The following is a 57,671-nucleotide window of genomic DNA, read 5'->3' as shown; positions in this document are numbered from 1 at the left end:
TGAACCATTTCTTCGGCACCCACACCGATGGTGTAAACCGTAATGCCCGCTTGCTGTGCAAGTTCGGCGGCTTTCAGTGGGGAGACTTCACCGGCAGTGTTGGCGCCGTCGGTGAGTAGGATTAGCACGCGCTGTTCGGCTGGGCGCTGGGTTAGGCGCTTAACAGAGAGGCCTATAGCATCCCCTATAGCGGTACCCTGGCCGGCGAATCCGATTTGCGCCTCGCGCAATAGGGTCCCTACAGTTTCCCGATCGTAGGTTAGTGGTGCTTGAAGGTAGGCGCGGGTGCCGAATAGCACTAGGCCCAGTCGGTCGCCTTGGCGTCGCTCGACAAAGTCTCCCACTACCTGTTTGACCGCATTAATACGCATTGCTGGGCGCCCGCCAAGGAGCATATCGGGAGTCTCCATACTGCCGGATATGTCTACGGCAACCAATAGATCCCTTGCGCTGCTGGCTTGGGAAATCGGCTCCCCATACCAGCGAGGCCGCGCGGCAGCGCTGATCAGCAGTAACCAAATCAGTGTGAGTAATAATAAATTGAGATAGTTGCTTTGCTCCCCACCACTGCGTTGGGAGAGTTCAGAGTAAAAGGGTACTTTTAAGGCACTGCTCAATGGCTTTGAGCGGGGCATTAGCCACCGCGCGAGTAGTGGCAGTGGGGTGAGCAGGAAAACCCAGGGCCAGGCAAACTCAAACACCGGCATGTTCCTCACTAACTTGTTTTTCAGGTTCCTGCATCGACAGTTGATGCTGCAGGACCCACTGAATAGCGTATTGTTGAAAAGCCTGGCTGCTTTCTGGCTTGGAAGTGCCGCGATAAAGTTGCTCGAGCAATGCTGTCCGTGCCTCATCAGGACACTTCAGAGAAGCGCTCTGTTCTAAAAAACTTAACCATGCACTACCGGTGAGGTTGCCACAGCGGGTTCTGCCATAAGTGGTCACAGCAACACGCTTAAGAATTTCGTTGATCTCCCCGGTGGCCTCAGGTCGGCTTATATCTACCGTATTCAATAAATTAACCGCTTTAACCTTGTAGCGGTTGCGCTCAGTTTGTTTGCGCCGATATCTGATCCATAGGGCAATTCCCAACAGAGATAACATGATTAATAGGGCTAGGAGCCACCAGCCGGGAGCAGGTGGCCACCAGCTTACTGGTGCTGGTTCCTGGATATCGTATAGTTGTGCCAGTAATTCCTGGGCCTCAGGCGAGGGGGGCTGTAGTTGTTGCTGCTTTCTCAGCATAGTTGCCCCTCCGTTGGAATGACTTTGTTGGTAGCGCTAATCGCTCCAATTACATAAAGCCTGCTTGGCGAAAATATAGAGTGCTGTCTATCGCTCACGGCTACTGCCTTTTATTTTTATGCCAACCGTTTTGCTGGCGTGAACCGTAAAAAGACATTAATTCCCCAACAATGGGTTTTGTATTGTCAAAATCCAAAAGCGGAAGTCGGTGCCTCCGGCATAATTGTTCAACATCGGCGCGGGCCTGGGCCTGCTTCTCTGCAAAATGCTCACGCAGGGGGCGGTTGCCTGCGTACAAAAATGTGCGCTGGCGGCCATCAGAAATTGTCAGGGACTGATCGGGTAAATGCTGTTCCAGCGGATCGGTGATTCGCAGTACCTGTAAATCCGCATGTCTCGACAGCAAATATAATGATTGTGAGCAATCCTGATTGAGGTCATGGCAATCACTTATAAGAAAAAGTGCACTGCCGGGGCGAGCGATACGGCGGGCTTCCTCCAGCAGAGTCTGCATGGATTGGCTGCCATTCTCGGCGATAGGGCTCTGTAATTTAGATGCTCTGTCCACCGCGCTGTGAATCATCGCTAATACGGCATGGTGGCTGCGTTTCGGGCGCACTGTATCGATGTCGTTATCCGAGAAGAGCAGGGCACCAATGCGATCGCTATGTTGCAGTCCAGCCCAGCCCAGCGCTGCGGCAATACCGCTCGCTGCTACAGATTTGAAGGCGCGATGGCTGCCAAAAAACATCGGTGAGCGCAAATCGAGCAGGATAACAATGGGTCTCTCCCGCTCCTCTTGATACAACTTGGTGTGGGTAGTGCCGGTGCGGGCGGTAACACGCCAATCAATTGAGCGCACATCATCGCCGGCCTGGTAATCTCGTACCTCTTCGAAATTCATACCTCGCCCACGGTAGCGGGTAAGAAGGCCACCAGCCTGGTCGCTACGTACCAGGCGCGGTTTAAAGAGTTGTAGCTGGCGTGCGACATAGCGCATTTGTACGAGTGAGTTGACTTCCGGATAGGCGCCGCGCAGGTCCAAATCTGATGGAGGTGTTGCTGTGTGCATCAGATAGCCGGCACCTGTTGCAGCAGGCGCTGAATAACCTGGTCGGTAGTGATACCTGCGGCTTCGGCTTCAAAGCTGAGTAGCAAGCGATGGCGTAAAATATCCGGGGCTACATCCATTACATCATCGGGCGTTACAAAATCGCGGCCATCTAACCATGCGCGTGCACGGGCGCAGCGGTCGAGTGCAATTGTTGCCCTTGGGCTTGCACCAAAATCTAGCCATGATGCCAGCTCGCTGTCATACTTCGCCGGCTCGCGCGTAGCAATGACAAGTTGGACAGTATAGGTTTCCACGGCTTCGACCATCTGCATTTCCAGAATCTGGTTGCGAGCCTGAAAAATGGTCTCCTGACTAATGATTTCGGTAGGGCGATTTTCGCCAAGGGTGGCCTCGGATCTGGCCAGGCGCAGGATTTTTGCTTCCGCCTCGGCATCGGGATAGGCAAGATTCACTTGCATGAGGAACCTATCCAGTTGAGCCTCGGGCAGAGGATAAGTCCCCTCTTGCTCAATGGGGTTTTGAGTGGCCATCACTAAAAATAATTGCGGCAGCGGATAGGTTTTTCGACCCACACTAATTTGTCGCTCAGCCATAGCCTCAAGCAGTGCCGACTGTACTTTGGCCGGCGCGCGGTTTATCTCATCCGCCAGGATCAAGTTGTGAAATACTGGTCCCGGTTGAAAATGGAACTCTCCGGTTTCCGGCCGGTAAATGTCGGTACCGGTAATATCGGCCGGCAGTAAGTCTGGCGTGAATTGAACTCGATGGAAGTCACCCTCAATAGCTTCGCCCAGTGTTTTAATCGCCTTGGTTTTGGCCAGGCCTGGCGCCCCCTCGACAAGCAGGTGTCCATCGGCAAGCAGAGCAATAAGAATGCGATTAACCAGCGTTTCCTGGCCTATGATCTGCTCTTTAAGCCAGTCGCCCAGTGCGATGATGTGATCTCTGTTATTCCGGTTTGCTTCCATAGCGTCTCTTCTTCTACAAATGTACCCGCCCTATTCATTCGGGTGGCTATCTACCATCTTTTATATATAGTCGCCGCCAAAGCGGTGGGGCCTGTTGATTTTAACGGCACCAGAGGAAGAGGCAACCACCGCGCCCGAGCCCACTTTTTAGGCGACATTTTTTCGGTGGCACCAGTGCCACTTACAAGGTTACGTGAAAGTTTAATTTTTAGGACTCGTCCCTGCAGCACTTCAGGGATGAGATGACGATCTTTTCGGATCTACAGTCATTGGATTCGATGTGACAAAAATGAGATTGGGAGGTTCCCCGTGAATATGGCGACGGTGATTACCGAAAGCCGTGAAGAATTGGTAGCACAGATTTGTGAGCTGATTCGCGACAAGTTGGCATCTGATGCAGAACCAGTAGTGGCTTTTGCGCAGCAGTTCCTGCACCAGTACCCGCTGGAAGACCTGCAGGGCCGACGCCTGGTAGATATCTACGGTTGTATCTACACCTGGTGGAACTTTATCCAACAACGCTCTGACGGCCTGCCCAAGGTGCGCATCTTCAATCCACGCCTGGAAGACGATGGCTGGGAATGCTCGCACACTGTTATTGGGCTATTGGTGCGAGATATGCCTTTCCTGGTGGACTCGGTGCGTATGGAGGTCAACCAGAGAAACACGGTTATTCATTCCATTAAGAGTACGGTGTTAAAACTAGAGCGCAGTGCCAGTGGTAAATTAAAACATCTACTGCCTCCGCGGGATGAAATTCCAAACCTATCTTTCGACCATGTTACGGCCAAGGATCATAAGCCCGCCAAGGGATCGAAGCTGGTCAGTGAGGCCCTCATTTATATTGAGGTCAACCATGACACTTCCGCCAAGTTTGCCTCGGAACTCAGTGCGGCGCTAAAAGATGTTCTAGGTGATGTAGAGCTGGTAGTGGATGATTATGCGCCGATGCTCGAGACCTGTGGGGGTATGGAAGGGCAGCTGAAAGCCGGGGTTTCGGAGGACGACACCAATCTTCTCGAGGCCTGTGCGTTTCTGCAGTGGATGCGCGATGGCAACTTTACCTTCCTTGGCTACCGGGAATACGAGTTCAGTCAGGTTGATGACAAGAAAATTCTCAGTGAGGTGGAAGATCGCCGCCTGGGTATTTTCAAAAAACTGGAAGAGTCTGCTGCACCAATGCTTGAAGCCGCCTTTAGCGAGGGTAAGCAGCGCTTTTACCAGGGCCCGAACTATCTGACTTTTGCCAAATCCTCAGTGAAATCCCGTGTGCATCGCAGCGCCTACTCAGATTATGTGATGATCAAACGTTACAACGCCGAGGGTGAGGTAATTGGAGAGTCGGCATTTATGGGGCTATACACTTCCCCTGTGTATACGGAAAGCCCAGCCAAAATTCCGATTATCCGACGTAAGATGGCCTCCATTATTGAGTCCAGTGGCCTTTCCGGTTATGGCCACGATGGCAAGGCGTTGCGCCGTATTTTGGATACCTTCCCCCGCGATGAATTGTTCCAAAGTAGTAGTCAGGACCTGTTTAAAGTGGTGATGGGAGTGCTCAGTTTGAATGAGCGCGCTCATGTTCGCCTGTTTATGCGCAGAGACCTTTTTGGAAAATTTGTTACGGCCACCGTGTATGTGCCGAGAGATCAATTCAACAGTAACGTACGTGAGTTGATCTGCTCCCATATTTCCAAGGCAATTAAAGCCAAAGAATCGGACTTTACGACTTATTTTTCTGAATCCATTCTCGCGCGTGTGCATTTTGTATTCCGCATCTCGCCCGATGAACCTGTCGATATAGATGTAGCGCTGTTGGAGGCGCAGATTGTGGATATTACCCGTTCCTGGGAAGACGTTTTTCAAAGATCCTTAGTTGAAAGCAGTGGAGAGGAAGAGGGTAATCGACTTTTCCGTATCTTTGGTCGTGCCTTTCCCGCTGGTTACCGTGAGGATTTTGAGCCGCGTATCGCTGTACAGGATGTGGCAGCAATCCAGAATCTCAACGAAAACAACCGGGTGGCCATGAGTTTCTACCAGCCGGTAGGTGCGGCCCAGGGCAGTTTGCGCTTTAAGGTATTTAACTGGGGTAGCGGCTTAACCCTCTCCGATGTGATCCCAGTATTGGAAAATCTCGGTCTTAGGGTTATGGGGGAGTTCCCATATACCATTCGCCCTTGTGGCAGTAGTGATGTATGGATGCATGAGTTCCACCTGGAGTTTGGCCTTCCAACAAAAGTTGATGCCCAAGCATCGCGCGGGCTGTTCCAGGATGCATTCGCTGCTATTTGGAATCACACTGCGGAAAGTGATGCTTTTAACCGCCTGGTGCTGGCGGCTCGCCTGAATTGGCGAGAGGTTTCTATGTTGCGTGCCTACGCCCGCTATTTGAAACAAACAAAATCTAGCGCTAGCCAGAGCTTTATTGCTGCGACTTTGGCCAATCAAGTTGAAATTACCCGCAACCTAGTGGCTTTGTTCCGCGCATTGTTTGACCCGCGTCTTAGCAGTGGCAAGCAGGAGCAAACACGAGTTGAGCGATTAATCGCTAAGATTCATGACGGTTTGGATGCTGTTGAAAACCTCAACGAAGACTTGGTGCTGCGTCGTTATCTCGAATTGATCTTGGCTACTTTGCGGACCAACTTCTTCCAAGCGGGTGCTGACGGACAGCCTAAAGACTACATCTCTATTAAATTCAGCCCGCGGGATATTCCCGGTATTCCCGAACCTCGCCCGGAATTTGAAATCTTCGTTTACTCTCCCAGAGTGGAAGGTGTTCACCTGCGCGGTAGTAAGGTGGCCCGCGGTGGCTTGCGTTGGTCCGATCGTTTAGAAGATTTCCGCACCGAGGTGTTGGGGCTGGTAAAGGCCCAGGCTGTAAAAAATGCCGTGATTGTTCCCAGTGGGGCCAAGGGCGGTTTTGTTGTGCGGCGTCCTCCGGTGGATGGCAGTCGTGAAGCCATGCTGGAAGAGGGCATTTCCTGTTATAAAACCTTTATTCGCGGTTTACTAGATATCACCGACAACCTGAAAAATGGTGAGATAGTAGCGCCTAAGCAAGTGGTGCGCAGGGATGAGGATGACCCCTACCTGGTAGTGGCTGCAGATAAAGGAACTGCGACATTTTCCGATATCGCCAATGGTATTGCTGAGGACTATGGTTTTTGGCTGGGGGATGCCTTTGCCTCAGGTGGTAGTCAGGGTTACGACCACAAGAAGATGGGAATCACCGCACGCGGTGCCTGGGTATCTGTACAGAGGCACTTCCGCGAGATGGGGGTGGATGTTCAGAAAGAGGACTTCTCTGTCATCGGTATTGGCGACATGGGTGGGGATGTCTTTGGCAACGGTATGTTGCTATCTGAGCATATTCAGTTGAAGGCTGCCTTCAACCACATGCATATTTTTATTGACCCAAGCCCTGATGCAGCGGCTAGCTTTGAAGAACGCAAGCGCCTGTTTGAGCTGCCTCGCTCCAGCTGGAGGGATTACGATCGCACTCTCATTTCCAAGGGGGGTGGTGTTTTTGAGCGCCGGGTGAAGGCCATTAGCATCACACCTGAGATGAAAGAAGCCTTCGATATCAAAGAAGACCGACTCACGCCAAACGAATTAATCAGTGCACTACTGCGTGCGCCGGTTGATTTAATCTGGAATGGTGGCATCGGTACTTATGTGAAAGCCGGGACTGAATCCGACAGTGAGGTGGGTGACAAATCCAACGACCACCTGCGGGTTAATGGTGCTGAGTTGCGTGCCAAAGTTTTTGGTGAGGGTGGCAACCTTGGAATGACCCAACAGGGGCGTATCGAATTTGCCCTCAATGGCGGCCGCTGTAACACCGACTTTATCGATAACGCGGCAGGAGTGGACTGTTCCGACCATGAGGTGAATATTAAGATTCTCCTCGATAAAGTGGTTGCTAACGGTGACTTGACCGAGAAACAGCGCAATGAGCTGCTGCATGGTATGACAGACTCCGTGAGTGATCTGGTGCTGCACAATAACTATGATCAAACTCGTGCATTGAGTGTGGCGGAATACCAGGTTTCCAAACGCCTTGACGAATACCGCCGCACTATTAATACCCTGGAAGATGACGGTCGACTGAATCGGGCTCTGGAGTTTATCCCCGATAACGAGCAGATTTCCGATCGGGTACATAAGGGGCAGACCCTGACCCGGCCGGAACTTTCCGTTTTGATTTCTTATGTGAAGGTGAAGTTAAAAGAGGAGCTTCAAGAGGCGGAAATCACGGATAACCCCCGGGTGCGTGAAGCCGCGGAATCCGCTTTTCCTTCGGCATTGGTTGAGCGCTACAAGGGCCAGGTTTACGAGCACCCCCTTCTGCGCCAGATCGTTTCCACCCAGGTGGCCAACGAAATGGTGAACAGCATGGGAATCACCTTCTACAACCGCATCAGCACGGCAACAGGCGCGGACGTCAATGATGTCGCGGCGGCTTATATCAGTGCCCGCGATGTTTATAAGATGGTGGAATTCCAGCAGCAACTGGCTGAATTGGACTACAAAGTACCGGCCGAGCTGCAGACCGAGTTGCTCAACTCCATGATCGGTCGGGTCCGCCGTGCCACCCGCTGGTTCCTGCGCAATCGTCGCAGTGATCTGGAGCCTGGGCAAAACTGCGCACTGTTCCAGTCTCAGGTGCAGAGGGTGATCAAGGCCCTGCCGAAAGTCCTGAGTGGTGGTCCGCTGGGTGAGTGGGAACAGCGCTACCAAAAATTATTAGAGGCGGGGCTGCCAGAGGAGATTGCCCTGCTATCAGCATCCCCGACCTACCTTTATTCGGCACTGGGCATTTCCGAATCTGCTTATGCCAGTGACCGCCCTGTAGAAGAGGTGGCCAAAGTCTATTTCAGCCTCTCTGACGAGTTGAATCTACACTGGTTTGGCAATTTGATTGTCGATCTACCGGTGGACAGCTTCTGGCAAGCCCAGGCACGCGAAACGAGTATGGATGACTTAGACAGCCAGCTCGCCACCCTGGCAGTGAATATCCTGCGCCTTGCCACCGTGGAGAAATTGGACGTAGATAGTGCAATGTTGCGCTGGGGCGCTATTATGGCGCCGGCTATTCAGCGTTGGCACAACATGATTGCCGAGCTGAAGGCAGCTGCCGTCGGTGATTTTGCGATGTTTACAGTAGCGCTGCGCGAGTTGATGTACCTTGCCCACGCAACTGCAGACCGCGAAACCCTGGCTGAGTAGGCCGAAGTGAGTTCGGGAAATAGCGCTAGGGAGTTAGTTCTCCTTGGCGCTATTTCACGGGTGGCAATGAAATTCTATCTCCGTTCGTTGACTCCTGGCGGACGGGTTCAGTCCCCACGTAAGGAAAGGTATGTATTCAACTCTGCGTAAAGCTCTGTTTGCGCTCGATCCCGAGCGGGCCCACCACCTCTCTCTGGATGCAATTGGTGCCGTTGAGCGCCTTGGCCTGATGTCTTTTTTCAAACAGGCAGTCGCTCACGACCCGGTAGAGCTGATGGGGTTGACTCTACCTAACCCTGTTGGTCTGGCTGCAGGACTGGATAAGAATGCCCAGGCTTTTAACGGTTTGGGTGCTTTGGGTTTCGGTTTTGTTGAAGTTGGCACCGTGACCCCACGCCCACAGCCGGGCAACCCGTTGCCACGACTGTTCCGTGTGGAAGAGGCGGGTGCCATTATCAACCGTATGGGGTTTAACAACCTGGGAGTTGATTACTTAATCGACAGAGTGAAGCACCGCCGTTACAGGGGTGTTTTGGGAATCAATGTTGGTAAAAACTTCGACACTCCGGTAGAAAAGGCGGCGGATGATTACCGGCTCTGTATGGAAAAGGTGTATCCCTATGCGGATTACATCACCGCCAATGTTTCTTCGCCGAACACCAAGGGGCTGCGGGACCTGCAGTTTGGTGAGAGCCTCAACAGGCTGCTGGGAAGTATCAAGGAGAAGCAGGCGGAACTGGCCCAAAAGAGCGACCGCTACGTGCCCGTTGCGGTAAAAATCGCGCCAGACATCGAAGGGGATGCCATAGAGCAGATCGCTGAGGCTCTTTGCGAATACGGTATTGATGGCGTCATAGCCACTAATACCACCATTGATAAGTCATCTGTGGCTAATCTGCCCCATGGTAACGAGCAGGGTGGGCTGAGTGGTAAGCCTCTACAGCACCGCTCCACTGAGGTTATTGCGCAGCTGTCGAAGGCTCTGGACAAGCAGGTCCCTATTATTGGTGTTGGTGGAATCTTCGACGGTGACAGTGCAGCAGAAAAAATTCGCGCAGGGGCAACTGCCGTACAGGTTTATACCGGGTTTATATACCGGGGACCGCAGCTTGTTCGCGAAGCGGTGGAGTCTATAGCTATGGAGCGTCGTCGCTCAGCTGGTGAATAGCGCCAGTATTGCCTGGTCCTATAAAACTAGATTGAGATGTTGAATTCATCTTTATCGTCGAACGGGTTCAGAGGGGTGCAGGTGCAGCCTGGTGGTGGTCGTGTAAAAGGTGCAGGTGAACCTGCACCTTTCCCGCAGGCTAAATAGTACTCCAGCCGTCTGGATATTGAATATCGGTGGAAATGGCGCCATAGATTTCCAGTTTTTGCGCCTTGGTAGTCCTGTCAAAGCCATTCCAGTAATCTTCCCGCCCTTCACGCCAGCCGTTTACCCACTCCTGGTGTGGGTCATTTTCGACAAAGGGACAGCTATCTATAGACTTATTGTTCAGGGCTGCCAAATACCCTTTGTAGAAAGCCCTGTCGGCGTGATTGCGTTTTTGGCGTTTCATCTATACGGCACCTCTGCTTGTAGATTTACGAACTGCGGCGCAGTCCGTTGGATGCTTATTACGGTTTTGTTGCATCGACAATTAAAGCTTAGCGAAACTTTTGCGCGGGCAGTTGTGTGACTCCTATCGCTTCCCACATAGCAAGAATATGGTGGAGAGAGCAAAATCGGAAAATGGCTGGGCATCGCTCTCAAGATATCTACAGAGAAGCATTTAAAAGTCGGGGTGACTGTGTAGACACTAGCAAGATATCCCGACTACGTAGGCTCCGCCGCTACAAAGTGGGATAATCGCGCCAGAAAATCTGGCCTGTAGAGGGGAATACTGACCCCTTGGTATGTCTACCAGGCTCTTGAAAATCTAATTTGCGCCAAGAGGCGCCATGTTTATCCCCCTTATGCTAGGGGTTATCGAGTAAAAGTTTTGATCGACTCACGTATAGAAGAATTTAAGTTTACTGCGACATGTCCGAAAGGGTTGGAAAGCTTACTTGCTGTAGAGCTTGGGTCTCTGGGGGCTAAGGTCCTTCGGGAGCAGCCTGCAGCCATACATTTTGCAGGCTCCTTGAAGCTTGCTTATCGTTGCTGTCTGTGGAGTCGCCTGGCAAATCGGATTTTGCTGCAACTCGATCAGGTTCGCATCGGTGATGCTGAAGACCTCTACCGGGCGGTGGCTGCACAGCCTTGGGAAGAGCATATTGGCCCTTCGGGCAAACTGTGGTTGCAGTTTTCGGGGACCAATCGGGAAATCCGTAATAGTCAGTTCGGAGCCCAAAAAACAAAAGATGCCATCGTTGATCGCTTGCGTGATAAAACCGGGGCGAGACCGAGTATTGATAAGCACAATCCCGACCTGACTGTGGCTTTGCGACTGCAGCGGGACAGGCTGGATATTGCCATAGATCTCAGTGGGGATAGCTTGCATAAAAGAGGCTACCGAACGCATATCGGTGCTGCCCCCATCAAAGAAAACCTGGCTGCAGCCCTGTTATTGCGCGCTCGTTGGCCGCAGATTGCGGCTGAGGGCGGGGCTCTGCTGGATCCAATGTGTGGTTCGGGCACTATTTTGATTGAAGCGGCCATGATGGCTGCTGATATTGCTCCGGGTCTCTTCCGTGAGAGTTTTGGTTTTGAGCGCTGGCTCAACCACCAGAGCGATATTTGGAATGAGCTTCGTGAAGAGGCTCTACAGTGTCGCGTTGCCGGTTTGGAGAAGCCTTTGCCGGAAATTCGCGGTTATGATGCCGATGCTAGGGTGCTATTTGCTGCCGAAGCCAATATTGATAGGGCGGGATTGGAGCGCCAGGTGCGGGTAAGTTGCCGGCCGGTCGCCGCATTCAAGGTTCCGAGTCATCGAGAGATCAATACTGGTTTGGTATTGACCAACCCCCCCTATGGTGAACGCCTTGGGGAGCAGGAGGCTCTGCGAGAAACCTACGCGGAGTTGGGTAAGCAGTTAAAGGCGGAGTTTCCCGGTTGGCAGGTGGGAATTTTTACCGGCAACCCTGAGTTGGGGTATTCCACCGGGCTACGCTCTCACAAGCACTACCAGTTATATAACGGCTCAATCCCCAGTCAGCTGTTGTTGTTTCAGGTGCGCGAACAGGGGGGGCAGGCCGAGAGCGCACCCAAGGAACGCAAGCTCTCCCCAGAAGCTGAAATGGTGGCCAATCGATTGCGCAAAAATTTGCGCACAACAGGCAAGTGGGCATCCAGAAACGGCATTGACTGTTATAGGCTCTACGATGCTGACTTACCGGAGTACGCCGCTGCAGTAGATTTATATCGCACCTTAGAAGGGGAGCTCTACGCTCACCTCCAGGAGTACCGCCCGCCGGCCAGTATTGATGAGGGTAAGGCGCGCAATCGGTTAAGGGATCTGTTGAGAGCCGTGCAATCCGTATTGGAGCTGCCTAGAGGGAAAATTAGTATCAAGGAGCGTCGCCGCCACAGCCATAAAGGTGGCCAAAAGGGCGCTGGCCAGTATCAAAAACAGGTTGACGAAAGGGCTAGCTTGCAGGTGCAGGAGTACGGCGCTGAGCTGGAAGTGGATTTATGGCGCTACTTGGATACAGGGCTGTTCCTAGATCATCGCCCGGTGAGAAAGCACCTGCGCGAGATATCCTCTGGGAAGAAATTTCTCAACCTGTTTTGCTATACCGCAACAGCCACTGTACAAGCTGCTTTGGGTGGCAGCGTACAAAGTACCAGTGTGGATATGTCCAAAACCTATCAATCCTGGGCTGCGCGAAACTTCCGTGCAAATGGTATGGATCCTTATAAGCACCAGCTGGTGGAAGCTGATTGCCTGCAGTGGTTGGCTTCGGCCCAACAAAATCGCAAAGGCCATTACGACCTGATCTTCCTCGATCCCCCGAGCTTTTCCAATTCGGCCAAAATGCGCGGAGTGCTGGATATTCAGCGCGACCACGCCAAGCTGATCAGCCAATGCATGGCATTATTGGCCCCGGGGGGCACTCTGATTTTTTCCAATAATTTGCGCAGTTTTAAAATGGATGTGGCGATGACAGATGCCTTTGCTGTGCAGCCTTTACAGTTATTGGATAAGGATTTTCAACGCAACCCTAAAATCCACAACGTTTGGGAAGTTCGGGCTAAGTAGTGGGAGTTGGCTGCTAGCCTAGGGTCTGAATGATGCAGTGAGTTAATGCGGCACAGGGAAGTGTTGCCGCTGCTGGCAGCCATAAGGTTAGATTATAAAGAATTTCTGTATCACTATTTGGTTGGTGTAAATCAAAAGCCATTGGCAGAGGCTCAATGAAAATTAGGGTTATTTTTTGCTTCGAAAGTAGCCTGGGGTTGGTCAATAAAGTTCCATAACAATCCGCATTCCTACATCCTTTGCACGACTATTTTCATTGAGGCCCTTGCGATAATCTGCCCCAATTCTGCTAGATGGGTCCCGCATTGAGCCACCGCGAACGCTGCGTAACTGACAGTTTTTGATTTTCAGTGGTGCAGATGTGTTGTGGTTTTTATCATAACCGGGTTGGTAACAGTCTTGCACCCACTCTGCCGCATTGCCGGCCGTATCGTATAGTCCAAAAGGGTTGGCTTGGTAATTCGCTACCGGTCCGGTTTTCGTGATAAAGAGACTGTTAAATTCACTGTCACATCCGCGCCTGCAATTGGCTTTTCCCCTTGCATCGCTGCTTTTCCACCAGAAAGGTTGGTCAGTGCCCGCGCGGGCTGCATATTCCCACTCGGCCTCGCTGGGCAAACGATATTTTTGTCCCGTTTGCTCTGAAAGCCACTCAACATATTTTTGTGCGTCCCGCCAGGTAATATTGGTGACCGGTCGCCTCCCTCGGCCCCAGCCTGAGTCACTGGGCTGATTGGTCCCTGTGGCGAGAGCAAAGCGGTCGTAATCCTCAAAAGTGATTTCTTGAGTTGAAATGGCAAAGGGTTTGGGAATTTTTACTTGATGCTCGGGGCGGCTATTACTGCGCTTATTGCTGCCCATCATAAATTCTCCCGAGCCTACTACGATCATCTGAGGGCCCTGACCGCCGGAGGAGAGTTTGGAGCGTATTTTCTTTCCGGCAAAATAGGCTTTTTGTAGCTTTACCGAAAGCTGGTGGTTCTGATCCTCAATAATGATCCAATTACGATAGCGGTCATAGCCGGGTTTGCTGACCTCTACATCGTATCGCCCGGGCTCTAGTTGAATACCCGGTGCATAGCGCGGACTTATATTCATAATACGTACGCGGGCATCTTCAGGCTCAGTTTTGACCGTAAATGCAAACTTTGGTACTGAGCTTGGCTGCTCCTGTGAAAGCACAGCCGAGTTTTGGGTGGGTAGATTGCCCGATAGTGAATTATCCGGGGATTGATTGTTAACTGAATCACCTTGAGAGATCTCCTGCCCTTGTGTCTGTACCAGATCTTCAACTGGAGGCTTCTCTACATCTCTGACTTGTACTTCTTCAGAGCGATCGGCGCTGGGCGTGCTGGGCGTAGTATCGGAGGTATGGCGTCTTGCGCTGTCGGATAAAGTGATCTGGCTAAGCCAAGTTTCCTTACCACTGAAAGTGCTATGAACGCTCCAGCCAAAGAGTAGCGTGATGGCGGTGATGGCGGTTAGTGTCCATGGGCGCCTGTGCTTTGTTGGTTCACTGACCAGCTGTCGTAAACGCACCAGGGTATCCTGATCTTTACGTACGGAGTCCACTTGCTGGGGGTTCTCCAGTCTCACCTGCCAGCCTTTAATAAAGCGATCCCGGAGGCTGCTCAACAGAGTGAGAAAAAGTGCACGGGCTAGACTGGAAACACCGACAGAGGCGTTGTTTAACTGGCTGATTTGCTGGCTGGGCTTGCCGGCTAGGGTTGCAACTAACTGATCGGTTGCATCTGCGACATCCAAGCCCCGTTGAAATCGTTTGGCCGGCTCTTTGGCCAGGGCGCGATCAATGATCGGCTGGTATAGCGCGTGCCGAGCAGGTAACTTTGGGATGGGGTCGGTCAGGTGCTTGATGGCAATAGCCACCGCTTCCTCTGCTTGGTAGGGGACAGCACCAGTGAGCATTTCATAAAAGACAACACCTAGGCTGTAGAGATCGGCCCGGCCGTCAATAGCATTACCTCTGGCCTGCTCGGGGCTCATATAGTGTGGTGTGCCTACCACCATGCCGCTATTGGTCATTCTTGTGGTATGTGCAACAGCGCGCGCCACGCCAAAATCACTCAAAACGGCAGAGCCATCCTCCCGAAACAGTATATTTTCTGGTTTTAGGTCCCTGTGCACATACCCCTTGCTGTGGGAGTGGTCCAAGGCCATGGCGATTTGGCGTACAACATTGAGGGCTTCCAGTGGCTCCAATGGCCCTTTGGCGAGTCTTTCAGAAACAGAGCCCCCAGCCATATAGTCCATGGCGATATAGTTAAGGCTGCGGTAGCGTCCAATATCATGGATACCAACGATATTTGGATGGGAGAGCTGTCCGACAATGTTGGCTTCCCGTTGAAATCGCTCACTGAAAATCGGGTCGGCATTGAGAACCGGCGACATAACCTTGAGGGCCACTTGGCGGCCGACACTGCGCTGAATGGCTAGGTATACCGTGGACATGCCACCCTGGTTAATTTTGCGGAGGATGCGATAGCCGGGGATTTGTAGCGAAGAATTGCCACTCTTTACGAGCTCCATGGTGTGCTATGGCCTCGTTAAAATAGCTGGAATATTCCGCCTGCCAGTGCGGCAATTGCTCCGCAAGCAGCAAGTAAGGCCAGAAGTGGTCGCCAGCTTCTATTACTTTGGCTGTCACCATTAGTTTTGTTTTGTGCAGTGCTGCTGTGAGATTCTTGCGAAAAGCTTGGGGGAGGGGCGATAGCTGGTGCTTCGATAACCTGAACGGTGATATTGTCCTTGCCACCGGCATCAAGGGCTGCGTTTATGAGAAACTCAACTATTTGGTGGTTATTGGGGTTTTCAGCGATGATCCGGTTTATTTTTTCATTGGGTACTTCGGAACTGAGTCCATCGCTGCAAAGTAGAAGTTTTTGTCCTGAGCTCCAGCGATGAGATACCCGGTCAACTTCGAGCTTGGGGTTGGTACTACCGCCGATACATCGGGTAATAACGTGGCGATTTGGGTGGGTTGCGGCTTCCTCTGAGTTGATGGCACCAGAATCCATCAGCATCTGAACATAGGAGTGATCACTTGTCAGTTGGCTGAGTTCGCCGTTTTTGTCGCCCGGTGTCCAGAGGTAAGCTCGGCTATCTCCAACCCAATAGATGTGATAGTAATCGCCTTCCTCGGCGAGCACTACTGCGGTTGAGCCCATATTGGCAGTGCTGTGCTCATCACCTAGCAGTAGGGCGTGGGCCCTTTGTAGGGCACGCTCATAGTGGCGATCAGTTGCCGTACATTGTTGGATTTCTTCTACTACGGTCTGGCTGGCAATCTCGCCGGCGTGGTGTCCGCCCAAACCATCGGCGACAACCCAAATGCCTTTTTCCTCATCAGCCCAATAGGCATCTTCATTCTGCTCTCGCCGGTAGCCGGGATGAGTGGCGCCAGCGCTACGTGTAGCACTTGGGGTGTGTTGAACTGCTTCGCTGTGCCGCGATACCTCGCGAACTTTGGCTTCACTCACTGGCGTGCAACTACCTGTTATGGTTTCTCATCGTAACTGACGGTGATAGCCGATTTGGCAAAGATCCGTCTTTTCCTTGTGGTGCTGCAAGTGTACTTTACCCAACGACACCAATGGCAGCTGAATTGGTCACCCCTGCCTGAGCCGGATATTAGACCTTTGCGCCATTGTAAGCTGCAAACCCAATCACACGCTAATGATATTGCCCGTGTTAAACTCGGTTTTATCTTCAATCTGCAAATTTTTTTCAGGTTTTACTGTTAATTGGGACAGCCCCTTTATTTAGGCTGCCCTATATTCAGTCTCCTTAGGGCTGAGGAGCGTGATCAATGCTAAAACTTTGTGATGTAAACGATTCTGGCCAGAGTGTTTGGCTGGTAGCCCCCGGTGTAACGGTGGGGCGAGATCAGGGTTGTGATCTGTGTATACCGGATGACTCGATTGCGAAGTTACATCTAAAGATCGCGATTAAGGGGGGGCAGCTTACCCTGGGGAATGTTTCTGGAGACTCCCATGTACTGGTTAATGGGAAGCCGATGGCATCAGCCTGTCGAATCAAGCTGAACGATCAGATAACAATCGGTACTCGAACACTACAAATTATTGACCCCAAAGTAACAAAGCTTAATTCGAGCAAGTCGAAAAATACCGCCTGGGCGCTACGGGCAAATCACAAGGCGATAGCGGGGAAAGTGTTTCCTGTGAAGGGTGGCGCGGTGGTGGGGCGCTCTGAGGAGTGCGATATCACGTTTTCCTTGTCACACCTTTCACGTCGTCATGCAAGGTTGGAGGTGCGTGAAGGGTTGCTGTTCGCAATTGATCTCGGCTCGGCCAACGGGACATTCGTCAATGGTCGACGGATCACGGAAAGCCGTGTGCGAAGAGGCGATGAGCTGCGGTTTGATTCGTTGAGTTTTTCTGTTGTGGGCCCTGTGGATGATCTTGATCGCACTGCAGTGCGCCCTGCAATCTCTTCACATCTTATGAAGTCTCCAAAAATTGGCTCAGGTGAAGTGGCAGCTGAAGATGTCACTCAGAGATCCTTCTCGGCTTCTATCGCCGGGCTGCGGGAAGAGAGCCCAAGTATGGCTGAGCCCCAGGAGGAAAAACTTCAGCCACGTATCCCTATAAAAGCCTTGGGCTTGACTCTGTTATTGGTTGCCGGTGCTGCCGGATATTTTTGGGTTAATAACCAGGGAGTGTTCTCATGAGTTCGCCCCGTGAATTGCTGCTCTATACCACCCTTGGATGCAGCCTGTGCGAAAAGGCCAAGCTGGAAATATGGCCCCTGCTCGAGCAGTTTGGGTTGCGTTTAAGGGAGGTAGATATTGCCGATGATGACAATTTATTCGAGCGCTTTAGTCTTTTGATACCCGTGGTGGGGCTCGGTGATCCTGAAGACACTTATGCATGGCCCTTTCAGCAATCGCAGCTGCAAGCCTGGTTAGCCAAACGAATTGGTTAGGCGCCCTTCATTTATTGGGAGATAACTCCCACCTTAAGCCCTAATGACTCGGATTCCCAAGGGGGGGCTCTATTCCTATCAAACGGTATCAAAGTTAGGGCAGAGGTTTGTAAGGTTATTCTGAGGCACCTTAAAGTTTATTCCCTGCCTCATGCGCCTTGAGAAGTTGCAGCTTGGTGCCGCTCCGATAGGCATAAATTACCGTATAAGCGAGTACATTCTGTACATAATTCCTTGTTTCACTATAGGGAATCGTCTCGATCCAGACATCGTGTGGCAGACGCTGACGAGTCTCCTTTAACCACTTGGCAACCCGCGTTGGCCCCGCGTTGTAAGCGGCAGCGGCGAGGAAGCGATTGTTATCGAATCGATTTAACAGGGTGCTCAGGTAAAAGCTGCCAAGGGCAATATTAGTTTTGGGGCTTAGTAGATCCCAGCTGCGTCGATAGCGTACACCGGCGCGCTTTGCCGTTGCGCGTGCGGTAGAGGGTAGCAATTGCATTAGGCCCAATGCGCCAGACCGTGATTTGGCGTCGTGGCTGAAGTGGCTTTCCTGGCGGGCAACTGCGTAAATCATATAGGGCTCTAGAGGCGTGCTCTGCCGTCCAACCTGCTCACTTACACTTTCTACAATATCGGCAAAGGCCAGGGGGAAGCGGAGTTCCAGATCATCCAGGTAGTCTGCCGCAAGAACAGATTGAATGGATTTGTGATACCAACCCCATGCGCTTGCCACTTTGCCCGCGGCTAATAGCTCCTCGTGATCCATTTCCCGAGTAGCGTAGCTCCACTCACGCCGAGCATGGAATAGTTCACCAATAGCCTGCAATTCACGTGCCCTTTGTAAGCCGGTGTGCTGGGCCATCTGCTGCACTTGAATTGGCGTGATTGGCGCGGGGCGATCTACAAAGCTGTAATTTTGTCCGAGGGTATCGGCAGCAAGGAAACCGTAGTAACTGCGTTCCCGTGCAGCTTTTCGATAGAGCAGGGAGGCTGCGCCAGACTGCGCTTTACCATAAAGTTCTTCCAGTGAGCGGGCTTTCCAGTAGAGCCAGCGATCGCGCTGTTGCCGTTCGAGTGGCAGGCGATCAATCCAAAAGGCAACCTGCTCCCAGTCGAGCTCTCGCAGGGATTGCCGCGCCAGCCATTCAATGGAATATCCATCATCCATTGTGTGATTCTTGGTCAGTTGTAGCAGTCCCTGGGTATCGTCTTGACGAGCAAATTGTCGAGCCAGATGGCGGAGCATATTGGCTTGCTCCTTATCGTTAAACAGGAGGCTGGCACTATAGCGCTGCCATGCCTGTTCAGCGACGGCTGCATCTTCCCTAGCTAATCGATGCAATCCATGCAGAATAATTTCCCTGTGATGCTCCGGTGACTGTAAGAAGCGGGGGTAATTGAGAAGAAGCTTAGGTGATTTGTGCACCTCCCTTAGCAGGCCTGCTCTTTGTTGGAAGGGTTTGTCCATTTTCCTGGCGATATAGGAAGCGAGTTCTAGGTTATCCTCTTCTAGGGTGAGTAAATGGCGGGACCAAATCTTTTCCTGGGTTAGGCCGCCATTGCGCTTCCAGCGGGCAAAAACTGGGTCACACTCCTCTACTTGTGAGTGCCCAACCAGCCAGAGCTCGGTGGTTACTTGATCGGCATTGTCTTTGCTGCCATGGCGAAACAGTGCGTCGGCATAATAGCAACGCAGTGCCGCGCGCTTGTGTTTCTCAGGTTGAAAGTATTTTAGGTAGGTCTGAAATTGTCTCTGTTGCCCTAGCTCTCTAAGCAACCTAATACGCATCCAGTCACCCACCGCTGTTCCCTGATTCTCAGCGAGAAAGCGATCAATATCTTTTAGAGGCAATTGGCGCAATTTTCTTCCGATCGCCCAGTAGTCGAGATAGGGCACTAGAGGGTAATTCGCCAACTTGGCTTTCAATTGCTTTAACTGTTTTTTATTGCCGTATTTGATCGCTATCCTGGCTTGTTGTAATAGCTGGCGCTGGTTAGATATACCTGTGGCTGGCTTGTCTTGCTGAGACAACTCCTTCGATGATGCTTGTGGCTCTGCCTGGGCGCTGAGGCAGATCCAGACCATTAATGGGGCAATAAACTGGAAGAGTCGACTTGTGCTAACTGACATGACAGTAACCCCAAAGTTGAGTCTGGTCGCGCAAGTTTATGAGACGGCTTGGCAAAAAAGCGTAAAATAGCGAATTTTTCACAGGACCCGAAGTATCAATTTTCGTTTCATTCAACTAACTAGCGAGAATGTTAACCGGGTCTGTTAATTGTAGTGCCTAATTATGTTGCTTCTATTGGATGGGGTCAGTCTGCGTTACGGGACCCAGGTGCTTGCTGAAAACGTCAGTGCAAAAATTGAGCGGGGCGATCGTATTTGCCTTGTTGGCCGCAATGGAGAGGGTAAGTCCAGCCTGTTGCGTTTAATTGCGGGGCAGGTGGACCCAGATGCTGGGGAGATTGTGCGCGCGAGTGGGATGGTTATGGCGACCCTTGAGCAGGAGTTACCCGCAGGCTGTCTCGACTCTGTCTACCGATATGTTGCCGAGGGTCTGGGCCCTATAGGGCGTGTATTGGCTGGTTATCGAGAGGATCCATCGGCCGAGCTACAGGCCAAAATTGAAGCGGAGCACGGCTGGGATCTCCTGCCTAGAGTAGATAGCGTGCTCGACCGCCTCGGCTTGAGTCCTGATGAATCCGTGGCTGATCTCTCTGGAGGTTGGCAGCGCCGTGCAGCTCTCGCGCGCGCGCTGGTTACAGAGCCCGATCTGCTCATTCTCGATGAGCCCACCAACCATTTGGATATTGCCGCTGTGGAGTGGTTGGAAGGATTCCTCGATACTTTTAGGGGCGCGTTATTGTTCGTCAGCCACGATCGTGCTTTGGCGCAGCGGTTGGCTAGTACAGTCTGGGATTTGGATCGTGGATACCTACGGGTTTTTCGCTGCAAGTTTGGGCGTTACCAGGAAGAAAAAGAGAAACTTTTAGAAGAAGAGGCCAGAAACGAGGCGCTATTCGACAAAAAGCTAGCCCAGGAGGAAGCCTGGATTCGCCAGGGTATCAAGGCGCGACGCACCCGTAATGAAGGGCGGGTTCGGGCCTTGCAAGGACTCAGGCGCCAGAGAGAGGCGCGCCGAACTCAACAAGGCATTGCCAGAATGTCTCTCGATAGTGGAGAAACATCCGGTAAGTTGGTGGCTGAGCTTAGTAACGTTACCTTTGCCTACCCCAATGAGTCCCCCCTGATTCGCGACCTTTCATTTACCTTAATGCGCGGTGATAAGGTGGGATTGATTGGTCCTAATGGGGTTGGTAAAAGCACCTTAATTCGAGTGTTGCTCGGGGACCTTCAGCCTCAGTCCGGTCAGGTGCGTTTGGGTACAAAGCAGCAGGTAGCCTATTTTGACCAGCGCAGGGACCAATTAAATCCAGAACTTACCGTGTTGGATAATGTTGGTGGAGGGCGCGACTCTGTCACTATTGGCGGCAAAAGTCGCCACATCATGTCCTATTTGTCCGATTTCCTCTTTAGCGGTTTGAAAGCGCGGACCAAGGTAAGTGCGTTGAGTGGTGGTGAGCGCAATAGGGCTCTTCTGGCGAAATTATTCAGTCAGCCAGCCAATATTCTGGTGCTCGATGAGCCGACCAACGACCTGGATGTAGAAACCCTGGAGCTGCTTGAAAAGTTACTTCTGGAATTCACAGGCACAGTGTTATTAGTCAGTCACGACCGTGCATTTCTCGATAATGTTGTGGATTCCTGTCTGGCCTTTGAGGGAGATGGTCGTATCCGAGAGTATGTGGGTGGTTATGCGGACTTCATTCGCCAGGGGGGTAGCTTTGAACAGGAGTCAAAAGAGGAAAAAGTCCCCGAAGGCAAGGTGAAAGCGAAGCCGGTCGAAGCGGACAAGCCTCAGGTTAAGAAAAAGAAGCTCAGCTATAAGTTGCAACGTGAACTGGATGGCTTACCAGCCTTGATTGAACAGCTTGAAGTTGAAATTGGCGCTATAGAGGCTGAAGTAGCAGACCCTTCTTTTTATCAACAGGAGCAAGCCCAGGTGCAAAACCGGCTCAATTTACTGGCGGAGAAGCAAACTCAATTAGAGACCGCTTTTGATCGATGGTCGGAGTTGGAGGGGGGCGAAGAGTAAGGTTTGAGTATTGGAGAGAAGGGGTGCATGGCACCACTTCTCTCGCCGAAAGAGGGGGCTTATTCTTCGTCCACATATACCCTGACAGCTAAAACATCGCACTTGGCGCCGTGAAGAACCCCATTAGAGGTTGAGCCCAGCAGAAGAGCTAGGCCATGGCGTCCATGGCTACCGATAACAATAAGATCGACTTCTAGATCTTTGGCTAGGCGATGTATCTCGGTGGATGGTTGGCCCAAAATTACATGCTGTCGTTCAGTGGGGATATTCAGCGGTAGAGCGGCTTTGTGAAGCTGTTCCTTGGCCTGTCTCTGCAGCTGATCCTGTACCTCTGATAAATCCATGGGGATATCCCCACCATAGGCAAATGTCAGTGGCTCAATGGCATGCATCAAGCTGATTTCGGCATTGAAAGCTTCAGCGAGGGAGGCCGCTTTTTCCAGTACTTGCGAGGATTCTTCCGAGAGGTCCAGGCCCACCAATATTCGTTCATATTTCGCCATTTTCCATTAGCTCCTGTCTTTTCTATTTGCCCAGTGGGGCCTCTTACGACAGCTATTTTCAGTCTATCGCAAAAAAAACTGTTTGACATGGATCATATATGGCGCCGCAGAATAGGCCGTTTTTAAAACCATCATAAGGAACTTTTATGTCCGAATGGCTACCGGTAATCATAATTGGCTTTGCTATTGCCCTGGTGCTGGGGCCAGTGATGTGGCTGAAGCCCAATCAGCGCGACAGCCGTCTGGCTGATTTGCGTGGCCGTGCCGCCAGGGCAGGTATTACCGTGCAAATTCAAGCCTTACCTGAAGCTTTGGGGGAGGGGACCGCAGCGGTTTATTACTATCGGTGGAAGGATAGAAAGCGTCTACAGATTGGTTGGAAGCTACAGCGCCAGCGGATTACGCACGAAATGAATTTTGCCGGTAGTTGGGATTGGGGCAACAGTGTGAGAGCCCCCCAGGCAGCATGGCAGCAATTGCACCAGTTGTTGGATAGCTTGCCGGCGGATTGCTGTGCGATTATCGCAACCGATGTCGGATTGGGCGTGCAATGGCAGGAAAACGGTGGGGTCAAAGCTTTTTCGCAGCTGTCTGAGAGTTTGGCGGAGTACACCCCTCTTATAGAAGAATCTGTACGCAAGATCAGTCCCATTAAACTCCCAGAAGACTAGGGCGACAGGCATTTTAGCGGGCTGCTCAAATAGGGAAAATTGTCACAATTTTACCCTTTTCTGGGGGTGAAATTTGGCGAATAAGCACTAAAAGTTATCAGCTTTGCTTGACCGCGCCTTGACTGAGGCTTATATATTCGCGCAGCGCAGGCCCGATTGAAGGGCCTGAAATGCTTCGGATAGCAGTAAATTTTTCATTTGAAATCAAAGGCTTATGGGTAAATCACTGGTCATCGTCGAATCACCGGCCAAAGCGAAAACCATCAATAAATATCTCGGCAAGGACTTTGTTGTTAAGTCCAGCGTCGGTCATATTCGCGATTTGCCAACCGGTGGCGGCAACAAACAGCCCGTTGACGCAAAAGAACGGGCAAGGCGTGCGGCAGAGACTCGTAAGCTTTCCCCTGAGGCGAAAGAGGCTTACAAACGCAAGAAAAATCGTGCGCAGCTGATCAAGCGCATGGGGATCGACCCGGATAATAGCTGGCAGGCTCACTACGAAATTTTGCCAGGCAAGGAAAAAGTAGTCAGCGAATTGCAAAAGCTGGCTGAGAATGCCGATCACATTTATCTGGCAACGGATTTGGACCGCGAGGGAGAGGCGATCGCCTGGCACTTGCGGGAAGCAATTGGCGGTAATGACGAACGCTATCGCCGAGTGGTTTTTAATGAAATCACTAAGTCCGCGATCCAGGAGGCGTTCAAAGATCCCGGCCGCCTGAATATCAATCGGGTTCATGCCCAGCAGGCTCGCCGATTCCTCGATCGTATTGTTGGCTATATGGTCTCCCCACTATTGTGGGAGAAAGTTGCCCGAGGACTCTCTGCTGGCCGGGTGCAGTCGGTGGCAGTTCGTCTCGTGGTAGAGCGCGAACGTGAGATCCGCGCTTTCATTCCTGAGGAGTACTGGACGCTTTTCGCTGATACCGCTACCAGCAAAGCGAACAAGCTGCGGCTAGAGGTTAAAAAACAAGCTGGTGAAACTTTCCGCCCCACCAATGAAGCCGATGCGAATAGCGCGGTGAAATTGCTTCAGGGTAGTGAGTTTGTTGTTAGCGGTCGTGACGATAAGCCTACCAGTTCCAAGCCTAGTGCTCCCTTTATTACTTCGACACTGCAGCAGGCGGCTAGTAATCGTCTCGGTTTCAGTGTCAAGAAAACCATGACCCTTGCACAGCGTCTTTACGAAGCCGGTCATATTACATACATGCGTACCGATTCGACCAATCTAAGTAAAGAGGCGGTTGAGTCGGCCCGGCAGTATATCGGTGAGAATTTTGGCGATAAGTATCTGCCAGAAAAGCCCGTTAGTTATAGCAGCAAGGAGGGAGCGCAAGAGGCTCACGAGGCAATTCGTCCCTCCGATGTACGTGTTGCCCCCAATATGCTCTCAGGTGCGGAGCGGGATGCGGAGCGGCTCTACAATCTGATTTGGCAGCAGTTCGTCGCCTGTCAGATGACCCCGGCAAAATACACTTCCACCTCAATTGTGGTGAGTGCCGGTGACTTTGAGTTGCGTGCTCGCGGCCGAGTGATTCGTTTTGATGGCTTTCTCAAAGTTGCCCCTCCTGCGGGCAAGAAAGATGAAGATCTGCTGCTGCCTGATGTTCAGGTTGGCGATAAGCTGTCTCTGCAGCAGCTGGACCCGAAACAACATTTCACCAAGCCTCCGGCTCGTTTTAGCGAAGCCGCTCTGGTGAAAGAGCTGGAAAAGCGCGGTATTGGCCGGCCCTCAACCTATGCCTCTATTATTTCCACAATTCAGGATCGGGGCTATGTGCGGCTTGAGAACCGCCGTTTCTACGCGGAAAAAATGGGTGATATTGTCACCGACCGCCTCAGCGAAAGTTTTAAAAATCTGATGGACTACGGTTTTACCGCAAGCCTGGAGGAGTCTCTGGATGCGGTTGCCGATGGCGATAAAGGTTGGAAGCAGTTACTCGACGAGTTTTATCAGGATTTCTCCTCGCGGTTGGAAAAAGCTCAATCCAGTGATGCGGGTATGCGGCGCAACACGCCGACAGATACCGATATCGAGTGCAGTAAGTGCGGTCGCCATATGCAGATCCGCACAGGTTCTACCGGTGTATTCCTTGGTTGCTCCGGTTACGCGCTTCCTCCTAAGGAGCGCTGCACCAACACGATGAATCTGGTCTCAGGCGATGAGGCCGTGGACGCGGATAAGGACGAAGATGCCGAAACCCGCCAGCTGCGGGAGAAACGCCGCTGTCCCAAGTGCGGCACGGCGATGGATAGTTATCTGCTTGATGAGCAGAGAAAGCTACATATCTGCGGAAATAACCCAGACTGTAATGGTTACGAGGTAGAGCAGGGCACGTTCAAAATTAAGGGCTACGACGGTCCGATTATTGAGTGTGACAAGTGCGGTAGCGACATGCAGCTGAAGTCAGGCCGTTTTGGTAAATACTTTGGCTGTACTAACGAAGCCTGTAAGAACACCCGCAAGCTGTTGAAAAATGGCCAGCCGGCGCCACCCAAAATGGATCCGGTTCCTATGCCGGAGTTGGCTTGCCTGAAGGTTGAGGATCATTACATTCTCCGCGATGGTGCCTCCGGATTATTCCTGGCCGCCAGCCAGTTTCCGAAAAACCGTGAGACCCGTGCCCCGCTGATAAAAGAGCTACTGCCTCACCAAAGTGAGATTGACCCTAAGTACAGCTTCTTGTTCTCGGCCCCCTCACAGGATGATCAGGGGCGCGATACCGTAGTTCGCTTCAGTCGTAAGACCCAAGAGCAGTATGTTCAGTCCGAGGAGGACGGAAAGGCCACGGGTTGGAAGGCTTTTTATCGGGATGGCGCCTGGAAAGTCGAAGCGGCGGCCAAGAAAAAGCCGGCAGCTAAGAAAGCGGCGGCAAAAAAGTAAATGAGTAATCCCTATACCGGCCTAGTCACTTCGGCATTGCGTAAGAGCCAGCTGCTGGCCACAAGTAGTTATGACTCTACTATTCAGCGAATGGCCCTGGAAGAAGGTGCTTTGTTGCAGCTGTGGAAAGCCTATCAGGCTTTCCTGGCTGAACTGTCACACCAGCTGCAATTGGGTTTTGAGCCGGAGTCTGTAAAGGTTATTTTAGATAGCCTGCACAGCCAGGGGAGAGCGAGCCTTGAAGTAAGTGAACTGCAGTTATTACTCTCAGAGCCAGGGAGTTGGCTTAGCGAATTATTACGCGCGTGGAACCAGCTCTTAAGGCTGCCTACGTTAGCGGAGGAAAAGGGGCAAGCTGGCAACCTTATTCCGACCCACAATATCGCCGGACCAGTACCAATTGAGATTTCTTTCGAAGCGCTGCTTAAATGGTACAAAGCTCTCAGAGAGCTGATACTTAGACAGCGTGCCAATCTCGAGGAGTGCTAAGAGGGCTCCGCTACCTTTCTATTCATCTTTTTGCGCCCACTGAAACTTCTAAATTGCCTGTGGTACACTGGGCGCAAACTGATGTGCAGTGAAGGGAAAGCAAATGTCCTCCGAAACTTTTGAGATTATCGAGTTGGCCAATGGCGATGTGGCTCTGCGCCGTGCCGGCCATGAGGAGGACCCTCTGGTGAGTATTCGTTTCTCAGCCGAGAGTCTCCAATTTTTGCGAAAGCACAAGGTAGCAGTAGCCCGGGCCATGTTAGAGGCAGGTATAGAAGCCGTGCAAAATCTCGATGACCTGGAGCCAGGTTACTTTGAAGAGGAAGAGTCGATGCCGGTTAACCATACGATTCACTAATCTATGGTAAAGGCGAAAAATTAAGTGAAACAACAGCGGCTAGAAGCCGCTGTTGTTGTATTTGATTGGCGGTAAATCTTTTAGTCTCACGGAGTTTGGCGAATAACGCCCACCGCTAATCCTTCGATTACAAAGTTCTTATCCCGCATATCTACTTGAATGGTATCAAAGTCTTCGTTTTCAGGCAGGAGTTGTACCGTTGCCTGATTACCTTTACGGCGGAAGCGCTTAACGGTTACTTCATCATCAATCCGCGCAACCACAATCTGCCCGTTTCTGATTTGTTCGGTCTTCTGTACTGCCAGAAGGTCCCCGTCGAGAATGCCGGCATTTCGCATACTCATGCCGTGTACCCGCAATAAATAATCTGCCGGTGGGTGGAAGAAACTGGCGGGCAGGTCGCAATAATCCTCAATATGCTCGGCTGCCAGAATAGGGTTGCCTGCGGCGACACGCCCCACGATGGGAAGTCCCGATTGGTGGTCGGGAATTCGAATACCTCGGGAGGCACCGGCAACCATCTCAATGGCTCCTTTTCGTGCCAGTGCTTTGAGGTGTTCCTCTGCAGCGTTGGGCGAGCGAAAGCCCAGCTCTTGGGCGATTTCTGCGCGGGTGGGAGGGTAACCTGTGTCGTCCAGGTAGGCTTTTATCAGCTCTAATACTTGAGTCTGGCGTGCTGTGAGATTGGTCATAGATTTACCTAGCGTTTCTGTATTTTTATACAGTTGCTGGGATTATATACAGATTTAAGGATCTCGCAAACTGAGCACCTGCCTGCAGTCCAGCTGCTACATTGTTTAAGAAAACAAGGAATGAAAAGAAAAGTTGAAAGAACTGACAGCAAGGGAGAACAATAATGCTTGATGCGAAAATGGCTGAAGCCTGGAGAGTTCTGCGCATTCAATCTGAGTTGGTTGATGGAATTGAGCGTTTGGTTGCGCTTAACGGGGCGGTAACAGTTTTTGGCGGTGCGCGTTTCACTGAAGATAGCCAGGAATATCAGCAAGGGGTGAAGCTTGGGGAGCTTTTAGCAGCAGAGGGGATACCTGTGATGACCGGTGGCGGGCCGGGTCTGATGGAGGCGTGTAATCGTGGGGCTTTTGAGCAGCCTGGTACTTCAATCGGATTAAATATCGAGCTGCCTTTTGAGCAGGCAGCCAATCCTTACCAAGATATCAGTTTGAATTTTCGCTATTTCTTTGTGCGTAAATTTATGTTTGTGAAGCATGCCGTGGGCTTTGTGGGTTTACCCGGGGGCTACGGCACGCTGGACGAATTATTTGAGGCGCTGACATTAGTACAAACTCAAAAAGTACGGCGATTCCCAATAGTTTTGGTGGGCAAGCGTTATTGGGGAGGGCTGTACGATTGGCTGGTAGATACGGTATTGGAACGGAATTGTATCGACTCTGCTGATCTAGACCTGTTTCATGTGGTGGATGCAGTAGAAGAGGCTGCAGATTTGATTATGAAATATATGCGAGCCAGGGATTAAAAAGTTTTCGAGATGTCTAGGTTACTTTCTTTATTAATTAACAATCGGATAGGGCGAGGAGTAGGGGAGGCAGAAAAAACAGGAATACAGGAAGTAGAGGCCAAAATACAGAGCCTACGGCTGTGCCTCGTCCCTAAATAGTAGTTAGCGCCCCTATCTTTCTTCCCACGCAGTGGAATGCACTAAGGCCTATGGGAAGAGGTAGTGGTCAGTCGCTTCGGTAATTACATCTTATCCTGCCAATTTACCAAACCAATTTTGCCTATGGGGATTCGCCAGGTTGGACTTCCCCCTACAACCGTTCTTTCTGTATGTGCAATAAGCCGCCAGCGAGCTGGGAGTGTGCTACTCTGGCCGAAATTAAACAGCTGTTTTAAATGGTGGTTTGATATCTATGAGTCAGATGGATACCGTTAACCGCATCTTGGATGCTGCCGAAGCGCTCTTTGCCGAGCGCGGCTTTACCGAGACATCCCTTAGGACTATTACGAGTACTGCCGGAGTCAATCTGGCAGCCGTCAACTACCACTTTGGTTCTAAGAAAGAGTTGATCCAGGCGGTCTTTGAGCGTTTCCTAACACCATTTACCGATGCCCTGGAAGCAGAGTTGGATCGACGCATAGCTTCTGGCCAGCCACTTAAGGTTGAAGGGTTGTTGGAGAGCCTATACCGAGTTGGGTTGGGCAGTCTGGGCCAACTTGGGCTGGATGCTCAGCGCTTTATGCGCCTGCTGGGACTGGCTTATACACAGTTTCAGGGGCACTTACGCCGTTTTATAGTGTCTCGTTACGGTGATAGTTACCGACGCTTCGCAGGCCTATTGGCCGAGGCCTTACCGGGGGTTGATCCCGTGACTTTCTACTGGCGCCTGTATTTTATGTTAGGGGCCACTATTTTCACCTTGTCGAGCTACGATGCCATAGAGGCTATCCTGAGAGAGGATTTTGGTGCTCAGAGCAGCCTGCCGGAAACTTTGGAGCGCCTTGTGCCGGCCGCTTCGGCAATGCTAAAGGTGGAGTCCGGTTAAACTGCGCAGCTGGTGAATCTTAGAGGAACTGAATATGCCTGCATCACTCGGACCGGTGATGATCGATATCGAAGGGCAGAAGCTCACTGATGAGGATTGTGAGCTTTTGCGCCACCCGCTCGTGGGTGGTTTGATTTTCTTTGCGCGCAATTATCGCGATCGCGATCAGATTCAAGCTCTGATTGCCGATATTCGATCTGTGCGCCCAGAGATACTGCTGGCTGTTGATCAGGAGGGTGGGCGAGTACAGCGTTTTCGAGAGGGGTTCACGCGTTTGCCTTCCATGCAAAAGCTGTCCGCCGAGGCTTCAGCAGTACAGTTGCAGGATGTGGGTTGGTTGCTCGCCTCTGAGTTATTGGCTGTAGGGATGGATTTCAGTTTCGCCCCGGTATTGGATGCCGATGACAGCCACAGCCGAGTTATTGGAGATCGCAGTTTTTGTCCCGACCCCCATCACCTGACGGCTATTGCAAGGCCATTTATTCAAGGGATGCGTGAGGCCGGTATGGCTACAACCGGCAAGCACTTTCCAGGACACGGGCACGTGCTTGAAGACAGCCATGTGGAGCTTCCTCAAGATGAGCGCTCCCTGGAGCAGGTGCTGGCCAGCGATGCCTTGCCCTTTATTGACTGCATAAGGGCCGATGAACTGGATGCGGTGATGCCCGCTCACATTCGCTTCGTCAATATTGACAGTCAGCCGGTGGGTTTCTCCCGTTACTGGCTACAGGATATTTTGCGAGGACGGCTGGGTTTTCATGGGGTTATCTTCAGTGATGATCTGTCCATGGAGGGGGCGGGAGCTGCCGGTGGTTATGGGGAGAGAATCCGCGCTGCTCTGGAAGCGGGTTGTGATATGGGCGTAGTCTGCAATAACCGTGCAGGGGCTTTGGAGTCTCTCGCTGGGCTGCAGAACTTTATTCCCGCAGCGGAATCGAGTGAGCGTCTAAAAGCCATGCGGGGTAGACCCTCAATCACCTCTTGGGCGGAACTCGAAAAAAGTGAGCGCTGGCATAGAACTCGCAGCTGGTTAGCTTCAATAATGCAGTAGTTGAGAAATACCGGTTTCCGCAGCTTGCTCCAAGAACCTATGGGCGGCTGGAGCCGGTTTTATAAGCGGAGGGGGAATTGTGGAGTCCGTAGAGAGTGTGCTGTTGTCCTGGCTGGGTGATAACCGGGTTTGGATAATCTCTGTTTTTCTTATTGTATTAGCTTCCGCACTGGCGGCCTGGATTTTTGGCCGCTTTGTGCAAAAACTGGCTGCCAGGGCTGAGAAGACTGTCAATCCCTGGGATGATGCGCTGGTTGGGGCTCTCTCCCCTCCTGGACAAGTATTAATCTGGCTTTTGGGGCTCACAGTGGCTGCCCAGCGTGCGGGTCAGGCGACGGGTGCAGAGATTTTCTCCCTGGCAGAGCCTGCCCGCGAGATAGGCCTTATTCTGGTCCTCTCCTGGTTCGCTTGGCGCTTCTCGCACAGCGCGGAGCGTAACCTTTGCAATCCCCGCTATATTGGCAAGCCGATGGATGCCACCACGGTTAGAGCCATCGGCAAGCTGGTGCGGGCTTCGATCGCTATCACTGCGGGTATAGTGATTATGCAGTTCCTGGGCTATAGCGTCAGCGGCGTTTTGGCCTTTGGTGGCATTGGGGGGTTGGCGGTAGGCTTTGCCGCTAAAGACTTGCTGGCGAATTTCTTTGGTGGGCTGATGATTTACTTAGATCGCCCCTTTGCGGTTGGCGATTGGATACGCTCCCCGGACAAGGAGATTGAGGGGACTGTAGAAGATATTGGCTGGCGCCTGACTCGCATACGCACCTTTGATATGCGCCCGGTTTATGTGCCCAATAGTGTCTTCACGCAGATTTCTGTCGAGAACCCTTCGCGAATGCTCAATCGCAGGATCTTTGAAACTATTGGGGTTCGTTATGAAGATGGCCATTTAATGGCGCAGATAGTGGCAGATGTTAAGAAAATGTTACAGCATCACCCGGAAATAGATGCTAATCGGACCCTTATTGTTAATTTTAATAGTTTTGCAGCCTCATCCCTTGATTTCTTTATATACACCTTTACCAGAACGACAGAGTGGGTGAGATACCATGAAATCAAACAGGATGTTTTGTTGAATGTACTCAATATTATTGAGCGCCATGGTGCGTCTTGTGCATTTCCGACCTCGACGGTACATATTGCCGATATTCCTTCATTAGCGCGAGAAGCCGCGTTAGACAGTTGAGTATTGGGAGTGCGATAAGGTACAAATGTTTAGTTTAAATATCGCGTTTAATTGGGGTTTTGACGGTTAATTACGCCTATTGGTAAAAACGTAGTATTTATTTCACATAGAAACCTAGACACTGGCGCTGTTTTATCTAAGAATCAGGTTACGCCCTTTGGGTTACTCTCAATAGGGTGAAGCAAGATAGCATTCTGCATGGAGCAGTTTGTTAACAATGGGGTGGCGTTTGCCCCTCTTGCCGAATTGAGCAGTGAGGTAATAGAGGTAGGCGCAATAACAATAATGAGGTTTTCTCAATGAGTGATCGCGTTACAGGTACAGTGAAGTGGTTTAATAACGCACGGGGTTATGGCTTCATCACCTGTGGAGAAGGAACTGAAGATATTTTTGTTCACTATCGCAGCATTCGCGGAGAGGGTTATAAAACCCTTAACGAGGGGCAGGCGGTTGAGTTCGAAATGCAACAAGGTGACAAAGGACTGCTGGCGGAAGATGTTGTTCCCTGTGAGTGATTTTCGGATCACTCGTTGAAAGAACTGTTGTCGCGTAGAGTTTGCGGTGCCAGCCGCTAGCTCTGCCAGCGCCTCCAAAGCGGGCTTTTCAGCTCGCTTTTCTATTTCTCCATTCGCTTGGTTCAATATGTGTCTTATGGCGGTCTGCATACATATATGACCCGTTCCACGAGTTTCGTTATATTTTGAAATGTATTAATTACCTGCGCCTTTAATTTCTGAAAGCACTTCAGGCTATTTATGAAGCTTTAATAATCTTGAAACCAATTTAATGTTAGGAGTCAGGGTTTCAGTTCTGTCTGGCGGAATAAATTTAAAAATTTTTATTGCTGCTTCTTTATTGAGCTTTTTTATTTTATTTGGCTATTTTGCTTTTCTAGTGATTTTCACTTGGGTGAGGGTGTTGTAATAATGGGGTGAGTTTTTCTCTTCGCCTTCCGTGTCTTTGTACTAGTTTCTTGCTGGATATCGTTAAGTTGCTGCCTTTGTAAAATTTTATTTTATAAATTGCAGTCAAATTGGTTTGGTTGTGTTATCTGTTATGCCAGATTCGATTCGGCTTTTATAGATTTAGGAAAGTGTAATTTGTTTGGTTAAATATACTGTTGCATATGGAATACCCCCTTTGAAGGGGGGTATTTAAAAGAGTATTAATTGGCTGTTTATAAGGTAACTGGGGTGGTTTCTTCTGTGACTTCTTCGTTGCTTTCAGCCACAGTGCGAATTTCAATCAAAATACCAAAAGCCGGGTGGTCAATATAGTGTAGTTGGCCGCTTCGCATACGGCGCTCATGTTGTAAATGAGCGGCCCGCATCACATATACCGGTTGCTCAGTCGGGGCATCTAGGGTTATGGGCTCCTGGTCTCCTGCTGCGTTTGAGAGGTTATACCTATCCGGATTGGAAGCAATAAACCCTTCATTCGTGGCAGAGAAAGAAATTGTCTCCTCGGAGGGTGCTGGGGCAGTCTTGGGTCGATGAGGCAGGCGGATACCCTCCGCAGATGCGGGAGCAGAGAAATCATTGAGCCAAAGGTTTGTGCTCAGGTGCAAATAGCGTGAGACGCTCAGGGTAACAGACCCTTCCAGTTGGCTGTGTCCTGAAAAGGTTTCGCCACCATCAATCAGGATTGCTGGTGACTTGTGTTTTTGCTCCAAAACTTGGTGCCAAGCTTTGTGGAATAAAATGCGATCCCCGCCTCTCACTAGAGCTGCCGCCTTACTATCCAGCTTGGTGTCTACGGGGGAGAGGAGTAAGCGGAGGGGGGGAGCTTGGTCAGTATTGTGATCGCCGAACTCGCTGACTGCAAAGCTGACAGGCTCCTCGTCCAATGCTGTATCTTCTTGGGGGAGCTCTGTGGATTCAGGGAGTGCGGTTGCGACAGGGGATTCTGCTTTTTCCTCCCGGGGTGCAGGGGTGTCAAAGTCCACCCAGCGAGCAGGGTAGGTGAGGCTCGGCTCCGCAGGCCAGGTTTCATTGGTTTGTGCCATACCTTGGGGGCGTTCGAACACGATCATCTCGATTTCGAAAGTATTGCCGGCGTAGTTCGCCGCCTGTGAGGCCGTGGCGGAGAGTGCCAGGGCAAGTGTAGAGCAGAGGTGCACTATCTTTTTTATGGTCATTGGGTTACCACTTTCTTCCATCTGTCCTGTCTATCGTCAGAGCAGGGTGAGTATTTCGCGGCCAGCTATATAGGCCGGGATTGTGGCAGGGGGTGGCCCCCCTGTCGATCGATCAGGTCACTAGCTGCCGGATACTATCACTGGGCTAAGCGCTCCAGCACTTCGCTTATTTCCTGTAGCTTGCGGTCGGCGCCCTCTTCATCAAGGCTGAAGTTCAGCTGGTTGGCGCCGGCCAGCTGGTAGCGTCCCGGCTGTGTTTGCACTAATTTCACCAGGGTGAGGGGGTCTACTTGGGTATTTTCGGCAAACTCGATGCGGCCTCGAGCGGCGGAGGCTTCCAATTTGCGAATGCCCATTTTATCGGCCTTCAGTTTTATTTCGGTGGTGCGGAACAGGTGTTTGACCGGTTCTGGCAGTAGACCAAAGCGGTCGATCATCTCCACCTGTAACTCCTTCAGTTGTTGGCGATCAATGGCATTGGCGATACGTTTGTACATCATTAGACGGCCATGGACATCCGGCAAGTAGTCCTCTGGAATCAGCGCCGGTACCCGCAGATTGACATCTACAGTCGGGGACTCCAGGGGGTCGTCGATATTGGGAGTGCGCCCCTCGCGAATGGCTTTTACCGCGCGGTCGAGCATCTCCATATACAGGTTGAAGCCGACACTCTGGATTTGCCCGCTCTGTTCCTCACCAAGTAACTCGCCGGCGCCGCGGATTTCCAGATCGTGGGTCGCTAGAGTGAATCCAGCCCCAAGATCCTGGGCTTCACTGATTGCTTCCAGCCGCTTGACCGCGTCGCCAGTCATTGAGCGTTTGTTGGGGGTCAGCAAGTAGGCATAGGCTTGGTGGTGGGATCGCCCCACACGACCACGCAGCTGGTGCAGCTGGGCCAGGCCAAATTTGTCTGCGCGTTCGATCAGTATTGTGTTAGCAGTTGGGACGTCGATACCGGTTTCGATAATGGTGGTACACACCAAAACATTAAAGCGCTTGTGGTAAAAGTCACTCATGACCTGCTCCAGTTCGCGCTCACGCATCTGACCGTGACCGATACCGATGCGGGCCTCGGGAATCAGCTCCTGTAATTCTCGGGCGATACGCTCAATGCTTTTCACTTCATTGTGCAGGAAATACACCTGGCCGCCACGGAGGATCTCCCGCAGTATGGCCTCCTTCACCAGTGCATCGTCGCGCTCGCGCACGAAAGTTTTTACAGAGAGGCGTCGCGCCGGCGGCGTGGCGATGACTGATAGATCGCGAATGCCGGCCATTGCCATATTTAAAGTGCGCGGGATCGGTGTGGCGGTTAGGTTGAGGATATCCACTTCGGCACGCAGGCTCTTGAGGCGTTCTTTCTGGCGTACCCCAAAGCGGTGTTCTTCGTCGATAATCAGCAGTCCGAGATTCTTAAAATCCAGGTCGCTCTGTAGAAGCTTATGGGTACCGACAAGGATATCCACTTTGCCACTGGCTATCTTCTCTTTCACGCTGTCCACTTCTTTGCCTGAACGGAAGCGGGAGATCACTTCAATATTGATGGGCCAGTCGGCGAAGCGATCTTGGAAAGACTGAAAATGTTGTTGCGCTAATAGGGTGGTGGGTACCAGCATGGCCACTTGCTTGCCGGCATGGGCGGCGACAAAGGCCGCACGCATAGCGACTTCGGTTTTACCAAAGCCCACATCGCCACACACCAGTCGGTCCATGGGCTTTTTCGACTGCATGTCGCCAATCACGGCTTCAATAGCCTGCTGCTGGTCTGGTGTTTCCTCGAAGGGGAAGCCGGCTGAAAATTCTCTATAAGCCAGCTTGGGGTCGGCAAAAGCGTGACCTACACGGGCTTCGCGGCGCGCATAGATATCCAGGAGTTCGGCAGCGGCATCACGAACTTTTTCGGCGGCTTTGCGCTTGGCTTTTTGCCACTGTTCGCTGCCCATTTTATGCAGTGGAGCCAGGGCCTCATCGGCACCGGAGTAACGGCTGATCAGGTGCAGGCTGGCTACGGGAACATAGAGCTTAGCTTCATTGGCGTATTCCAGAGTCAAGAACTCGGCAGGCTGCCCATCGATTTCCAGGTGTTGCAGGCCGCGGTAGCGTCCCACTCCTTGATCGATATGCACTACCGGGGCGCCGATACGCAATTCGGCCAGGTTTTTGACTGCATTGTCTGCATCATCTTTGGCTTTTTTGCGGCGGCGCTGTTGTAGCACCCGCTCGCCAAATAACTGCGGCTCCGCGATCAGGTTGACGGCAGGATCGGTCAGTAACAGGCCCTGATCCAGGGGCGCTACGGTGATCCCGATGGATTCATTGCTTTGGAGGAATTCTTCCCAGCTGGCATAGGTTGGGGGATTCAGGCGAATACCTTTTAAAAGCTCCAGTAATGCCTCACGGCGCCCGCTGCTTTCGGCACAGAAGAGCACTTGCCCGGAGTACTCCATCAGGTAACTTTCCAGGGCGGCCATTGGCTGCTCGGCCTTGCCGTCTACCGGCAGGGTTGGAGGCATTTGGGTGGCAAAGTTGTAATTGCCCTGGGCATCGGGCAGCGTCTCTGCAGAGAAGATGGCCCTTGGCATCGATTTGAGCGCGCCATTGAATTCATCGACATCCATCAGAATCTGGCGTGGTTGAAGAATTGGGCGGGTCAGATCGCCACGGCGGCTCTCATAGCGGTTGCTGACCTCGCGCCAAAAGCTATCAACAGGTGCTTGCACATTTCCCTGAATAAAAGCCTGGCTGTTCTCGGGAAGGTAGTCGAATAGGCTCGCGCAATTGTTATCGAAAAATAGTGGCAGGTAGTATTCGATACCCGCTGGGGCAATTCCTGCACTGATATCCTGGTAGATGGGCACAAGACTGGGGTCCACCTGGAATTGTTCATGCCAGTTCTGCAGAAAGCCGGAAAGACCGGCCTTGTGCATTGGGAACTCTCTCGCGGGCAGCAGGTGAATAGTTTCCACCTTATCCACTGTGCGTTGGGTTTCTGGGTCAAAGGTGCGCAGGGATTCAATTTCATCGTCGAATAGATCGATGCGATAGGGCAGTGGACTGCCCATAGGGAAAATATCCATGAGTGAGCCGCGCACGGCAAACTCACCGTGTTCATAGACGGTATCTACACAGTGATAGCCTGCCTGCTCTAACAGGCGACGCTGGATATCAATATCAAATTGTTGCCCCTCATTGAGGATCAGCGCATTGCCGGCTACGTAATCACTTGGCGGCAGGCGATGCATTAAGGTGCTCACGGGCACTATGACAATACCGCTCCCCATTTGCGGCAGGCGGTAGAGGGTTGCCAGGCGGTCCGAGATAATATCCTGGTGTGGGGAGAAGGTATCGTAGGGGAGAATTTCCCAGTCTGGAAAATGAAAGATCTCAAAGTCGCCCTCTGAGGCTGCATCTCTCCGCGCTTTGTTAAAAAATTTCAGCTGTACCTCTAAGCGGTGCGCCTCGAGGCTGTCACGAGTGATCAGCAGTGTGGGGGATTGACTGTTGCGAGCAGCATTCAGAATGGCGAGTGCGGCCGCTGCGCCGTGAAGTTGTCCCCAGAATTGCCGGTCGGTGGTGCTGTGAAATTTGGGGGGAGTCAGGGGCTGTATATCGGTCATCGTTCCTTAAATATCCGCGCTTTCATTTGCTGTAGTGCCAGGGGCGGCTATTGTAGCCGCGATCGGATCGGGCTGCAGTCTATGATATCTGTGCCTGTGGTTTCGATCTCAAACGGCTGCAATTTTTGGGGGATTGCGTATCGCGAGGGCTTGTGACAACAAAAAGGTAGTTTTACTACATTTTTTTGGTTTTTTTTTGCGCAGTTGCGTAGCAGCGGGTGAATACTGATAATGCGCAGCCATACGGCCCCGAGTGGTTTGTGGGCCGTGATTTCCTGCCTATTAAACACATTGCAGAGGTGTCCGATAGTGACTCAGAAGCGACCGAAGCCCGCGGACTTTTTCAAGGACTGGAAACAGCGTGAAGCACTGGCTGAATCCATGATCCCGATGATTGGAAAGCTCAACCGTGAGAGCAACGTCGGTATTTATATGTACGGCCGCAACCTGGTTAATCGCTCAGTGCTGAGCATTATGAAAGCGCACCGCTTCGTGCGTCAGGTTGAGGAAAATGAACTCTCCGAGTTTGAAACCTTCCCTGTATTGGAAGCCATCTGCAAGATGGAGCTGGGTCCCGTACATATCGACCTGGGGACCATGACCAACAAGTACATGCGCGACGATCGCGGCTTGTCTGTGGATGAGTTTGTACGTGAAGAGCTGTCCGACGCAGCGGGTGCCGGCAAGCCTCTGCCTGAATCCAAAGATGTTGTGATCTACGGTTTTGGCCGTATCGGCCGTCTGGTTGCCCGCCTGCTGATCGACAAGGCCGGTAGTGGTGACGTTCTGCGTCTGCGCGCTATCGTACTGCGCAAGGGTAAGGCCCCCAACGATCTGGTGAAGCGCGCTTCTCTGCTGCGTCGCGACTCCGTACACGGTGCTTTCCAGGGCACTATCCGTGTAGACGAGGAGACCAACTCCCTGATCTGTAACGGTAATGAAATCAAGATTATCTACGCCAACTCCCCGCAGGAAGTGGATTACACTCAGCACGGTATCAACGATGCGATTATCGTTGACAGTACCGGTGTATGGCGCGATGAAGAAGGCCTGAGCCAGCACCTACAGAGCCCCGGCGCCTCCAAAGTGCTTCTGACTGCACCGGGCAAGGGCGATATCAAGAATATCGTTTACGGTATCAACAGTAGCGACATCAAGCCGGAAGACAAGGTGCTGTCTGCCGCTTCCTGTACCACTAACGCCATCGTGCCTGTGCTGAAGGCGATGATGGACGGTTACGGCGTTGAGCACGGCCACGTAGAAACTGTACACGCCTACACCAATGACCAGAACCTGATCGACAACTACCACAAAGGTGAGCGTCGCGGTCGCGCAGCAGCGCTGAATATGGTTCTGACTGAAACTGGTGCCGCCAAGGCGGTTGCCAAAGCGCTGCCGGAACTGAAAGGTAAGCTCACCGGTAACGCAATTCGCGTTCCAACCCCTAATGTTTCCATGGCGATCCTGAACCTGAACCTGGGTAAAGAGACCACCAAGGAAGAGCTGAACGAATATATGCGCGACGTGGCGCTGCACTCGCCACTGCGTCAGCAGATCGATTTCACCAACTCCCCGGAAGTGGTATCCAGCGATTTTGTTGGCTCCCGCGTTGCCTGCGTATTCGATTCCACTGCGACTATCGTGGATGGTAAGAACGCAGTGCTCTACTGCTGGTACGACAACGAGTTCGGTTATAGCTGTCAAGTGGTTCGCTGCTTGGAAGATATGGCTGGCGTTCGTTATGAGTTGTTCCCTAAGAAAGACTAAGGCGTCAGCTTAAGGTCTGCAGGTCGGCTCTTTGGGCTGACCATGAGGGTGGGGCGGCAGTCACAGCCGTCCGCCCACATCTTTCCAAATCCCTGTTTTTTCAGTAGAAATTTCCCTTCTAAGTGCCACTTTGGACGCTTCCAGACTGGTAAAGCTTTTGCCCCATCTTTATAATGCGCGCGATTTTGCGGGGCGGCCGTGCGCCGAGAAGTTAGCGCGCACAACCTTTAGTTAGCTTCCTTCCGCCCGGTCTACGGGTGAAACGGCATAAGCCCTCGCAGCACAGAATTCCACAGTATGGCTCGCCAGTCCGGGATTGACTGTTTTTCAGTTTGAACCTGGGCGGGTGGGCTTTATTGCAATTTTATAAACTAGAAACTTAGGCATAGGCGTATGAGAAAGATCCGTCGGGGATTGGACTTACCCATATCCGGCGCGCCCGAGCAGGTCATCCACAAAGGACCTGCGATCAAGACCGTTGCTGTTCTCGGCCCCGATTATCACGGGATGAAGCCGACAATGGCAGTGGCTGTAGGGGATCGCGTCAATCTTGGTCAGCTACTGTTCAGTGACAAAAAAACCGAAGGCGTGCGCTATACCGCGCCGGCCGCCGGTCGTGTTGTTGCTATCAATCGCGGTGCCCGCCGTGTTCTGCAATCCGTTGTGATTGGCATAGACGGCGATGCAGCAGAACAGTTCCAGAGCTATAGCGTAGATAAGCTATCTGGTCTGACGCGCGAACAGGTCGTTGAGAACCTGGTTGAATCCGGTATGTGGACCGCACTGCGTACCCGCCCGTTCAGCCGCGTTCCCGCTTTGGATGCTAAACCGGAAGCGGTGTTTATCAATGCGATGGACACCAATCCTCTCGCTGCCAACCCAGAAGTGGTCATTGCCGAGAACCCCAAAGCCTTCTCTCAGGGCGTTGAGATTCTTTCCAAGCTGGCGAAAACCACTTACGTCTGTACCGCTCCTGATGCAGATATCCCCGTACCGAGCGCTGCGAATATTCGCCGTGAAGCTTTTGCCGGTCCCCACCCGGCTGGCCTGTCCGGTACCCATATCCACTACTTGAACCCGGTTTCCGGCTCTCGCAGTGTACTTACCATTAATTACCAGGATGTGATCGCCGTAGGCAAACTGTTTACCACCGGTAAACTGTTCACCGATCGCGTTGTTTCCCTGGCCGGCCCTCAAGTTAAGCAGCCCCGACTTGTGCGCACTCGTCTCGGCGCCAGCCTGGAAACTTTGACTTCCGGTGAGTTGAAAGGTGATAACGACCGTGTTATTTCCGGCTCCGTATTTGGCGGCAGCACTGCTGAAGGTCCTTTGGGTTACCTGGGGCGTTACCATAATCAGGTATCTGTGCTGGAAGAGGGTGGTGAGCGTCCTTTCCTGCACTATCTGCGTGCCGGTAACAAGCGCTTCTCCGTTTTCCCGATTTACCTTTCGCGTCTGTTCAAGAACAGACTGTTCAACTTCACCACCAGTACTAACGGTTCCGAGCGTGCCATGGTACCGGTCGGCACTTATGAGAAGGTCATGCCGCTGGACGTACTGCCGACCCAGCTACTGCGCTCCCTGATCGTGGGTGATACCGCTATGGCCCAGAAACTGGGTGCTCTGGAGTTGGATGAGGAAGATCTGGCGCTGTGCACCTTTGTGTGTCCGGGCAAGTACGAATACGGCCCCATTTTGCGGGACAACCTGACCCGTATTGAGAAGGAGGGGTAAGTATGTTGCGTAAATTCCTCGATTCCATCGAACCGAAATTCCACAAAGGCGGCAAGTTCGAAAAGTTCTATGCCCTCTTTGAGGCCATTGATACTGGCTTGTTCCAGCCGGCTGATAAAACCAAGACCACCTCTCATGTGCGCGATGGTATCGACCTGAAGCGTATTATGATCACCGTGTGGGCTTGTGCGATGATCCCTGCCTTCTACGGTATGTGGAATATCGGTTTCCAGGCCAACACTATTCTGGAAGGTATGACCAATCCGGATCTGTCCGGCTGGCGTCACGCCATTATTGGTGCTCTGACCTCCTATAACCCTGCGAGCCTGTGGGACAACTTTGTCTACGGAGCCATGTACTTCCTGCCGATTTATGCGGTCACCTTTATTGTGGGTGGTATCTGGGAAGTGTTGTTCGCCGCTGTGCGCGGTCACGAAGTGAACGAAGGTTTCTTCGTAACCTCCATCCTGTTTGCCTTAACCTGTCCGCCGGATCTGCCTCTGTGGATGGTGGCTATGGGCATCAGCTTCGGTGTGGTGATTGGTAAGGAAGTGTTCGGTGGTACCGGCAAAAACTTCCTCAACCCGGCACTTACCGGTCGTGCGTTCGTATTCTTCGCCTATCCGGCAGCGATGTCTGGCGATGCAGTTTGGACTGCGGTTGACGGTTACACCGGCGCTACCGCGCTGTCTGTCATGGCCAGCGAAGGTATCCAGAACGGTATCGTGAATGCTGCGGTTGGCCAGGTAACCTGGTTCGACGCTTTCTTCGGCAAGATACATGGTTCCATCGGTGAAACTTCTACCCTGGCTATCCTGATTGCCGGTGTAATTCTGATGGGCATGAAGATCGCCAGCTGGCGCATCGTAGCCGGCACTCTGCTGGGTATGATGGCCACCGCATTTATGTTCAACATGATCGGTTCCGAAACCAACCCGATGTTCCAGGTACCCTGGTACTGGCACTTGGTGGTGGGCGGTTTTGCTTTCGGCCTGATCTTTATGACCACTGACCCGGTTTCCGCTGCTATGACCAACACTGGTCGCTGGTGGTACGGCATTCTGATCGGGGTGATGGTTGTCCTGATTCGTGTAGTGAACCCGGCCTTCCCGGAAGGCATGATGCTGGCGATCTTGTTCGCTAACCTGTTCGCTCCGCTGTTTGACCACTTTGTGGTGCAGTCCAATATCAAACGGAGGTTGGCACGTGGCTAATAAAGATTCCGTAACCGGTACTCTGATTGTCGCGCTGGTAATGTGCCTGGTGTGCTCTGTGGTGGTTTCCACTGCGGCGGTAATGCTGAAGCCTGCCCAGCAGGCGAATGCCGAGCTGGACATGAAGCGTAACGTACTGATGGCTGGTGGCCTGCTGAAGGACTCTCGCGCTAACAAAGCGGAAGTAGAGAAAGCCTTCGCCGATGTGAAGATCAAATACGTTGATCTGAACACCGGTAAGTTCACCGATGAAGCGCCGGCTGGCGGCAGCGGTCGCGCTGCTTCCAAGATTCCCTCTGCCAGTGAGAGACTGCCGGCAGACGAGGACACCGCCAAGATTATCCGTCGGGAAAACATTAAAGAGGTTTACCTGGTAGAGAAAGACGGCCAACTGGACAAGATCATTCTGCCTGTCCGTGGCTACGGACTTTGGGGTACCTTGTACGGCTTCCTCGCGCTGGAGAGCAACCTAGACACCGTAGCGGGCCTCGGCTTCTACGAGCACAAGGAAACTCCCGGACTGGGTGGCGAAGTGGACAACCCTAACTGGAAAGCCCAGTGGGTTGGTAAGCAAGTCTTCAACAAGCAAGGCGACGTAGATATCGCTGTGATCAAAGGCCAGGTTAACCCCAACAGCCCGAATGCGATTCACGAAGTAGACGGCCTGTCCGGTGCAACTCTGACCAGTAAGGGCGTTAGCAACCTGGTGAACTTCTGGCTGGGTAACCAAGGTTATGGTCCCTTCCTGAAAAACCTGAAAGCAGGGGAGGCATAAGCATGAAAATCAAAGAGACTCTGCTAGAGCCGATTTTTAACAACAACCCGATCGCACTGCAGATCTTGGGCATCTGTTCCGCACTGGCTGTAACCAGCTCGCTGCAGGTAACCCTGGTAATGTGTATCGCTCTGACCTCGGTTGTGGCCTGTTCCAACGTTGCGGTATCTCTGATCCGCAACCAGATCCCGAACAGTATCCGCATCATCGTTCAGATGACCGTGATTGCCTCATTGGTAATCCTGGTGGACCAGTTGATCAAGGCATTGGCATACGACATCTCCAAGCAGTTGTCCGTATTCGTTGGCCTGATCATTACCAACTGTATCGTAATGGGTCGTGCGGAAGCCTTCGCTATGAAGAACCCGCCGCTGCCCAGCTTCTTCGATGGTCTCGGTAACGGTCTGGGCTACAGCGTTATCCTGATTGGTCTCGCGGTAATCCGTGAACTGTTCGGCGCTGGCAAACTGTTCGGTGTGGACATCCTGACCACCGTGAGCAACGGCGGCTGGTATATCCCCAACGGCCTGCTGTTATTGCCGCCCAGTGCATTCTTCCTGATCGGCCTGTTCATCTGGGCAATCCGCGCCTGGAAGCCTGCCCAGGTTGAGCAAGACGAGTTCAAGATTGCGCCTAATTCCCAAGCGCAGGAGGCCTAATCCATGGAACATTATATTTCTTTGATTATCCGCGCCGTTTTCGTTGAAAACATGGCGTTGGCCTTCTTCCTCGGTATGTGTACCTTTCTGGCCGTATCGAAGAAGATCGAAGCTGCGATTGGCCTGGGTGTTGCGGTTATCGTGGTACTGACTCTGACAGTACCGGTGAACAACCTGATTTACACCTACCTGCTGAAAGACGGTGCACTGGCCTGGGCCGGTTACCCCGATGTGGACTTGAGCTTCCTCGGCCTGCTGTCCTACATCGGCGTAATTGCGGCACTGGTACAGATCCTGGAGATGTTCCTGGATAAATATGTACCAGCGCTCTACAACGCCCTGGGTGTATTCCTGCCGCTGATCACCGTGAACTGCGCCATCATGGGTGCCTCCCTGTTCATGGTTGAGCGCGAATACGCGTTCGGTGAGAGTGTTGCCTACGGTTTCGGTGCCGGCCTCGGTTGGGCACTGGCGATTACCGCTCTGGCCGGTATTCGTGAAAAGCTGAAGTACAGTGACGTTCCGGATGGCCTGAAAGGTCTGGGCATCACCTTCGTAACCGTTGGTCTGATGTCCCTGGGCTTCATGTCCTTCGGCGGCATCGATATCTAAGCGGGGAAAACAATAGAATGAGTATTGAAATTATCCTCGGCGTAGCGATGTTTACCGTCATCGTACTGGCGCTGGTGGCGGTGATCCTTGCGGCCCGCTCGCGCCTGGTAAACACCGGCAACGTCAACATTTTGGTTAACGGTGAGAAGACTCTCACCGTGCCAGCCGGCGGCAAGCTGCTGCAAACCCTGGCTGCCAATAACCTGTTCCTGGCCTCCGCCTGCGGTGGCGGCGGCAGTTGTGCGCAGTGTGTGTGTAAAGTGACTGCCGGCGGTGGCGATATGCTGCCGACTGAAGCGGCTCACTTCACCCCGCGCGATGCAAAAGAAGGCAAGCGTCTTTCCTGTCAGGTTGCGGTTAAGCAGGACATGGAAATCGAAGTGCCGGAAGAGGTGTTCGGAGTGAAGCAGTGGGAGTGCACTGTGGAATCCAACCCCAACGTTGCCACCTTCATTAAGGAGCTGACCTTGCGTCTGCCCGAAGGCGAAAACGTTGACTTCCGTGCAGGTGGTTATGTACAGCTGGAGGCCCCAGCTCACCACGTTAAATTTGCCGACTTCGAAGTAGAAGACCAGTACCGCGGTGACTGGGAGCACTTTGGCTTCTTCAAGCTGGAGTCCAAGGTCACCGAGCCTGTGGTTCGCGCCTACTCCATGGCTAACTACCCGGAAGAAAAAGGTGTTGTTAAGTTCAACATCCGTATCGCGACTCCGCCACCCCGTACCGAGGGTATCCCCCCGGGTCAGATGTCTTCCTACGTGTTCAGCCTGAAGCCGGGTGACAAGATCAAGGTGTACGGCCCCTTCGGTGAGTTCTTCGCCAAGGAAACCGACAACGAGATGGTGTTTATCGGTGGTGGTGCCGGTATGGCGCCGATGCGTTCACACATCTTCGACCAGCTCAAGCGTCTGAATTCCAAGCGCAAGATCAGCTTCTGGTACGGCGCGCGTTCTCTGCGCGAGATGTTCTACGAAGATGACTACAACGGTCTGGCTGCTGAGTTTGATAACTTCAAGTGGCATGTGGCTTTGTCTGATCCGCAGCCGGAGGACAACTGGACGGGTTACACCGGTTTCATTCACAACGTGGTGTATGAAAACTACCTGAAGGACCACCCGGCTCCGGAAGACTGTGAGTACTACATGTGTGGACCACCCATGATGAACGCCGCAGTAATCAGCATGCTCAAAGACTTGGGCGTAGAGGATGAAAATATCCTCCTTGATGACTTCGGTGGTTAAACGGAGAGCTTAGTTTGCTAAACGCAATCAAAGCCCCGATAAAAGCAAAAACAGGGCCCGTTCTTCCGGCCCTGTTTTTGCTTTGGGCAACTGTAATTTTCACTGCCTGTACTCCGGCAGCGGAAAACTGGCAGCTTAGTGGCCGCACCATGGGGACCACTTATCACATCACGGTTGTCGATGTACCGCAAAGCGTAAAGCGTAGCGAGCTGCAAGCGTTAATTGACGATGAGCTGCAGCAGGTCAACCAGGAGATGTCCACCTATATCGAGGACTCGGAGTTGATGCGTTTCAACCGCGGTCCTGTAGGTGAGGCCATCCCGGTCAGTGAGCCGCTGGTAGATATTGTGGCGCTGTCCCTGGATATTTATCGACGCAGTCAGGGTGCCTTCGAGGTTACCGTTGGCCCACTGGTTAACTTGTGGGGATTTGGTCCCCAACCAGAGCCTGAGAAAATTCCCTCCGATGCGGAGATAGCTGGCCTGCAAAAGGTAGTCGGCTCCGATGCACTTAAAGTGACCCGTAAACCGGATACGATCACTCGTCAGAGACCAGTAGAAATTGACCTTTCGGCTATCGCCAAGGGGCACGGCGTCGACCGGGTTGCACTGTTGCTGGAGCAACAGGGAATTCGCAACTACTTGGTCGAAATCGGCGGTGAACTGCGTACCCTGGGTGTGAATCCAAAAGGTAGGATCTGGATAATTGGTATTGAAGCACCTGACTCATTCGGCCAGATGGTTCAACAGCCCATTGGTGTTAGTGGTAAGGCGGTGGCTACCAGTGGTGATTACCGGAATTACTATGAACGCGATGGAGTGCGCTATGCACACAGTATTGACCCCCGCACTGGTCGACCGTTACAGCACAAGCTGGCCTCGGTAACCGTGCTGGCAGATACCTGTGCTGAAGCAGATGGCCTTGCTACCGCTCTCAATGTACTTGGGGCTGAAGAAGGGTTGGCTTTGGCCGAACGTGAAAACCTGGCTGTTTTCATGCTGGTAAAAACTGATAAGGGTTTCGAGGAGCGCTATAGCCGCGCCTTCGCACCCTACTTAGAGAGGTCTGAGTAATGACAATATTTATCTTTGCATTTATTGCCATGCTGTTAGTAGTTGCCGGAATGGCACTCGGCGCCATGGTGCAAAATAAGCCACTAAAAGGCTCCTGTGGAGGCCTGAATAATATCGGCATGAAGCAGGACTGCACCATTTGTGGTGGCAACGACGATGAGTGCGAAAAAGAGCAAGAGCGTAAGCGTCAGCAAAAGGTTGCCGCTGAAGACCTCGCTTACGACGCGACTAAGCGCAAGTAAGCAATCTCTCCCAAGCCCGTAATTAACGGGCTTGTTGTTTTATATCATTGGCACCTTCTGTGCTGATTTTAGTATTGAGTGTGAGGCATTCTTAAATCTCATACTCCGTTTTGGAAAAATAGAATTAGAGCTATAGATGGCAGAGCAAAAGTTTGACTTGGTTGTAATTGGTTCTGGTCCCGCTGGTGAGGCCGCCGCAATGAGCGCCGCGAAAAAAGGCATGCGTGTCGCAGTGATTGAAAAACGCCAAGTAGTTGGCGGTAACTGTACCCATAAGGGCACCATTCCCTCCAAAGCTCTGCGCCACTCTGTCAAACAATTAATGCGTTATAACACTCAGAGTGTTTTTCGTGCTTTGGGTGAACCGCGCCGCCTAACCTTCCCTCAGGTGATGCAAACAGTCAATAAAGTGATTTCCTATCAAGTGGAAATGCACACCTCTTTTTATGCGCGTAATCGGGTTGAGCTAATCGTTGGGGCGGCAAATTTCCGTGATGCGAATAGTGTAGAAGTACAGCTGCCCGATGGCGCCACAGAAATTGTCACCGCGAAAAAATTTATTATTGCCACGGGTTCCCGTCCATATCGTCCCGCAGATGTGGACTTTGATCACGAGCGTGTCTACGACAGCGATATGATTCTGGATATGCAGCATACGCCGCATTCCATCATGATCTACGGCGCCGGCGTGATTGGCTGTGAATACGCTTCTATTTTCGCTGGTCTTGGTATCAAGGTAGATTTGATCAATACCCGCAGCAGCCTGTTGGAATTTCTGGATGATGAGATCTCTGATGCCTTGAGTTACCACTTGCGCGATATGGGCGTTACCGTTCGTCACCAGGAGGAGTATGCGCGTGTGCTCCCCAATGATCAGGGCGTGATTATGGAAATGCAATCAGGTAAGCGTATCCATGCAGACGCACTGCTCTGGTGCAATGGTCGTACAGGTAATACCAGCTCCCTGGGTCTGGAAAATGTCGGCCTCGAAGCGAATCACCGCGGCCAGTTAAGCGTAGATGATCATTACTGCACGGAAGTGGATAATATCTTTGCAGTGGGTGATGTTATTGGTTGGCCCAGCCTTGCCAGTGCCTCCTATGACCAGGGTAGGGCGGTAGCAGCAGCTATTGCCGGCCGCGGGCACCGTGTAATCGAGGATGCGCCCACTGGTATTTATACCCTGCCGGAAATTTCCTCAGTAGGAAAAACAGAATCCGAACTGACAGCCGCCAAGGTACCCTATGAGGTGGGGCGCGCGCTCTTTAAACACACTGCACGCGCACAGATCTCTGGTGAGCGCGTGGGCATGCTCAAGATCCTGTTCCATATTGAAACCCGTGAAATTCTCGGCATTCACTGTTTTGGTGCCGAAGCGGCAGAGATTGTGCATATTGGTCAGGCTATCATGAAGCAGCCCTCGCCAAATAACACCATCGATTATTTCGTTAACACCACATTTAACTACCCCACCATGGCAGAGGCCTACCGTAGTGCCGCACTGGATGGTCTCAACCGGGTTGCAAGATTATGACAGAGCCCTCTCCCCATGAATTTCAGGAGTTGGTAAAGGGATTTTTTGAAAAGATTCCTTTTAATCAGCAGATTGGCCTTGAAATGCGCTCCCTAGACCTAGAGGCACTTACTCTCTCCGCGGGCTTTCAACAACGTCCGGAGTTGATAGGTAACGTATGGACGAATATTTTGCACGGCGGCGTAATTGCCACCGCTCTGGATACCGTCGGTGGCCTTACCGCAATGGTTGCTGCATATCAGCGCATGGGGGATCTGCACTGGAAAGAAAAAGCCGATCGCCTTTCTAAGCTGGGTACGGTAGATATGCGCGTGGATTATTTAAAGCCCGGAAGGGGGGAGCATTTTCTCTGTGAAGGCTCGATTCTACGCACGGGCAATAAACTCGTGGTTGCGCGTATGGAGTTGAGTAATGACCGGGAAGAATTAATTGCTACTGGGACTGCGACATTTCTCTACTGATGCCCCCTTGGATTAGCTGCAAGAACTGACTTGCAGCTAATTTGGTAAGCTGAAATGCTTTTGTAAATTGCGAGGGGACATTGTGAAAATATTACGATGTGAAAGCCATCATCTACCTGAGGTGGTTCAATTATTTGATGAATACAGGGTATATTGTGGCTATAAATCGGACTTAATTGGAACTGAGACTTTTCTGGGCAGCTTGATTGACAGTCAGGCTTCCACGCTTTTTATAGCAATAGATTCCGAGTGTTCTGAGGTAATGGGTTTTGTGAATCTTTATCCCAGCTTTTCTTCCCTTGCTCTCACACGCCTGTGGATTTTAAATGACTTAGGGGTGTCAAGCCGCTTTAGGGGTAGGGGCGTTTCTAAAAAGTTGATCCAGGCTGCGATAGATTTTGCAAAAGAAACTAAGGCCATTCGTATTGAACTTAAAACAGAGAAAAGAAACAATCGCGCACGTCAATTATATCAGTCTTTAGGTTTTGAGATTGACTGTGAAAATATTTACTACAGAGTACCCTGTTAAAAAGCAACGGGTCTTTTAGCAAAGAGTGAGAAAAGGACTTAAAACTCAGCCGTTTTTAGAGGTCATGACTGGGGTTCAATCTAATCTAATGGACTGCTAATCCCGCGTTCATGTACACCAATCACGTGGGTATAGATCATCGTAGTATTTATATCATTGTGACCAAGAAGCTCTTGAATATTACGAATGTCTGCACCCGATCTTAATAGGTTGGTAGCGAATGAATGCCTGAAGGTGTGACAGCTGGCTTTTTTTCGTATACCCAAGCTCGAAATAGCCCTGGCAACTGCACGCCTTATCTGTTGTTCTCCAATATGATGCCTTCGTATGATATTGCTACGAGGATCGAGAGAGCACTCTCTAGCAGGAAATATATATTGCCAAACGGGGTTGGTGGCAGCCTTTGGGAACTTTCTGGCTAGTGCAAATGGGAGATAGACCTCGCCATATCCTTCAACGAGATCCTGCTGGTGGAGCGAGAGGGCATAGCGAATTTGGGCCCTTAAAGGTTCAATAATAGATTTAGGTAGTAGGGTCCTTCTCCACCTTTCACCTTTGGCTTCACGTACGAATAAGCACTGCTCTGTAAAATCAATGTCTTTCACCCGAAGCCGCACCGCTTCCATGACCCTAAGACCGGAACCGTACATCAAAGATGCAGTAAGCTTTGCCGGGCCAGTAAGCTGACCCAAAATATCTGTCGCCTCCACATGGCTGAAAACCACTGGCAGCCGCCTGGGGCGGTGGCTGCTGTGAAATTTAAGCTCACCTAGTTCAAGACCCATAAACTGCTTGTATAAAAATACGACTGCATTCAAAGCCGTTTTCTGGGTATTGATTGATACGGATCGGTTCGTTGCCAAATGACTGAGCCAGTTATTCACTTCAGCCTTGCCTAACACTTCTGGGTGGCGCATCTGGTTAAAGCGAATGAAGTCTTTAATCCAATAGCAATAGGTTTGCTCGGTTTTGTATGCCAAATACTTTGATCGCATAAAAGTTCGCAATCGATCCATAAATCGAGAGGAGCTTTTGGGGATCGGTATAGGAATGTCATCCATTTAAACACACCTAACTCTGGTTATATATACAGTTTTACAAAAAACATGACCAGATGCGAGCTGGAATTTCGGTCATCGTGACCGTTATTTTGATAGGTTTAGCAAATGTGCTCAAAAAATAATTAAATACAATGAGTTACGTAAAGTGGTATATTTAGGGATAGTGGTCGCAGTGACCATATTTCCATATTGCACCTTCGTATCATTTTTGTATAACTATATGATTTTAAAGTGATTCAAAGGGGGCTGTCGTGGGATTGCCTCTGAAATAGTAATCAGGATAATAGTGGTCATGATGATCACTATATAAATGTTAGGCAATAACCAGTATGAAATTATTGTGGTTGCTGATACTTCTTGTCTTTTCAATTGCAGTTTGTGCTGAAAACTTCGACGCACGAATTCTGTTTGCTGAAGCGGCTATGCAATCTGAAGAGGGAAAGAAGTACGAGAAATTGGTGCGGGAAAGTGCGTGGGACGCCGATAGAGAGTGCTTTCAAGCTTCAACAAAAATTAGAGCAACCTCAGGATACTATCAGCTAGTTGCTACTATAGATCTGGACGGCAAGGCTAAAATGGTTGAGGTGCGCCCCATAAACCATTATTCATCGTGCGTGGCTATCTGGTTTGCGAATAACAGGTTTCCAAACCCACCACGAGATAGTTGGCCCATTCGCTTGGAGGTAAATATCCAGCCATAGTGGGTGATTCATGCCTAACAATCACAGGCAGTTTGCTACGGCCCTTCGGGTCTCCGCGGGACGGCTTACCTTGTGCACCTTCGCGCGGGTCGCTTCGCTCCCATTTTCGCGCAAAAGGCGCACAAGGTAAGCCGCCCCTGCTGTGGGCGTTAGCAATATGAGTGAAACGAAGTTTCTTTGCGTTGAGTGATATGGACAGAGTTGAGAAAATAAAAAATTACTGCTGTATCGGCCTATTTTCTTCTGTAGAGGAAGCTGAGAGTGGTGATGAAATTATTGTTAAATTCACCAGTTCATTCCAAGGAGATTCAGCCTGGTACATTGAGGTTCCAGAAAGAGTGATTGGCGGAGGGAATCTCATCTCGTACTGCCCTTGGTGTGGTACTAAGCTCCCTAAGTAACCTTATGGCGCTGGAGGTACCGCAGAGTGAGTGCCACCAAGTTACTAACAATCACAGGCAGTAAAGCTCCGGGCCTTCGGCCCTCCGCGGGTCGTCTTACCTTGTGCACCATTGCGCTGGTCGCTACGCTCCCATTTTCGCGCAAAAGGCGCACAAGGTAAGCCGACCCTGCTGTGGGCGTTAGCTGTTCAGATCGAGTAAAACTATGGAAACTTGGCAAGCAATATTGGTGGCGTTTGGCGGCAACGCAGTGCTTATAGCGGTTTTAGCGTGGCTTGCGAAGTCGCTCATTACTGAATGGCTTAAAAGAGGCGGAGTTGATAGGCAGATCATATATTCAAAGCTGCATGAAAAAAGAACTGAAGCTGTTTCTGCTATATACGTTGGGCTGATCAAATACGTTTCCCTGTGTAAGTCCTTCATTCTGTCAGCTCCCCATGTAGATGAGGAAGAGCGGCAGGAGCTGTTATCCCAACTCACTGATGGTTCTGGAGAGTTTCGCGATATTTTCCAATCAAATAAGCTCTATCTGAGTAAGAACCTATGTGATCAAATAGAACAAGCTTTTAAGGATACTCAGATGCCATCTTATAAATATATTTTTGCCTTGGGAGCGTATTCAAGTGGTGGCCTCAGTGAAAGTCAGCATGAGGAAGAATGGGCTAAAGCATATAAGTCGTTCAGCGAACAAGTTCCGGTTCTTTTGGAAAGCCTAGAAAATGAATTTAGAGCATTACTACGGTCCGAAAAATACAGCTAACAAAAAGCTGCACCCGACTCCGGCGCTATCGCGCCTCCGCGGGTGAGCTTGGCGTTATACATTTAGAGAGATTAATATTTGAAAAATAACGTAGAGTCATTGTCAGGAAAGGCATTAAAATCAAAGTTTAAAAAACTGAAGCGCAAGAAAATTCTTAACGATCTAGGGTTAACTCTAATAATTATTTTCTTGTTGCTTGGTATGATTGTGTTTGTTGTGCATGGGCAATGGTTTCTTGTCGGCTCTCTAGCAATATTATTTTTCATTTTTTCAATTGGTACGGTCGGTGATTAACTTGACGCAAGAAAAGTATAACAAGTACAAGCAGGTTGCTACGGGCCTTTGGCCCTTCGCGGGACGGCCTACGCTACGCTCCAGCCGCCCCTGTTGTAGTCGTTAGTGTCATTATGGAGAATGCGAAGTTCAGAAAAGAATTGATAGTTGCTCTTGATCAGGACGGGAATCCAATATTGGTTCTCGACGATTGGGAACATCGTGATTACATAGAAGATGTCCTGTGTGAGCACTTCGACATTGAGTATGAATACACAGTCGAAGATGAAGTCTCAGGAAAATACACGCTTTACTTCGGTACTAAGGTGGGCGTAACCAATCTTCAAGGTGCAATAAAAGAAATCAATCACCATCACTCATCAAAAATAGAGCTATATAACGTCGTATGAGCAAACACTTAACAAAGTGACTATGGTCCTTTGTCAAGTATTTAAGCCATTTTCTCATCCCAGTAAGTGTTGTTTTTTACCATCGTATTTAGAATGGTAAGTTGCTTCCTCATACATGCGATAAGGGCTACTTTCTTTGGTTTACCAGCAGCGACCAGGCGCTCATACATTGGCTTTAATTTAGGGTGGCATTGTATTGCCGACATCATAGAAACAAACAAAACCGTGCGTACACGATGTCGCCCACCTCGAATATAGCGCTTACCCTGGAAGCTGCCGCTATCACGATTCATCGGGGCGATACCCACAAGTGCCGCAATCTCTTTGCGGTTCAGCTTGCCCAGCTCAGGAAGTTCGCTCATTAGTGTGTAAGCCAGTACATTGCCGACTCCTTTAGCGCTTAATAAGAGATCGCGTTTTTGTCGCCACTCGGCAACGCTGTTAACAAGTTTATCCAGTTGCTTATCGACTCCTTCTAGCTCTTTTTTGATGGCCTTTAAGATAGCCTGAATGGGCTTGTGAACAGACTTAGGCATTCTCTTGAGGCGATTCTTTTGCATTGTGCTCATTTCTAAGCACTGGTTCCTGACCGTCAGCAAATCACTGATATTTCTGAGTTTTTCAGGTTTGATCGATGACAATCTTGGCTTCATTGCTTCACCAAAATGTGCGATATCAATTGCATCCAGCTTATCTGTTTTTGCGAGCCGCCCCGCTGACTTTGCAAAGTTTCTTACTTGTGAAGGATTGCAAACAACTATCGGCAGTCCCGCTTTATGAGCAGCACAGACAAATTCTAATTCTAGCCTTCCTGTGGACTCGATCAATACTCTTTCAGGTTTAAGAGGTTGTAGTTGTTTAATGGCATCCTTAATACCATTTTTATCATTGGTAACACTAAAGAATTGGCCAGTAGGTCTCACATAAATATCGAGTTGTTTACTGCTGGTATCGATACCGACATTGATCTCTTGAGGTTCCATAAGATAAGCTATCTCCGCCTTGCTATTCGGGCTCGAGGCCCACATGACTATACGAGTTATGCCTAGTGAGTGCTTATCACGTTCATACTTGTTATCGGTCTTTTACGAACCGGCCAGGCAGCGAACTGTGATAAACAAGGCCTTCGGTGGCCGCCGAAGGTGGGTCTCAATTTACCCGTTAGCGAAAAGGATTTTCAACATCAGAATCGGGCAAGAACAACCATACAAGTCACTGCAACGGAACACTGGCGCGTCCGTTGAGTGAGGCGTTATAAGTCATGATGAGAAAATGCCCAAAATGTAAAGAGAAAACTGTAAAGGTAAAGATGTTATCTTTCTCAAGTAGAATGCATTGTGAGAAATGCTTTTTCCAGTATGAATATGCAGCCTTATCTAAGAGGGTAATAGCATTCGGATGGGCGTTTATACCTATCCTTGCTATTTACTTGGGATTGAGACTTCAAAGTTTACTGGTTTTTGGCTCCTTACTACTTGCGGGTCCGTTTTTAGCTGAGTTTGTTTTTGCAAAATACTGCCCACTAAAGCCAGTTAGTGCTAGGGCGTTAAGGAAGAAACATCGTGGCAATAACTTATAACAAACTGCGGCACAATCGCCCGCAAAAAGCGCGGGCTGGACTCGCTACACTACGTTTCGCTCGCCTGTGCGCAGAGCGTTACATGCCTTAGGAAAAATTGTGTCTAGTCAAAAGGAAGTATGTAAAAGATTCAATACTCTACCTTTTCCTTGCATGGGTAAACAGAAGCTAGGTATTGCTATCGAAACCATTGGCAAGGTCCCGATCAATGGCTTGCGACATAATCCAGAAAACGGAACAAGTGGTTGGTATATTTGGTGCGGCGAAGAAATGTCTCAAGATGCAGATTTTTTCAAGCCATTGCACGTTAGACATATCTCAGAATATTTACCTGAAGTGGAGCAATATCTTGCATTGCCGCCGGGTTATAGATTTTTAATAGCTGGAGAGTATGTGGATGTTTGGCATGATCCACAGCTCACCAGCATGTAACAAGTAAAGGCACCCGACGTCAAACTGCCGCTTCGCTTTAGTTTTGACGCAAGTGCTTTAGGCGTTATGTGTAAAAAGAGATCATGGGCAAGGAAGTAAAGATTACCGTCACTGAGGACGAAGCATGGGTTCTGTTCGAATTGGTTCGTAGATTCAGTGACACCGATAAGCTAAGAATCGAAGACCAGGCTGAAGAAAGAGCTCTTTGGAATCTATGCTGTGTCTTTGAAAAAGCTCTACATCAAGATTCCGGTCTTGAATATAAGGACTTTATAGCTGAATGCAGAGATAGGCTGCGTGATGAAGAGCAATAGACAACACATAACACATAACACATAACAAACACAGGCAGTGAAGCTACGGCCCTTCGGGCCTCCGCGGGACGTCTTACCTTATGCACGTTTTGCGCTGTCGCTTCGCTCCCATTTTCGCGCAAAAAGCGCATAAGGTAAGCCGCCCCTGCTGTGGGCGTTATGAGTAATGGGTAGTACGGAGTGGAAGAACCAAAAACAATGAAAATATTGCAGTTAATTACTGCAATATTACTAATGTTGATAGCTTTAGTGCTGGGTGCAGTGCTGCTCGCAAATGGGTACTTTTCTGGCGAGATGGGCAGTATAGGAAGGGGGGGCAGAGAGCAATATACATTAGCAGACGATCCTGGTGGATATTGGATGAACATGCTTGTGGGTATAGGGTTATGGTTGTTCATAGCTGGTGGGTTAATACATCATATAGTTAAAACAATACGCGGTATTAAAAACTCATAACAAAGCCAAGCATCTGACCGCTTTTCCGTTGCTTGGCTTAGCGCTTTCCGCTACGCTAGCGCAATACCAACCAACTACAAAGCCGCAGCTGTTGGCGGCGTTATGCATCGGTGTCGTAGGTCGGTGAGAATAAAATGAAATTATTGTGGTTTTTAGGAATTCCTTATTACATTTTTGTTGCGCTGATTATCGGCCAGATGTCCAAGGGAGCTGTTTGGTACCTGTTACTTCTAGTCCCATTGCTCCTCGCTTATGACAAACTCAGTCAGGTGGCGTACTCATCGGCTGTGGTTCACCGTGGAGTGTCAAAAGTGTATTTTTCTGCATTTTGGGTGCTAACCCAATTAGTGCTAATTTCTGTTGTGGTAGGTTTGGTTGGTAGTTTGGTGGGTATCAATGCATAACAAACGCAAGCAGTTTGCTCCGGCCCTTCGGGCCTCCGCGGGACGCCCAACGCTATGCACATTTTGTTCGGGTCGCTGCGCTCCCAGTTTCACACAAAATGTACATAGCATTGGTCGCCCCTGTTGCGGGCGTTACATGTAAGATGAAAATTATTCTGCTTCCTGGGCTTGACGGTACAGGCTACCTTTTTAAAGACTTGATGAAAGAATTACCTTCGACGTTACATGTTGAAGTAGTTTCATATTCTTCAATTTCATCTCTATCGTACTACGGACAAGCCCAAGAAATCGCATCCCTTTACGCCGATGAAGACGTCTTGATAGTTGGGGAGTCATATTCTGGTCGCGTGGCATATGAGCTTTGTAGTTTACTAGGGGAGCGAGTCAAAGGATTGGTATTCTTGGCTAGCTTTGTTTCTAGGCCATCTATTTATTCACGCCTTGCTTCTATAATCCCAACCTCAATTTTGAAGCCTAATCACCTAACAAGGTTATTGCTCTATATTGTCGGCTTTAATATGTCAGGTGGCATTCAGCTTGTAAGTCCTGTTTTCCATTCACTTGGGCATACTGATATCAAAAAGTTAAAAGAGCGCCTGAGAAATATCGCTTACGTGGACAAACCTACTAAGAAAATTACTTGTCCTGTGACTTATATAAAACCAAGCAAAGATCTTCTAATTGCTAGTCGTTCTGTTCAGTATTTGGCTTCATTGTGCCCAAACTTCACAAAAATAGAGGTTTTAGGGGGGCATTTTATAGCGCAGTCAAATCCTGTAGCATGTGCAAAAGCCATTACTAATGCGGCAAACATGTAACAAACGGCTGCAGCGCGAAGCCCAACACTCCAGTTGCCTTGTGTTGGTTCGCTGCGCTCCCAACTTAACACAAGGCAACTTCCGCATTGGGCTCGGCTGAGCCGGGCGTTAGAGCTCTTACGGAAATAAGAAATGAATCTGGACGATTACTATAAAAGCGTGAAAACTAGATTTCCTGAAGTTTCCACTAGGGCGGATAAGCTATACGATAGCTATTGGAATAGCCTCGTTAAAATGGAGTTTTCTTCATATTCGTGGTTTGAATCGTTAGCAAACGCAGTAAATGGGGCAATGTTAAAAGGTACTCCTTCAGAAGAGGTGGTTTCCATGCTAGTCGATATAGGCCATGCCTATACGCAGGGCGAGGACGACCTACAAAACGCAATTGATGTAGCGTTTGTAGAAAATCTGTTTTGGCAAGTGCCAAAAGATAAGTCAAAACCTTATTGGGAAAAACTTCCTGGCAATCTACAAGATTTATATGTTGGCTTTCATGGTAGATCGGCGCTCTAACCAACTCAGCAAGAGGGACCTCCGTTCCGGCGCTTGTTTTTGTGCTGGCCGCTACGCTTGCACAAAAACAAGCGCCTCCACTGCGGCCCCTTCTGCAGGGCGTTATGTTTCAGGAGAATTAAGTGGCAGTTTGGCAAATTCCAATTGAGTTCGTCCCTGCCAAGTGGGCTGAAGAGAATAATTTTGAGGTTGAATCTCTTTATGGAGAGGATGGATTCGATACTACTTGCGCGTGGGTCGAGAACCAGCCCACCAAAGACCTCGATGCTATATTCTCACCTATATTGCCCAAAGCAGATTCGTGGTCTGAAGATTTATCCCTCTGGGGCAATGATAAGGTGCACGATATAAGTGTGTGGCACGAAGAAGGTGAGATATTTTCAATTGGGTTTAGGTTCGATCTGAGAGAAAATATCACAAGTATTATGTCTGTTCTCTGTGAGGCTGCTTCTTTACTAAATTGT

53 protein-coding genes (2 of these 53 running past the window's edge) are annotated in these 57,671 nt (G+C 50.8%); 39 read left to right on the top strand and 14 right to left on the bottom strand.

The features are described from left to right. The 4 genes from ACJJIJ_RS09310 to ACJJIJ_RS09295 form a co-directional block, all read right to left on the bottom strand. Positions 1-701, bottom strand: the 5' portion of a protein-coding gene (locus tag ACJJIJ_RS09310) for a vWA domain-containing protein (RefSeq protein WP_444886429.1). The gene continues 337 nt to the left of window position 1, outside the view; 701 of the gene's 1,038 nt are visible here — the first part of the coding sequence; it begins with the start codon at positions 699-701; its stop codon lies off the left edge, out of view. Further along, positions 694-1,245, bottom strand: a complete 552-nt coding sequence (locus ACJJIJ_RS09305) for a DUF4381 domain-containing protein (RefSeq protein WP_444886428.1) — start codon at positions 1,243-1,245, stop codon at positions 694-696. Before ACJJIJ_RS09305 ends, ACJJIJ_RS09310 begins: the two co-directional genes overlap by 8 nt. A gap of 100 nt (positions 1,246-1,345) precedes the next feature. Further along, a complete protein-coding gene (locus tag ACJJIJ_RS09300) occupies positions 1,346-2,317 on the bottom strand; it encodes a DUF58 domain-containing protein (protein ID WP_252081977.1) in 972 nt (323 codons plus the stop codon). After that, positions 2,317-3,288: an AAA family ATPase gene (locus ACJJIJ_RS09295; protein ID WP_444884591.1), complete on the bottom strand. Its 972-nt coding sequence runs from the start codon at positions 3,286-3,288 to the stop codon at positions 2,317-2,319. Before ACJJIJ_RS09295 ends, ACJJIJ_RS09300 begins: the two co-directional genes overlap by 1 nt. Positions 3,289-3,603: 315 nt before the next feature. On the opposite strand from ACJJIJ_RS09295, the gene ACJJIJ_RS09290 reads away from it, so the two are divergent. Together ACJJIJ_RS09290 and ACJJIJ_RS09285 are read left to right on the top strand one after the other, a co-directional pair. Continuing rightward, a complete protein-coding gene (locus tag ACJJIJ_RS09290; RefSeq protein WP_444888931.1) occupies positions 3,604-8,520 on the top strand; it encodes an NAD-glutamate dehydrogenase in 4,917 nt (1,638 codons plus the stop codon). Positions 8,521-8,650: 130 nt separating this feature from the next. Further along, positions 8,651-9,688, top strand: a complete 1,038-nt coding sequence (locus ACJJIJ_RS09285; RefSeq protein ID WP_444886427.1) for a quinone-dependent dihydroorotate dehydrogenase — start codon at positions 8,651-8,653, stop codon at positions 9,686-9,688. Between the two features lie 139 nt (positions 9,689-9,827). Here the strand turns inward: ACJJIJ_RS09285 and rmf are convergent, their stop codons facing one another. Next, entirely contained in the window at positions 9,828-10,079 is a 252-nt protein-coding gene (gene rmf / locus ACJJIJ_RS09280) for a ribosome modulation factor (RefSeq protein WP_444884593.1), read from the bottom strand. A 423-nt stretch (positions 10,080-10,502) separates the two neighbouring features. On the opposite strand from rmf, the gene rlmKL reads away from it, so the two are divergent. Beyond that, positions 10,503-12,701, top strand: a complete 2,199-nt coding sequence (gene rlmKL / locus ACJJIJ_RS09275) for a bifunctional 23S rRNA (guanine(2069)-N(7))-methyltransferase RlmK/23S rRNA (guanine(2445)-N(2))-methyltransferase RlmL (RefSeq protein ID WP_444886426.1) — start codon at positions 10,503-10,505, stop codon at positions 12,699-12,701. Positions 12,702-12,902: 201 nt separating this feature from the next. Here the strand turns inward: rlmKL and ACJJIJ_RS09270 are convergent, their stop codons facing one another. Both ACJJIJ_RS09270 and ACJJIJ_RS09265 read right to left on the bottom strand, forming a co-directional pair. After that, positions 12,903-15,248 (bottom strand): bifunctional serine/threonine-protein kinase/formylglycine-generating enzyme family protein, encoded by a 2,346-nt coding sequence (locus tag ACJJIJ_RS09270; RefSeq protein WP_444939370.1) that lies wholly within the window; start codon positions 15,246-15,248, stop codon positions 12,903-12,905. Positions 15,249-15,265: 17 nt separating this feature from the next. Continuing rightward, positions 15,266-16,198 (bottom strand): PP2C family protein-serine/threonine phosphatase, encoded by a 933-nt coding sequence (locus tag ACJJIJ_RS09265; protein ID WP_444886424.1) that lies wholly within the window; start codon positions 16,196-16,198, stop codon positions 15,266-15,268. A 329-nt stretch (positions 16,199-16,527) separates the two neighbouring features. Here ACJJIJ_RS09265 and ACJJIJ_RS09260 point away from each other — a divergent pair, with 329 nt between their 5' ends. Further along, positions 16,528-17,409 (top strand): FHA domain-containing protein, encoded by an 882-nt coding sequence (locus ACJJIJ_RS09260; RefSeq protein WP_444886423.1) that lies wholly within the window; start codon positions 16,528-16,530, stop codon positions 17,407-17,409. Beyond that, positions 17,406-17,663: a glutaredoxin family protein gene (locus tag ACJJIJ_RS09255; protein ID WP_252081970.1), complete on the top strand. Its 258-nt coding sequence runs from the start codon at positions 17,406-17,408 to the stop codon at positions 17,661-17,663. The genes ACJJIJ_RS09260 and ACJJIJ_RS09255 overlap by 4 nt, the downstream gene beginning before the upstream one ends. A gap of 130 nt (positions 17,664-17,793) precedes the next feature. On the opposite strand, the gene ACJJIJ_RS09250 is transcribed toward ACJJIJ_RS09255, so the two are convergent. Next, entirely contained in the window at positions 17,794-19,797 is a 2,004-nt protein-coding gene (locus tag ACJJIJ_RS09250) for a transglycosylase SLT domain-containing protein (protein WP_444886421.1), read from the bottom strand. Positions 19,798-19,960: 163 nt separating this feature from the next. Here ACJJIJ_RS09250 and ACJJIJ_RS09245 point away from each other — a divergent pair, with 163 nt between their 5' ends. Next, a complete protein-coding gene (locus ACJJIJ_RS09245) occupies positions 19,961-21,826 on the top strand; it encodes an ATP-binding cassette domain-containing protein (RefSeq protein WP_444886420.1) in 1,866 nt (621 codons plus the stop codon). Positions 21,827-21,885: 59 nt separating this feature from the next. Here the strand turns inward: ACJJIJ_RS09245 and ACJJIJ_RS09240 are convergent, their stop codons facing one another. After that, positions 21,886-22,329, bottom strand: a complete 444-nt coding sequence (locus ACJJIJ_RS09240) for a universal stress protein (RefSeq protein ID WP_444884600.1) — start codon at positions 22,327-22,329, stop codon at positions 21,886-21,888. Positions 22,330-22,475: 146 nt separating this feature from the next. Here ACJJIJ_RS09240 and ACJJIJ_RS09235 point away from each other — a divergent pair, with 146 nt between their 5' ends. From ACJJIJ_RS09235 to ACJJIJ_RS09220, 4 genes are all read left to right on the top strand, one after another. Then, the gene (locus ACJJIJ_RS09235) at positions 22,476-23,000 is read left to right on the top strand and encodes a hypothetical protein (RefSeq protein WP_252081966.1); all 525 of its coding nucleotides are present in this window, start codon (positions 22,476-22,478) and stop codon (positions 22,998-23,000) included. Between the two features lie 214 nt (positions 23,001-23,214). After that, positions 23,215-25,884 carry a type I DNA topoisomerase gene (gene topA / locus ACJJIJ_RS09230; protein ID WP_444886418.1) on the top strand — a complete coding sequence of 890 codons (2,670 nt, stop codon included), beginning with the start codon at positions 23,215-23,217 and terminating at the stop codon, positions 25,882-25,884. Continuing rightward, on the top strand, positions 25,885-26,373 hold the full coding sequence (locus ACJJIJ_RS09225) for a DUF6586 family protein (protein WP_444939369.1): 489 nt from the start codon (positions 25,885-25,887) through the stop codon (positions 26,371-26,373). 103 nt (positions 26,374-26,476) lie between these two features. Then, entirely contained in the window at positions 26,477-26,731 is a 255-nt protein-coding gene (locus ACJJIJ_RS09220; RefSeq protein WP_152453256.1) for a hypothetical protein, read from the top strand. 86 nt (positions 26,732-26,817) lie between these two features. Here ACJJIJ_RS09220 and lexA read toward each other — a convergent pair whose 3' ends face one another. After that, positions 26,818-27,423 carry a transcriptional repressor LexA gene (gene lexA, locus ACJJIJ_RS09215; RefSeq protein WP_252081962.1) on the bottom strand — a complete coding sequence of 202 codons (606 nt, stop codon included), beginning with the start codon at positions 27,421-27,423 and terminating at the stop codon, positions 26,818-26,820. 164 nt (positions 27,424-27,587) lie between these two features. Between lexA and ACJJIJ_RS09210 the strand changes: the two genes are divergently transcribed. The 5 genes from ACJJIJ_RS09210 to ACJJIJ_RS09190 all read left to right on the top strand — a co-directional run bounded on the left by ACJJIJ_RS09210 (position 27,588) and on the right by ACJJIJ_RS09190 (position 32,005). After that, the gene (locus tag ACJJIJ_RS09210; protein WP_252081961.1) at positions 27,588-28,226 is read left to right on the top strand and encodes an LOG family protein; all 639 of its coding nucleotides are present in this window, start codon (positions 27,588-27,590) and stop codon (positions 28,224-28,226) included. Positions 28,227-28,620: 394 nt separating this feature from the next. After that, positions 28,621-29,253 carry a TetR/AcrR family transcriptional regulator gene (locus tag ACJJIJ_RS09205; RefSeq protein ID WP_252081960.1) on the top strand — a complete coding sequence of 211 codons (633 nt, stop codon included), beginning with the start codon at positions 28,621-28,623 and terminating at the stop codon, positions 29,251-29,253. 34 nt (positions 29,254-29,287) lie between these two features. Then, a complete protein-coding gene (nagZ, locus tag ACJJIJ_RS09200; protein WP_444939368.1) occupies positions 29,288-30,304 on the top strand; it encodes a beta-N-acetylhexosaminidase in 1,017 nt (338 codons plus the stop codon). Positions 30,305-30,383: 79 nt separating this feature from the next. Continuing rightward, complete coding sequence (locus tag ACJJIJ_RS09195; protein ID WP_252081958.1) at positions 30,384-31,490, top strand: mechanosensitive ion channel family protein; 1,107 nt, start codon at positions 30,384-30,386, stop codon at positions 31,488-31,490. Between the two features lie 299 nt (positions 31,491-31,789). Further along, entirely contained in the window at positions 31,790-32,005 is a 216-nt protein-coding gene (locus ACJJIJ_RS09190) for a cold-shock protein (RefSeq protein WP_020413094.1), read from the top strand. 662 nt (positions 32,006-32,667) lie between these two features. Here ACJJIJ_RS09190 and ACJJIJ_RS09185 read toward each other — a convergent pair. Together ACJJIJ_RS09185 and mfd are read right to left on the bottom strand one after the other, a co-directional pair. Next, positions 32,668-33,627, bottom strand: a complete 960-nt coding sequence (locus tag ACJJIJ_RS09185; protein WP_444939367.1) for a CsiV family protein — start codon at positions 33,625-33,627, stop codon at positions 32,668-32,670. Positions 33,628-33,764: 137 nt separating this feature from the next. After that, positions 33,765-37,244, bottom strand: a complete 3,480-nt coding sequence (mfd, locus tag ACJJIJ_RS09180) for a transcription-repair coupling factor (RefSeq protein WP_444939366.1) — start codon at positions 37,242-37,244, stop codon at positions 33,765-33,767. Between the two features lie 306 nt (positions 37,245-37,550). Here mfd and ACJJIJ_RS09175 point away from each other — a divergent pair, with 306 nt between their 5' ends. The 12 genes from ACJJIJ_RS09175 to ACJJIJ_RS09120 all read left to right on the top strand — a co-directional run bounded on the left by ACJJIJ_RS09175 (position 37,551) and on the right by ACJJIJ_RS09120 (position 49,085). After that, complete coding sequence (locus ACJJIJ_RS09175) at positions 37,551-39,011, top strand: glyceraldehyde-3-phosphate dehydrogenase (protein ID WP_444885908.1); 1,461 nt, start codon at positions 37,551-37,553, stop codon at positions 39,009-39,011. Between the two features lie 393 nt (positions 39,012-39,404). Continuing rightward, positions 39,405-40,745: a Na(+)-translocating NADH-quinone reductase subunit A gene (locus tag ACJJIJ_RS09170; RefSeq protein ID WP_444939365.1), complete on the top strand. Its 1,341-nt coding sequence runs from the start codon at positions 39,405-39,407 to the stop codon at positions 40,743-40,745. Between the two features lie 2 nt (positions 40,746-40,747). Further along, positions 40,748-41,959, top strand: coding sequence for an NADH:ubiquinone reductase (Na(+)-transporting) subunit B (locus ACJJIJ_RS09165; protein WP_252081954.1), 1,212 nt, complete (start codon positions 40,748-40,750; stop codon positions 41,957-41,959). Continuing rightward, positions 41,952-42,734, top strand: a complete 783-nt coding sequence (locus ACJJIJ_RS09160) for a Na(+)-translocating NADH-quinone reductase subunit C (RefSeq protein WP_252081953.1) — start codon at positions 41,952-41,954, stop codon at positions 42,732-42,734. Before ACJJIJ_RS09165 ends, ACJJIJ_RS09160 begins: the two co-directional genes overlap by 8 nt. Positions 42,735-42,736: 2 nt before the next feature. After that, positions 42,737-43,393: an NADH:ubiquinone reductase (Na(+)-transporting) subunit D gene (locus ACJJIJ_RS09155; RefSeq protein ID WP_252081952.1), complete on the top strand. Its 657-nt coding sequence runs from the start codon at positions 42,737-42,739 to the stop codon at positions 43,391-43,393. 3 nt (positions 43,394-43,396) lie between these two features. Further along, positions 43,397-44,005, top strand: a complete 609-nt coding sequence (nqrE, locus tag ACJJIJ_RS09150) for an NADH:ubiquinone reductase (Na(+)-transporting) subunit E (RefSeq protein ID WP_020413086.1) — start codon at positions 43,397-43,399, stop codon at positions 44,003-44,005. Between the two features lie 17 nt (positions 44,006-44,022). Next, positions 44,023-45,246, top strand: a complete 1,224-nt coding sequence (nqrF, locus tag ACJJIJ_RS09145; RefSeq protein ID WP_252081951.1) for an NADH:ubiquinone reductase (Na(+)-transporting) subunit F — start codon at positions 44,023-44,025, stop codon at positions 45,244-45,246. Between the two features lie 14 nt (positions 45,247-45,260). Then, a complete protein-coding gene (locus ACJJIJ_RS09140; RefSeq protein ID WP_444939364.1) occupies positions 45,261-46,319 on the top strand; it encodes an FAD:protein FMN transferase in 1,059 nt (352 codons plus the stop codon). Further along, the gene (gene nqrM, locus ACJJIJ_RS09135) at positions 46,319-46,561 is read left to right on the top strand and encodes a (Na+)-NQR maturation NqrM (RefSeq protein WP_252081949.1); all 243 of its coding nucleotides are present in this window, start codon (positions 46,319-46,321) and stop codon (positions 46,559-46,561) included. The genes ACJJIJ_RS09140 and nqrM overlap by 1 nt, the downstream gene beginning before the upstream one ends. A gap of 136 nt (positions 46,562-46,697) precedes the next feature. Next, positions 46,698-48,095 carry a Si-specific NAD(P)(+) transhydrogenase gene (gene sthA, locus ACJJIJ_RS09130; RefSeq protein WP_252081948.1) on the top strand — a complete coding sequence of 466 codons (1,398 nt, stop codon included), beginning with the start codon at positions 46,698-46,700 and terminating at the stop codon, positions 48,093-48,095. Continuing rightward, a complete protein-coding gene (locus ACJJIJ_RS09125) occupies positions 48,092-48,556 on the top strand; it encodes a thioesterase family protein (protein ID WP_252081947.1) in 465 nt (154 codons plus the stop codon). Before sthA ends, ACJJIJ_RS09125 begins: the two co-directional genes overlap by 4 nt. An 82-nt stretch (positions 48,557-48,638) precedes the next feature. Then, positions 48,639-49,085 carry a GNAT family N-acetyltransferase gene (locus tag ACJJIJ_RS09120; protein WP_444939363.1) on the top strand — a complete coding sequence of 149 codons (447 nt, stop codon included), beginning with the start codon at positions 48,639-48,641 and terminating at the stop codon, positions 49,083-49,085. Positions 49,086-49,165: 80 nt separating this feature from the next. On the opposite strand, the gene ACJJIJ_RS09115 is transcribed toward ACJJIJ_RS09120, so the two are convergent. Beyond that, the gene (locus tag ACJJIJ_RS09115) at positions 49,166-50,146 is read right to left on the bottom strand and encodes an integron integrase (RefSeq protein ID WP_444939362.1); all 981 of its coding nucleotides are present in this window, start codon (positions 50,144-50,146) and stop codon (positions 49,166-49,168) included. Between the two features lie 329 nt (positions 50,147-50,475). On the opposite strand from ACJJIJ_RS09115, the gene ACJJIJ_RS09110 reads away from it, so the two are divergent. The 5 genes from ACJJIJ_RS09110 (at position 50,476) to ACJJIJ_RS09090 (ending at position 52,691) form a co-directional block, all read left to right on the top strand. Continuing rightward, a complete protein-coding gene (locus ACJJIJ_RS09110) occupies positions 50,476-50,847 on the top strand; it encodes a hypothetical protein (protein ID WP_444939361.1) in 372 nt (123 codons plus the stop codon). Between the two features lie 191 nt (positions 50,848-51,038). Continuing rightward, a complete protein-coding gene (locus ACJJIJ_RS09105) occupies positions 51,039-51,248 on the top strand; it encodes a hypothetical protein (RefSeq protein WP_444939360.1) in 210 nt (69 codons plus the stop codon). A gap of 205 nt (positions 51,249-51,453) precedes the next feature. After that, complete coding sequence (locus ACJJIJ_RS09100) at positions 51,454-52,008, top strand: hypothetical protein (RefSeq protein WP_444939359.1); 555 nt, start codon at positions 51,454-51,456, stop codon at positions 52,006-52,008. Between the two features lie 78 nt (positions 52,009-52,086). Next, positions 52,087-52,302 carry a hypothetical protein gene (locus tag ACJJIJ_RS09095; protein ID WP_444939358.1) on the top strand — a complete coding sequence of 72 codons (216 nt, stop codon included), beginning with the start codon at positions 52,087-52,089 and terminating at the stop codon, positions 52,300-52,302. Between the two features lie 113 nt (positions 52,303-52,415). Then, complete coding sequence (locus tag ACJJIJ_RS09090; protein WP_444939357.1) at positions 52,416-52,691, top strand: hypothetical protein; 276 nt, start codon at positions 52,416-52,418, stop codon at positions 52,689-52,691. A gap of 41 nt (positions 52,692-52,732) precedes the next feature. On the opposite strand, the gene ACJJIJ_RS09085 is transcribed toward ACJJIJ_RS09090, so the two are convergent. Further along, positions 52,733-53,674 (bottom strand): IS110 family RNA-guided transposase, encoded by a 942-nt coding sequence (locus ACJJIJ_RS09085; RefSeq protein WP_444939356.1) that lies wholly within the window; start codon positions 53,672-53,674, stop codon positions 52,733-52,735. Between the two features lie 695 nt (positions 53,675-54,369). Between ACJJIJ_RS09085 and ACJJIJ_RS09080 the strand changes: the two genes are divergently transcribed. The 7 genes from ACJJIJ_RS09080 to ACJJIJ_RS09050 all read left to right on the top strand — a co-directional run. Then, positions 54,370-54,702, top strand: coding sequence for an immunity protein Imm33 domain-containing protein (locus ACJJIJ_RS09080; RefSeq protein WP_444939355.1), 333 nt, complete (start codon positions 54,370-54,372; stop codon positions 54,700-54,702). An 83-nt stretch (positions 54,703-54,785) separates the two neighbouring features. Next, positions 54,786-55,016, top strand: a complete 231-nt coding sequence (locus ACJJIJ_RS09075) for a hypothetical protein (RefSeq protein ID WP_444939354.1) — start codon at positions 54,786-54,788, stop codon at positions 55,014-55,016. Between the two features lie 180 nt (positions 55,017-55,196). Then, positions 55,197-55,472, top strand: a complete 276-nt coding sequence (locus ACJJIJ_RS09070; protein WP_444939353.1) for a hypothetical protein — start codon at positions 55,197-55,199, stop codon at positions 55,470-55,472. A 134-nt stretch (positions 55,473-55,606) separates the two neighbouring features. Next, on the top strand, positions 55,607-55,876 hold the full coding sequence (locus tag ACJJIJ_RS09065) for a hypothetical protein (protein ID WP_252085442.1): 270 nt from the start codon (positions 55,607-55,609) through the stop codon (positions 55,874-55,876). A 143-nt stretch (positions 55,877-56,019) separates the two neighbouring features. After that, positions 56,020-56,694 (top strand): alpha/beta fold hydrolase, encoded by a 675-nt coding sequence (locus ACJJIJ_RS09060; RefSeq protein ID WP_444939352.1) that lies wholly within the window; start codon positions 56,020-56,022, stop codon positions 56,692-56,694. A 132-nt stretch (positions 56,695-56,826) separates the two neighbouring features. Further along, a complete protein-coding gene (locus ACJJIJ_RS09055; RefSeq protein WP_444939351.1) occupies positions 56,827-57,207 on the top strand; it encodes a DUF7674 family protein in 381 nt (126 codons plus the stop codon). A gap of 122 nt (positions 57,208-57,329) precedes the next feature. Beyond that, positions 57,330-57,671: the 5' portion of a hypothetical protein gene (locus ACJJIJ_RS09050; protein WP_444939350.1), read on the top strand. 132 nt of this gene lie beyond the right edge of the window; only the first 342 of its 474 coding nucleotides appear in the window; it begins with the start codon at positions 57,330-57,332; its stop codon lies off the right edge, out of view.

Source organism: Microbulbifer mixtoriginis (SeqCode) (assembly GCF_052467945.1).
Note: the sequence above shows the minus strand (reverse complement) of the source record. Positions and strands in the feature narration are given on the sequence as shown.

Coding starts and splice junctions, on each gene's coding strand:
- ACJJIJ_RS09305 (WP_444886428.1), bottom strand. CDS start 1,245: ATGCTGAGAAAGCAGCAACAACTACAGCCCCCCTCGCCTGAGGCCCAG.
- ACJJIJ_RS09300 (WP_252081977.1), bottom strand. CDS start 2,317: ATGCACACAGCAACACCTCCATCAGATTTGGACCTGCGCGGCGCCTAT.
- ACJJIJ_RS09295 (WP_444884591.1), bottom strand. CDS start 3,288: ATGGAAGCAAACCGGAATAACAGAGATCACATCATCGCACTGGGCGAC.
- ACJJIJ_RS09290 (WP_444888931.1), top strand. CDS start 3,604: ATGGCGACGGTGATTACCGAAAGCCGTGAAGAATTGGTAGCACAGATT.
- ACJJIJ_RS09285 (WP_444886427.1), top strand. CDS start 8,651: ATGTATTCAACTCTGCGTAAAGCTCTGTTTGCGCTCGATCCCGAGCGG.
- rmf (WP_444884593.1), bottom strand. CDS start 10,079: ATGAAACGCCAAAAACGCAATCACGCCGACAGGGCTTTCTACAAAGGG.
- ACJJIJ_RS09270 (WP_444939370.1), bottom strand. CDS start 15,248: ATGGAGCTCGTAAAGAGTGGCAATTCTTCGCTACAAATCCCCGGCTAT.
- ACJJIJ_RS09260 (WP_444886423.1), top strand. CDS start 16,528: ATGCTAAAACTTTGTGATGTAAACGATTCTGGCCAGAGTGTTTGGCTG.
- ACJJIJ_RS09255 (WP_252081970.1), top strand. CDS start 17,406: ATGAGTTCGCCCCGTGAATTGCTGCTCTATACCACCCTTGGATGCAGC.
- ACJJIJ_RS09250 (WP_444886421.1), bottom strand. CDS start 19,797: ATGTCAGTTAGCACAAGTCGACTCTTCCAGTTTATTGCCCCATTAATG.
- ACJJIJ_RS09245 (WP_444886420.1), top strand. CDS start 19,961: ATGTTGCTTCTATTGGATGGGGTCAGTCTGCGTTACGGGACCCAGGTG.
- ACJJIJ_RS09240 (WP_444884600.1), bottom strand. CDS start 22,329: ATGGCGAAATATGAACGAATATTGGTGGGCCTGGACCTCTCGGAAGAA.
- ACJJIJ_RS09235 (WP_252081966.1), top strand. CDS start 22,476: ATGTCCGAATGGCTACCGGTAATCATAATTGGCTTTGCTATTGCCCTG.
- topA (WP_444886418.1), top strand. CDS start 23,215: ATGGGTAAATCACTGGTCATCGTCGAATCACCGGCCAAAGCGAAAACC.
- ACJJIJ_RS09225 (WP_444939369.1), top strand. CDS start 25,885: ATGAGTAATCCCTATACCGGCCTAGTCACTTCGGCATTGCGTAAGAGC.
- ACJJIJ_RS09220 (WP_152453256.1), top strand. CDS start 26,477: ATGTCCTCCGAAACTTTTGAGATTATCGAGTTGGCCAATGGCGATGTG.
- lexA (WP_252081962.1), bottom strand. CDS start 27,423: ATGACCAATCTCACAGCACGCCAGACTCAAGTATTAGAGCTGATAAAA.
- ACJJIJ_RS09210 (WP_252081961.1), top strand. CDS start 27,588: ATGCTTGATGCGAAAATGGCTGAAGCCTGGAGAGTTCTGCGCATTCAA.
- ACJJIJ_RS09205 (WP_252081960.1), top strand. CDS start 28,621: ATGAGTCAGATGGATACCGTTAACCGCATCTTGGATGCTGCCGAAGCG.
- nagZ (WP_444939368.1), top strand. CDS start 29,288: ATGCCTGCATCACTCGGACCGGTGATGATCGATATCGAAGGGCAGAAG.
- ACJJIJ_RS09190 (WP_020413094.1), top strand. CDS start 31,790: ATGAGTGATCGCGTTACAGGTACAGTGAAGTGGTTTAATAACGCACGG.
- ACJJIJ_RS09185 (WP_444939367.1), bottom strand. CDS start 33,627: ATGACCATAAAAAAGATAGTGCACCTCTGCTCTACACTTGCCCTGGCA.
- mfd (WP_444939366.1), bottom strand. CDS start 37,244: ATGACCGATATACAGCCCCTGACTCCCCCCAAATTTCACAGCACCACC.
- ACJJIJ_RS09170 (WP_444939365.1), top strand. CDS start 39,405: ATGAGAAAGATCCGTCGGGGATTGGACTTACCCATATCCGGCGCGCCC.
- ACJJIJ_RS09165 (WP_252081954.1), top strand. CDS start 40,748: ATGTTGCGTAAATTCCTCGATTCCATCGAACCGAAATTCCACAAAGGC.
- ACJJIJ_RS09155 (WP_252081952.1), top strand. CDS start 42,737: ATGAAAATCAAAGAGACTCTGCTAGAGCCGATTTTTAACAACAACCCG.
- nqrE (WP_020413086.1), top strand. CDS start 43,397: ATGGAACATTATATTTCTTTGATTATCCGCGCCGTTTTCGTTGAAAAC.
- nqrF (WP_252081951.1), top strand. CDS start 44,023: ATGAGTATTGAAATTATCCTCGGCGTAGCGATGTTTACCGTCATCGTA.
- nqrM (WP_252081949.1), top strand. CDS start 46,319: ATGACAATATTTATCTTTGCATTTATTGCCATGCTGTTAGTAGTTGCC.
- sthA (WP_252081948.1), top strand. CDS start 46,698: ATGGCAGAGCAAAAGTTTGACTTGGTTGTAATTGGTTCTGGTCCCGCT.
- ACJJIJ_RS09125 (WP_252081947.1), top strand. CDS start 48,092: ATGACAGAGCCCTCTCCCCATGAATTTCAGGAGTTGGTAAAGGGATTT.
- ACJJIJ_RS09115 (WP_444939362.1), bottom strand. CDS start 50,146: ATGGATGACATTCCTATACCGATCCCCAAAAGCTCCTCTCGATTTATG.
- ACJJIJ_RS09110 (WP_444939361.1), top strand. CDS start 50,476: ATGAAATTATTGTGGTTGCTGATACTTCTTGTCTTTTCAATTGCAGTT.
- ACJJIJ_RS09105 (WP_444939360.1), top strand. CDS start 51,039: ATGGACAGAGTTGAGAAAATAAAAAATTACTGCTGTATCGGCCTATTT.
- ACJJIJ_RS09100 (WP_444939359.1), top strand. CDS start 51,454: ATGGAAACTTGGCAAGCAATATTGGTGGCGTTTGGCGGCAACGCAGTG.
- ACJJIJ_RS09090 (WP_444939357.1), top strand. CDS start 52,416: ATGGAGAATGCGAAGTTCAGAAAAGAATTGATAGTTGCTCTTGATCAG.
- ACJJIJ_RS09085 (WP_444939356.1), bottom strand. CDS start 53,674: ATGGAACCTCAAGAGATCAATGTCGGTATCGATACCAGCAGTAAACAA.
- ACJJIJ_RS09075 (WP_444939354.1), top strand. CDS start 54,786: ATGGGCAAGGAAGTAAAGATTACCGTCACTGAGGACGAAGCATGGGTT.
- ACJJIJ_RS09065 (WP_252085442.1), top strand. CDS start 55,607: ATGAAATTATTGTGGTTTTTAGGAATTCCTTATTACATTTTTGTTGCG.
- ACJJIJ_RS09060 (WP_444939352.1), top strand. CDS start 56,020: ATGAAAATTATTCTGCTTCCTGGGCTTGACGGTACAGGCTACCTTTTT.
- ACJJIJ_RS09055 (WP_444939351.1), top strand. CDS start 56,827: ATGAATCTGGACGATTACTATAAAAGCGTGAAAACTAGATTTCCTGAA.